The following is a 44,072-nucleotide window of genomic DNA, read 5'->3' as shown; positions in this document are numbered from 1 at the left end:
AAGCCCGTACTTCTGTACAGGCTCTCAACTTAAATATGGCGGTGAGGGGGGGATTGACTCGCTTTGCTCGCCCCTTCGGGGCAGCCCGTTCGCTGTGCGCCCGGTCTGTCCAACTGGCTGCGCCAGTTGTCGAACCCCGGTCGGTGGTTCTCATCCCCCCTTTGTTTGGGGGATACATATAAGCAAAAAGCCCGTACTTCTGTACAGGCTCTCAACTTAAATATGGCGGTGAGGGGGGGATTCGAACCCCCGATACGTTGCCGTATACACACTTTCCAGGCGTGCTCCTTCAGCCACTCGGACACCTCACCATATTGTATTGCTGCCTGACCACTTGGGGGGCAACGGGGCGCTACTATAGGGAGTTGCGCTAAAACGGTCAAGCAGAATTTACATATTCACTGTCGTTTGCTCATGCAATAGACATAATCCCCGCCCAAACTGGCGCGGGGAGGCAAATTAGCGCTGTGAATCCAACATTTCGTTGTTTTTCACCACATCCTGCGCTTTGCTGTAGCTTTCGATCAGCAGTTGATAGGCCGGGAATACCTGAGTATAAACGTCGGCCCACGCGGCGGCGTCTTCACGGTTCCAGGTGCCTTGCAGCTCAGAGGCGACTGCGGCAGTATCCATCGGTACGACGCCAGCCTGTACGATACGCGCCAGGGTGATCTCCTGCGCCATCTTACTGTAGGTACCGGATGCGTCGATCACGGCAAATACCTTATAACCTTCCGCTACCGCGCTAATGGCCGGGAATGCCATGCACACGCTGGTAATCGTCCCGGCAATGATCAGCGTCTTACGACCCGTCGCTTTTACCGCCTTAACGAAATCTTCGTTATCCCAGGCGTTAATTTCACCTTTGCGCGCAATGTACTGCGCATGTGGCGCATTAGCGTGGATCTCCGGGATCAGCGGGCCGTTCGGACCTTGCGGTACGGATGCCGTGGTAATGACCGGCATTTTCGCTAACGTCGCCATCTTCGCCAACGCCGCGGCGCGAGCGCGTAATTCCGGCATTGGCATATCGCCTACGGTCTGGAAAAGACCGCTTTGATGATCGATTAAAAGCATCACGGAATCGTTAACATCAATTACCGGGCGCAAACCATTAAAATTAGCAGGACTTGACATCGTGTTCTCCTTCATGTTTTCAGATTTGGCCAAAACGGCCGGAGTTGAAATCGCGGACTGCTTCTGCGATCTCTTGTTTCGTGTTCATAACAAATGGGCCGTAACCCACAATCGGTTCATTCAGCGGCTCGCCTGATAACAGCAATACGCTGGCGTCGCTGCTGGCCTCAAGGTGCAGCGTTTTCCCTTGCTGGCTCAATACCACCAGTTGCGCTTCGTTGACCGGCGTCGTGCCGTTCACCGTGATATTGCCTTTCAGTACCACCAGCGCGGTGCTCCATCCTTCCGGCTGTGCCAATGTAAGCTGGCGATTGCGTTGCAGGCGCATATCCCAGACATTGAGCGGCGAGAAAGTGTGCGCCGGGCCTTTTGTCTCTTCATAACGCCCTGCAATGACCCGCACGACTCCGGCGTCATCCGGTAACGTAACGGTCGGGATAACATCGTGGGTAATGCTTTGATAACCCGGGGTGGTCATTTTGTCCTTCATGGGAAGGTTAACCCACAACTGCACCATTTCCAGTTCGCCGCCCCGACGGGTAAACGCGTCGGAATGGAACTCTTCATGCAAAATGCCTGCGCCTGCGGTCATCCACTGAACGTCACCCGGGCCGATAACGCCGCCGCGACCGGTAGAGTCCCGATGCTCGACTTCGCCACTATAAACAATCGTCACGGTCTCGAAACCGCGGTGTGGATGCTCCCCAACGCCGCGTTTTTCATTACCCGGCGTAAAGGTGTGCGGCCCGGCATAATCCAGCAGCAGGAATGGACTCAACTGCTGCGCATGTGACTGATAAGAAAAGAGTGAACGAACCGGAAATCCATCGCCAACCCAGTGCGGGCGAGGTGCGGTATAGACGCCTGTAATCTGTTTCATGGTGTTCTCCTCAGTGGCGTTGTCTTGATGTGAATAAGCTTATATTCATGACAAAAGGTTCGGTAGTGGCTAAAATGGCTCATACCGTTCCATTAATAGGACAATGTAATGATAAAAACGGATCTCAATGATTTTGCGTGGTTTGTGCATGTGGTCGAAGAGGGTGGGTTTGCCGCGGCGGGGCGTGCGCTTGATGAACCAAAATCAAAACTGAGCCGGCGTATTGCGCAACTGGAGGAACGGCTGGGCGTGCGATTGATTCAGCGAACCACCCGGCAGTTTAACGTTACCGAAGTGGGGCAAACATTCTATGAGCACTGTAAAGCGATGCTGGTGGAAGCTCAGGCGGCGCAGGATGCCATTGCCGCATTGCAGGTAGAGCCTCGCGGTATCGTGAAGCTGACCTGCCCGGTGACGCTGCTGCATGTACACATCGGCCCAATGCTGGCGAAATTTATGGCGCGTTATCCTGATGTTTCGCTACAGCTTGAAGCGACCAATCGTCGGGTGGACGTCGTAGGGGAGGGGGTGGATGTGGCGATTCGCGTCAGGCCGCGCCCGTTTGAGGATAGCGACCTGGTGATGCGCGTCCTGGCTGACAGAGGGCATCGCCTGTTTGCCAGCCCGGATCTTATCGCACGGATGGGAATCCCTTCCGCGCCGGCGGAGTTGAGCCATTGGCCAGGGCTAAGTCTTGCATCCGGCAAGCATATCCACCGCTGGGAACTTTACGGCCCGCAGGGCGCACGTGCGGAAGTCCATTTTACCCCGCGTATGATTACCACCGACATGTTGGCGCTACGCGAGGCGGCGATGGCGGGCGTGGGGCTTGTGCAGTTACCTGTCTTAATGGTGAAAGAACAACTGGCCGCCGGTGAACTGGTTGCGGTGCTGGAAGAGTGGGAGCCCCGGCGGGAGGTTATTCATGCTGTGTTCCCATCCCGGCGAGGATTATTACCTTCCGTACGTGCGTTGGTCGATTTTTTGACGGAAGAGTATGCGCGGATGGTGGAAGAGTAACCGGCTCGTCATTCATCGACTTAATGGACGCAAAAAAGGCCGGTTAAACCGACCTTTTATCCAGCCGCCCTTCAGGGCGTGAGGAGACAATTAGCGACTACGGAAGACAATGCGGCCTTTGCTCAGGTCGTACGGGGTCAGCTCAACGGTCACTTTGTCGCCCGTCAGGATGCGGATGTAGTTCTTACGCATTTTACCGGAGATGTGTGCAGTAACCACGTGACCGTTTTCTAACTCTACGCGGAACATGGTATTAGGTAACGTTTCGAGAACGGTACCTTGCATTTCAATATTGTCTTCTTTGGCCATCTAATCCTCTGGGGTATCACTACCATAATTTGAACCGGCAAGATAATGCCGAACTTCTTTTGATAAGTAAAGATTTGTGCGTTTAAAACACAGCAAACCAGGTTTAGCACATGATTCCGCGACACACGACAACGCCGCGTTATACACCCTTTCCCTGATACTACCGCCTGATGTATCGACATAAGCGCAACATATAAGGGAACGGTGAAATAAACGATGGGCGTTACCTGACAACGGGCTGCGGGATAATATGCTAAACCAATTCTGCGGCAGCAATTATAACACCCCAATAAAAAATGTGCCGAAAACATTCACTTCCGGGGCAAAAATAATGTCCGCGGCACCCAAAAACGGGAGGCCAGCGGTTGTTGGCGTAAGGCTGCGAGATGATCGAGGTAGTCACGACGTGGAATTTCAATGGCGCCGAGCGAGGCGGTATGACTATTAATTACCTGACAATCAATAAGTTTACCGCCGTGACGGGTAAATTCAGCGCAAAAAACCAGCAGTGCGGTTTTAGAGGCATTCTCCTGGCGGCTAAACATCGATTCGCCGCAAAACAGCGCCCCCTGCGAGACGCCATACATCCCGCCGACCAGTTCCTGATCACGCCACACTTCAATGGAGTGCGCGTGGCCCAATTCATGTAATCGGCGATAGGCTTCCTCAATACCACGCGTTATCCAGGTGCCTTCGTCACGGTGATTGGCGCATCCATCAATGACCCGATCGAAAGCGTAATTGAGCGTCACGCGGTAAGGGGATGCGTTGTGAAAGCGCTTCATGCTGCGACTGAGGTGAAACTTTTCAGGCCACAGCACGGCGCGCGGATCGGGCGACCACCACAGAATCGGGTCGCCCGGCGAAAACCACGGGAAAATCCCGTGCTGGTAGGCCATTAACAACCGGGCAGGGCTGAGATCGCCGCCCAGCGCCAGTAAACCGTTAGGCTCGCGTAAAGCGCCTTCCGGCGAAGGGAAGGCGATAGAATGTCGGGAAAGCTGAACCAGACGCATGACGGCGAAACTCCAGTACGCAAGTCGGATCGTTCAATAATAGCTTACAGACGTTGTTTAAACTGATAATAGCGCCCTTGTCCGGCTAACAATTCTGCATGAGTGCCTCGCTCAATGATGCGCCCGTCGTCCATTACGATGATTTGATCAAAACGGGCCAGGCCGCGCAAACGGTGAGTCACCATCAGGACGGTTTTCTCGCGCATCACATCGGCAAGTAATTCCAGCATTTCGCTCTCGGTGGTCGCATCCAGCCCCTCAGTGGGCTCATCCAACAGCATTAACGGGGCATCGTGCAACAGCGCGCGGGCGATGGCCAGGCGACGAAGTTCGCCGCCGGACAGCAGACGACCGCCTTCGCCAAGCCAGCTATTAAGCCCACTATCTTCGAGCAGATTTTCGAGGCCGACGCGACGCAGCATGTCGGAAAGGGCTTCGTCGCTGGCATTGGGCGCCGCCAGTAATAAATTATCACGCAGTGTGGCGCTGAACAGGTGGACACGCTGCGGCACCACGCTGATAGTCTGGCGTAAGGCGGATTCGCTCAGCGAGGATAGCGGAAGATCGTTGAGCAGAATTTCGCCTTGTTGCGGGTCCCAGGCGCGGGTGAGTAGCTGCAACAGCGTTGATTTTCCGCAGCCGGTACGCCCCAGAATAGCGACATGCTCGCCAGGATTAGCCTGTAATGAGAGGGCATTGAGCGCATTAATCGGCTGGTCGGGATAACGAAACGAAACGTCCCGCAGGGTGAGTGTGACCTTTTCCGGCGCGGGAGTTTCTGCCTGTGGAAAGGTCACCTCCGGTTTTTGCTCCGTTAATTCAGTGATACGAAGCGCAGAGGCGATAACCTGCCCCAGATGCTGGAATGCGCCGGTAACGGGCGCAAGCGCCTCGAAAGCCGCCAGCGCGCAGAAGACAAACAGCGCGATGAGCGCGCCGGGCTGCGTATTGCCGCCAACGCCGCCGGAGGCCATCCACAACATTAACATCACCGCCAGCGCGCCAATCAGCAGCATTAACGCCTGCGATAAGGCGGTCAGTTCAGACTGTCGGCGTTGGGCCTCATGCCATTGTAATTCGGTGGCTTCCATTTGCGCCCGATAGCGTTTGCTGGCGCCAAAAATGGTGAGTTCCGCCTGGCCCTGTAACCATGACGTGAGCTGTTGGCGATACTGACCTCGTAGATGCGTCAGATTTTGGCCGGTATTTTTGCCGGCGCGATAAAACACCGGCGGCATAATAAACAGCGTCAACAGCATAATGCCGCCCAGCGTGATCGCCAGCGTCACGTCGAGAACGCTAAGCCCCAGGGTGACAATCATAATCACTACAAAAGCGCCGACCAGCGGGGAGATGACGCGCAAATAGAGATGATCCAGCGTGTCGACGTCGGCAACGATGCGGTTCAGCAGTTCACCTTGCTGATATCGTGCCAGACCCGCGGGGGAGAGCGGTAGAAGTTTGCTGAAGGTGTAAATACGCAGATGTTGCAGCACGCGGAACGTGGCGTCATGACTTACCAGACGTTCAAAATAACGACCGGCGGTACGGGTAATGGCCGCGCCGCGCACGCCGGCTGCCGGGAGCATATAGTTAAAACTGTAAATTCCCGCGAAGCCTGCGATAGCGGACGCGGACAGGAACCAGCCGGAAAGCGTCAGCAGCCCGATACTGGCAAGCAGGGTCAGGATTGCCAGCGCAATTCCCAGCGTTAGCATCCATTTGTGGCGTTTATAAAGCGTCAGATAAGGGAGTAGCGCGCGCATTTAAATATCCTCCTGACGGTGAGCCAATAACGTCGCAAAAGCGCCGTTGGCGGCGCTGAGTTCGGCATAACTGCCTTGTTCGACAATCGCGCCATCTTGCATAACCCAGATAGCGTCCCAGTCGGCGAGATCTTCCAACTGATGCGTCACCATTAATGTGGTCTGGCGTTTTGACGCCGCTTTTAACGCCTGCATGACGCGTTGCTCGCTGTGAGCGTCCAGGCTTGCCGCCGGTTCATCCAGCAGTAGCAGTTGACAGGGATTAAGTAGCGCACGGGCGACCGCTACACGCTGTGCCTGGCCGACGGAAAGTCTGCTGGCATGATTGCCGAGCGGGGTGTCTACTCCCTGCGGCAGCAGCGGTAAAAACTCGCTTACCCATGCGGCGTCAAGCGCGGCATAAAGTTCCTGCTCGCTGGCGTCCGGGCGCGCCAGTAATACATTTTCGCGTAGCGTCGCCGCAGGTAATTGCGGGTTTTGTCCGACCCAGGAGAGATGCTGGTGCCAGGATTCCGGCGAGAGATCGCGAAGCTCGACACCGTTAATACGCAAAGATCCCTGATAGGAGAGAAAACCGGATAATACATTCAACAGAGAGCTTTTACCGGAACCGCTGCGTCCTACCAGGACGGCGCGTTCTCCTGCCGCTAATGAGAAATTCAGCGGCCCGGCAAGCGTTTTGCCTTCTGGCGAGGTGATAATAAGATTGACTGCGTCAATGGTTACAGGTTCGTTTTCCGCCAGCTCAACTTCGCCGCGCGCCGGGTGGGCGAGGGGTGTTTCCAGAAATGTCTTCAGACTATCCGCCGCGCCAACCGCCTGCGCCTTAGCATGATAAAACGTGCCGAGGTCGCGTAACGGCTGGAAAAACTCCGGCGCGAGGATCAAAGCGAGGAACCCGGCGGCGAGCGTCACACCAGTACCGTAATGACCAAAGTTCAGCTCGCCCAGGTAAGAGAAGCCAAAATAAACGGCGACCAGCGCAATAGAAAGCGAGGTGAAAAACTCCAGCACGCCGGAAGATAAAAAGGCGAGGCGCAGTACTTCCATCGTGCGTTGACGAAAATCCTGCGATGCTGCGCGAATGTTCTCGGTTTCCGCTTCTCCACGACCGAAAATTCGCAGCGTTTCCATCCCGCGCAGACGGTCAAGAAAATGGCCGCTTAGCCGGGCAAGCGCCAGGAAATTGCGGCGGTTGGCGTCAGCCGCGCCCATTCCCACCATCGCCATAAATAGGGGAATGAGCGGGGCAGTGCCCAGCAGAATCAGCGCCGCCGCCCAATTTGACGGGAAAATCGCCGCCACGATTAAGAGCGGTACGCAAACGGCAAGCGCCATTTGCGGCAGATAGCGCGCATAATAGTCATGCATATCGTCAATCTGTTCCAACACCAGCGTCGCCCAGCTACCGGCGGGCTTGCCCTGAATCCAGGCAGGGCCGGCTTGCTGCAGACGATCCAACACCTGACGGCGGATCTCAAAGCGAATATGTTGTCCGGCATGAAAACCGACGCGCTCGCGCAACCACACCACCCAGGCGCGAAGGACAAAGACCAGTATCAGCAGGATAAAAGGGAGCAACAGCGCTTCCCGTGGAATGTTCTCCATGATCATATGTTGCAGGATACGCGCCATGATCCAGGCCTGAGCGACAATTAATACGCCACTCATGAATCCCAACAGGCGGGAAATATTCAACCACCGTTGGGAGATTACGCTTTGCTGTTTTAACCAGCGGGTCAGCTCTTTTTGACGGGTTTTATTCATTGCACGCTTAGCAGGTGAGTTATTAGAATTTCAGGCAGGGGCAATGTTACAACGACGCAAAAATAAAGGCGACTTATAGTCGCCTTTTTTACTTTTGTTACTGATTTGTAAAAACTATTTGCTCGCGTCGGCCAGACCATCGAGATAGCGTTCAGCATCCAGCGCCGCCATACAGCCCGTACCTGCAGAGGTGATCGCCTGACGGTAAATATGATCCATAACGTCACCCGCCGCGAATACGCCAGGGATGCTGGTTTGTGTGGCGTTGCCATGGGTGCCGGACTGAACTTTGATATAACCATTTTCCAGCTCAAGCTGGCCTTCGAAGAGCGCCGTGTTTGGGCTATGACCGATGGCTACGAAAAGTCCGGCGATATCCAGCGTCTCGATATTATCGCTCTGCTGCGTGTCGCGAAGACGCAGACCGGTGACGCCCATCTGATCGCCGGTCACTTCTTCCAGCGTCCGGTTGGTGTGCAGAATGATATTGCCATTTTCAACTTTATCCATCAGGCGCTTAATGAGGATTTTTTCAGCGCGGAAACCGTCACGGCGATGGATAAGGTGCACTTCCGAAGCGATGTTGGACAGATAAAGCGCTTCTTCAACTGCGGTGTTACCGCCGCCGATCACCGCCACTTTCTGGTTGCGGTAGAAGAAACCGTCGCAGGTTGCGCAGGCGGAAACGCCGCGCCCTTTAAAGGCTTCTTCCGATGGCAGCCCCAGATAGCGCGCGGAAGCGCCGGTCGCAATGATCAACGCATCGCAAGTGTACTCTGCGCTGTCACCTGTCAGACGGAACGGACGATTTTGCAGATCCACTTTGTTGATGTGATCAAAAATTATCTCGGTTTCAAATTTTGCCGCATGTTCATGCATGCGTTCCATCAGCAGCGGGCCGGTCAAATCGTTTGGATCGCCGGGCCAGTTTTCCACTTCCGTCGTGGTAGTCAGTTGACCGCCTTTTTCCATACCGGTAATAAGTACTGGCTGTAAATTTGCGCGCGCGGCATACACCGCCGCGGTATATCCCGCCGGTCCTGAGCCCAGAATAAGCAGCTTACTGTGTTTGGTCGTGCCCATGAGATCCCCATAGTTGTTGGCAGACAATGAGCAGAATTGTAGGGAATTTACAGACGTAAAAAAAGAGCATAACGATTTTGTTAACAATATGTGTAATAGCATGAACCGATGAACGACCGGGACAGCGACGTTATCATCACAAATTTTACTTGAAATCGGTAACTTATAAGGTGACGAAATGACAGTTTACCGCCCTCTCTAATGAATAACTGGCATGTTGTACTAAAAATCGATGTTTTGCTTTGACAATCACCTGCTGTTTTGCGAAAACATTCGAGGAAGAAAAAAACTGTGTTATGTATGTGCTGCATAATCATGCATGTAAATACCATGTTTACCGGGCTAGTGAAATCTACGCATGGCGTGGACAGACGCCATTCGTGATGTCGATAGCTGCCGCGAGGCAACGGTCTTCTCACCATAGACCAGGCATTGCGCGCCGTTAATCCCTCTGGGTTTCGGTCTATTGTGATGGGCAGCGACTCTGAACAGTGATGTGAGTAGAGTCAGGCAGGAGTAGGGAAGGAATACAGAGAGACAATAATAATGGTAGATAGCAAGAAGCGCCCTGGCAAAGATCTCGACCGTATCGATCGTAACATTCTTAATGAACTGCAAAAGGATGGGCGTATTTCCAACGTCGAGCTTTCTAAACGAGTAGGGCTTTCGCCGACACCTTGCCTTGAGCGTGTGCGTCGGCTGGAGCGACAGGGGTTTATCCAGGGCTATACGGCGCTGTTGAACCCGCATTATCTGGATGCGTCACTTCTGGTATTCGTTGAGATTACCTTAAATCGCGGCGCGCCGGATGTGTTTGAACAGTTTAATGCCGCCGTGCAAAAGCTTGAAGAGATTCAGGAGTGTCATTTGGTTTCCGGCGATTTCGACTACCTGTTGAAAACCCGTGTACCGGATATGTCAGCGTATCGAAAACTATTGGGAGAGACGTTGCTGCGCTTGCCAGGTGTGAACGACACCCGAACTTACGTAGTGATGGAAGAGGTAAAACAGAGTAATCGTCTGGTTATTAAGACACGCTAACACGGAACAGGTGCAAAATCGCCGTAGTTTGATTACACTCCTGTTAATCCATACAGCAACAGTGCCGGGGCAACCCGGTGCTGTTGTCCGTTTTAGCATCGGGCGGGAAAAGCCTGGAACCTGGAGAGCCTTTTTTGAGCCAGGAATATACTGAAGACAAAGACGTCACATTGACGAAGTTAAGCAGCGGGCGCCGACTTCTGGAAGCGTTGTTGATACTTATTGCCCTTTTTGCCGTCTGGTTGATGGCGGCCTTGTTGAGCTTTAACCCTTCGGACCCCAGTTGGTCGCAAACCGCCTGGCATGAACCCATCCATAATTTAGGCGGCGCGCCGGGCGCGTGGCTGGCCGATACACTGTTCTTTATTTTTGGCGTAATGGCCTACACCATCCCTGTCATTATTGTCGGCGGGTGCTGGTTTGCGTGGCGTCATCAGTCTACGGATGATTACATCGACTATTTTGCTGTGTCGCTACGCCTTATCGGCGTGCTGGCGCTGATTCTCACTTCCTGCGGTCTGGCGGCCATTAATGCCGACGATATCTGGTATTTCGCCTCCGGCGGCGTAATTGGTAGCCTGTTAAGCACCACGCTGCAGCCGTTGTTGCATAGTAGCGGCGGAACGATAATGCTTCTCTGTATTTGGGCTGCCGGGCTGACGCTCTTTACCGGCTGGTCCTGGGTCAGTATCGCCGAAAAATTAGGCGGCTGGCTGCTTAATATACTGACCTTCGCCAGCAACCGTACCCGGCGTGATGATACGTGGGTTGACGACGAAGAGTATGATGACGAATACGATGAAGAAACCGACGGCGTGCAGCGTGAATCTCGCCGGGCGCGTATTTTGCGCGGCGCGTTGGCGCGTCGTAAGCGGCTGGCTGAAAAATTCAGCAATCCACGGGGCCGTCAGACCGATGCCGCGCTCTTTTCCGGCAAACGGATGGATGATGACGAGGATATTCAGTATAGCGCGCGCGGCGTCGCTGCCGATCCCGACGACGTTCTGTTTTCGGGCAACCGTGCGACGCAGCCGGAATATGATGAATATGATCCGCTGTTAAACGGTCATTCTGTCACCGAACCGGTCGCCGCCGCTGCGGCTGCAACTGCCGTCACCCAGACGTGGGCAGCGTCCGCCGATCCCATAATGCAAACGCCGCCCATGCCGGGGGCTGAGCCGGTTGTCGCGCAACCGACCGTGGAGTGGCAGCCCGTACCGGGGCCGCAAACCGGCGAACCGGTTATCGCGCCTGCGCCGGAGGGGTATCAGCCGTATCCGCAATATGCTCAACCGCAAGAGGCGCAAAGTGCGCCGTGGCAGCAACCTGTGCCTGTCGCTTCCGCGCCGCAATACGCCGCGACGCCAGCGACCGCAGCAGAATATGACTCTCTTGCGCCACAGGAAACACAGCCGCAATGGCAGGCGCCGGATGCCGAACAACACTGGCAGCCGGAGCCGACCCATCAGCCGACGCCGGTTTATCAGCCGGAGCCGATAGCGGCTGAACCTTCTCACATGCCGCCGCCGGTTATCGAACAGCCGGTTACCACCGAGCCTGAACCTGACACAGAAGAGACCAGACCCGCCCGTCCTCCGCTTTACTATTTTGAAGAGGTGGAAGAGAAACGCGCCCGTGAGCGCGAACAACTGGCGGCATGGTATCAACCGATTCCGGAGCCGGTAAAAGAGAACGTGCCGGTCAAACCTACGGTATCTGTCGCGCCATCCATACCGCCAGTGGAAGCGGTAGCCGCCGCCGCGTCGCTTGACGCAGGTATTAAGAGTGGCACCCTGGCAGCAGGCGCCGCGGCCGCTGCGCCTGCCTTTAGTCTGGCTACCGGCGGCGCGCCGCGTCCGCAGGTGAAAGAGGGGATTGGTCCACAACTGCCGCGTCCGAACCGCGTTCGCGTGCCGACCCGACGGGAACTGGCATCGTACGGTATTAAGCTGCCGTCACAGAGGATTGCAGAAGAAAAAGCCCGCGAGGCGGAGCGCAATCAGTACGAGACGGGCGCGCAGCTAACCGATGAAGAAATAGATGCAATGCATCAGGACGAGTTAGCCCGTCAGTTTGCGCAGTCGCAGCAGCATCGTTATGGTGAAACGTATCAGCATGATACTCAACAGGCAGAAGATGACGATACCGCTGCGGAAGCTGAATTAGCCCGCCAGTTTGCCGCTTCGCAACAGCAGCGCTATTCCGGCGAGCAACCCGCTGGCGCGCAGCCGTTCTCACTGGACGATCTGGATTTCTCGCCAATGAAAGTATTGGTTGATGAAGGTCCGCACGAACCGCTGTTCACGCTGGGTGTCATGCCCGAGTCAACGCCTGTTCAGCAACCTGTAGCGCCGCAGCCGCAGTATCAGCAGCCGCAGCAGCCGGTAGCGCCGCAGCCACAGTATCAGCAGCCGCAGCAGCCGGTAGCGTCGCAGCCACAGTATCAGCAGCCGCAACAGCCGGTAGCGCCTCAGCCGCAGTATCAGCAGCCGCAGCAGCCGGTAGCGCCGCAACCGCAGTATCAGCAGCCGCAGCAGCCGGTAGCGCCTCAGCCGCAGTATCAGCAGCCGCAGCAGCCGGTAGCGCCGCAGCCGCAGTATCAGCAGCCGCAACAGCCGGTAGCGCCGCAGCCGCAGTATCAGCAGCCGCAACAGCCGACAGCGCCGCAAGACAGCCTGATCCACCCGCTGTTGATGCGTAACGGCGACAGTCGTCCATTGCAGCGTCCGACGACGCCGCTGCCTTCATTAGATCTTCTGACGCCGCCGCCGAGCGAAGTTGAACCGGTAGATACCTTTGCGCTGGAACAAATGGCGCGTCTGGTTGAAGCGCGTCTGGCGGATTTCCGCATTAAAGCTGATGTGGTGAACTATTCGCCAGGCCCGGTCATTACTCGCTTTGAACTCAATCTGGCCCCGGGCGTTAAAGCGGCGCGTATCTCCAACCTTTCCCGGGATCTGGCGCGCTCATTGTCAACGGTAGCCGTACGCGTTGTGGAAGTCATTCCAGGCAAACCTTACGTAGGGTTGGAATTGCCGAACAAGAAACGGCAAACCGTTTATCTGCGCGAAGTGTTGGATAACGCCAAATTCCGCGAGAATCCGTCGCCGCTTACCGTGGTGTTAGGTAAGGATATCGCGGGCGATCCGGTAGTGGCGGATCTGGCGAAAATGCCTCACCTGCTGGTGGCCGGTACGACCGGTTCCGGTAAGTCGGTCGGGGTTAACGCCATGATCCTCAGTATGCTGTATAAAGCGCAGCCGGAAGACGTTCGCTTTATCATGATCGACCCGAAAATGTTAGAACTTTCGGTCTATGAAGGTATACCGCATCTGCTGACGGAAGTTGTTACCGACATGAAAGACGCGGCTAACGCGTTACGCTGGAGCGTCAATGAGATGGAGCGTCGCTATAAGCTGATGTCCGCGCTCGGCGTGCGTAATCTGGCTGGGTATAACGAGAAAATCGCCGAAGCGGCCCGCATGGGGCGTCCGATTCCGGACCCGTACTGGAAGCCGGGCGACAGTATGGATGTTCAGCATCCGGTTCTGGAAAAACTGCCGTATATCGTGGTACTGGTTGATGAATTTGCCGACCTGATGATGACCGTCGGTAAAAAAGTTGAAGAGCTGATCGCGCGTCTGGCGCAGAAAGCGCGCGCTGCGGGGATTCACCTGGTACTGGCGACGCAGCGTCCGTCGGTCGATGTGATTACTGGTTTAATTAAAGCCAACATTCCAACCCGTATCGCTTTTACCGTATCCAGCAAGATCGACTCCCGCACCATTCTTGATCAGGGTGGCGCTGAGTCGTTATTGGGAATGGGGGACATGCTCTATTCCGGACCAAACTCCACCATGCCGGTACGTGTCCATGGGGCGTTTGTGCGTGACCAGGAAGTCCATGCGGTGGTGCAGGACTGGAAAGCGCGCGGTCGTCCGCAATATGTGGATGGCATTACCTCCGACAGCGAAAGCGAAGGTGGCGGTGGCGGTTTTGACGGCGGCGAAGAATTAGATGCGCTATTCGATCAGGCCGTTAATTTCGTCACCCAGAAGCGTAAAGCGTCCATTTCCGGCGTTCAGCGTCAGTTCCGCATCGGCTATAACCGTGCGGCGCGTATTATCGAACAGATGGAAGCGCAGGGTATTGTCAGCGCTCAGGGGCATAACGGTAATCGTGAAGTGCTGGCTCCGCCGCCTTTTGAGTAAACCTGTAAGCCGGATGGCGCTGTGCAGGCTGCCATCCGGCAACAAAATTCAGTATTTTCTTCTTTCCTCATGCTGATTTTTGGCCTGGAATAGAAAGCAAAAGGAGCTCCTGGTCGGGAGTGTCGAAACCTGAGGAATAATGATGAAAAAAATGGCAATCGCCTGTGCATTACTTTCAAGCGTTGTAGCCAGCAGCGTATGGGCTGACGCCGCCAGCTCTCTGAAAAGCCGTCTGGATAAAGTGAGCAGCTTTCATGCCACCTTTACTCAAAAAGTCACCGATGGCAGCGGTGCCGCGGTGCAGGAGGGACAGGGTGATTTATGGGTTAAGCGGCCAAATCTATTCAACTGGCATATGACGCAACCTGACGAGAGTATTCTGGTTTCTGACGGCAAAACGTTATGGTTCTATAACCCGTTTGTAGAACAGGCTACCGCCACGTGGTTGAAAGATGCCACCGGAAATACACCGTTTATGCTGATTGCCCGCAACCAGGCCAGCGACTGGCAGCAGTATAATATTAAGCAGGATGGCGATAATTTTGTGCTGACGCCGAAAGCCAGCAATGGCAATCTGAAACAGTTCACCATCAATGTGGGACGCGACGGGACTATCCACCAGTTTAGCGCCGTAGAACAAGACGATCAGCGTAGCGCCTATCAGCTAAAATCCCAGCAAAACGGCGCTGTTGATCCGTCAAAATTTACGTTTACTCCGCCGCAAGGGGTAACGATGGACGACCAACGTAAGTAGAGGCGATGAGTGAGCAATCTGTCGCTCGATTTTTCTGATAATACGTTTCAACCGCTGGCCGCGCGAATGCGGCCGGAAAATTTAGCGCAGTATATCGGCCAGCAGCATTTGCTGGCCGCAGGTAAGCCGTTGCCTCGCGCTATTGAGGCCGGGCATCTGCACTCCATGATTTTATGGGGGCCGCCAGGGACGGGGAAAACCACGCTCGCTGAAGTGATCGCCCGCTACGCCAGCGCCGATGTCGAGCGTATTTCCGCCGTCACTTCTGGGGTAAAAGAGATTCGTGAAGCTATCGAGCGCGCCCGCCAGAATCGTAATGCTGGTCGCCGTACCATCCTGTTTGTCGATGAAGTGCATCGCTTTAACAAAAGCCAGCAGGACGCCTTTTTACCGCATATCGAAGATGGCACTATCACCTTTATCGGCGCGACCACGGAAAATCCCTCTTTTGAGCTGAACTCGGCGCTATTGTCGCGAGCGCGGGTCTATCTGCTGAAATCGTTGACCACTGACGATATCGAGCAAGTACTGGACCAGGCGATGCAGGACAAAACGCGTGGTTACGGCGATCAGGATATCGTGTTACCGGATGAGACACGGCGAGCGATTGCTGAGCTGGTCAATGGCGACGCGCGGCGCGCCTTAAATACGCTGGAAATGATGGCTGATATGGCGGAGGCGGATGACAGCGGCAAACGCGTTTTATTGCCCGCCTTGTTGACCGAGATCGCCGGCGAGCGCAGCGCGCGTTTTGATAACAAAGGCGATCGCTTCTACGATCTTATTTCCGCCTTACATAAATCAGTGCGCGGCAGCGCGCCGGATGCCGCCCTCTATTGGTATGCCCGTATCATTACCGCGGGAGGCGATCCGCTGTACGTGGCGCGTCGCTGCCTGGCGATTGCCTCGGAAGATGTGGGTAATGCCGATCCGCGCGCGATGCAGGTCGCCATTGCCGCGTGGGATTGTTTCACCCGCGTCGGCCCGGCTGAAGGCGAAAGGGCGATCGCGCAGGCTATCGTTTATCTCGCCTGCGCGCCGAAGAGCAACGCCGTCTATACCGCCTTTAAGGCTGCGCTGGCCGACGCGCGCGAACGTCCTGATTATGACGTTCCTGTCCATCTGCGTAATGCGCCAACCAAACTGATGAAAGAGATGGGCTATGGCCAGGAATACCGCTATGCCCACGATGAGCCCAATGCCTATGCTGCGGGTGAAGTGTACTTCCCGCCGGAAATCGCGCAAACGCGCTATTATCATCCGACAAATCGTGGTCTGGAAGGCAAGATTGGCGAAAAGCTCGCCTGGCTGGCTGAACAGGATCAAAATAGCCCCACAAAACGCTACCGCTAGTGTAAACGTTGCGGTAAGGTTATCTCTAAATATGATGCTCCAGGTATCATGGCGTTGATGATGAATCTCGTTATGCCTGATAGCACGTTGCTTATGAGGTCCGCGGGTATAGCGCAATGGATGCGTTGTTGCTGTCGTCGGTCAGGTAAGGCGAAAACGTCGCTATTACGTAAACGCGGTTTACGTTCATCAATACAATCAGAGGCGATCATCAATTGATCGCGTTTCCTTTTATTATTCGATAAGCACAGGATAAGCATGCTCGATCCCAATCTGCTGCGTAATGAGCCAGACGCAGTCGCTGAAAAACTGGCACGCCGGGGCTTTAAGCTGGATGTAGATAAGCTGCGCGCTCTTGAAGAGCGTCGTAAAGTTTTGCAGGTCAACACGGAAAACCTGCAGGCGGAGCGTAATTCTCGATCGAAATCCATCGGCCAGGCGAAAGCGCGCGGGGAAGATATTGAGCCTTTACGCCTGGAAGTGAATAAACTGGGCGAAGAGCTGGATGCGGCGAAAGCCGAGCTGGACACCTTGCTGGCGGAGATCCGCGATATCGCGCTGACCATCCCAAACCTGCCTGCGGATGAAGTGCCGGTAGGTAAAGATGAAAACGACAACGTTGAAGTCAGCCGCTGGGGTACCCCGCGTGAGTTTGATTTTGAAATCCGCGATCACGTCACCTTAGGGGAAATGCACTCCGGCCTCGACTTTGCCGCCGCGGTTAAGCTGACCGGCTCCCGTTTTGTGGTGATGAAAGGACAGATTGCGCGTATGCATCGCGCATTGTCGCAGTTCATGTTGGATCTGCATACGGAACAGCACGGCTATAGCGAAAACTACGTGCCGTATCTGGTTAACCACGACACGCTGTATGGCACCGGTCAACTGCCGAAATTCGCAGGCGACTTGTTCCATACCCGTCCGCTGGAAGAAGAAGCAGACAGCAGCAACTATGCTTTGATCCCGACTGCGGAGGTTCCGCTGACCAATCTGGTACGCGATGAAATCATCGACGAAGATCAGCTGCCGATTAAAATGACGGCGCATACGCCTTGTTTCCGTTCTGAAGCAGGTTCTTATGGTCGTGATACCCGTGGCCTGATTCGTATGCATCAGTTTGACAAAGTTGAGATGGTGCAGATCGTTCGCCCGGAAGATTCTATGGCTGCGTTGGAAGAGATGACCGGCCACGCGGAAAAAGTGCTCCAGCTACTGGGACTGCCGTACCGTAAAATCATTCTGTGCACTGGCGATATGGGCTTCGGCGCCTGCAAAACCTATGACCTCGAAGTCTGGGTTCCGGCGCAGAATACCTACCGCGAGATCTCTTCCTGCTCTAACGTCTGGGACTTCCAGGCGCGTCGTATGCAGGCACGCTGTCGCAGCAAGTCCGACAAAAAGACCCGTCTGGTCCATACCCTTAATGGTTCTGGTCTGGCGGTAGGTCGTACCCTGGTGGCCGTGATGGAAAACTATCAGCAGGCTGATGGCCGCATTGAAGTGCCGGAAGTATTACGTCCGTACATGAACGGACTGGAATATATCGGCTAATCCTCGCTTTCTCCTCTTCTAAAAAGCGCCTTCGGGCGCTTTTTTTATGCCAGTTTGATACCGGACAATAATCCCTACCCTATTAGGGGTAATACTGATTTCGAATGAAGGTCAGTTTTTAACACTATTTTTCTACTTTTTCGATATATATCAGACTTTATAGCGACGTTATCGCTATATAAAATTCTATACATCGTTTTATTGTTTTTTTATTGTGAGCAGCAGAGTGAGCCCTTATGAAAACTAAGATCCCTGATGCCGTGCTGACAGCCGAGGTGAGCCGTCGTGGTTTAGTCAAAACCACCGCGATAGGCGGCCTGGCGATGGCCAGTAGCGCATTTACCTTGCCATTTACCCGCATCGCTAACGCCGCAGAGGCGATAAGCCCGGCGAAAACCGGCGAGAAAGTCGTCTGGAGCGCCTGTACGGTAAACTGTGGCAGCCGTTGTCCGCTACGTATGCATGTTGTGGATGGCGAAATCAAATATGTAGAAACGGATAATACCGGAAACGATGATTACGATGGCCTGCACCAGGTTCGCGCCTGCCTGCGCGGTCGTTCTATGCGTCGTCGCGTCTATAACCCGGATCGGCTCAAGTATCCGATGAAGCGCGTCGGCGCGCGCGGCGAAGGTAAATTTGAGCGTATTAGCTGGGACGAAGCCTACGATATCATTGCTACCAATATGCAGCGTCTTATCAAAGAGTATGGCAACGAGTCCATTTATCTAAACTATGGCACGGGTACGCTGGGCGGCACTTTGACACGTTCATGGCCGCCAGGAAAAACGCTGGTCGCTCGTCTGATGAACTGCTGCGGCGGTTATCTTAACCACTACGGTGATTACTCTTCCGCGCAAATCGCAGCGGGTCTGAACTACACCTATGGCGGCTGGGCGGATGGCAATAGTCCGTCCGACATTGAAAACAGTAAGCTGGTGGTGTTGTTTGGTAATAACCCTGGCGAAACCCGCATGAGCGGGGGCGGTGTAACCTATTACCTTGAACAGGCGCGGCAGAAATCAAACGCGCGGATGATCATTATCGATCCTCGTTACACCGACACCGGCGCCGGTCGCGAAGATGAGTGGATTCCGATTCGTCCAGGTACCGATGCGGCGCTGGTCAATGGTCTGGCATATGTCTTAATCACCGAGAACATGGTCGATCAGCCGTTCCTGGATAAATATTGCGTCGGTTATGACGAAAAAACCTTGCCTGCCAGCGCGCCGAAAAACGGTCACTACAAAGCCTATATTCTGGGCCAGGGTAAAGACGGTATTGCGAAGACGCCGGAGTGGGCGGCGCAAATTACCGGTATTCCGGCGGATCGCATTATTAAGCTGGCGCGAGAAATCGGCAGCGCTAAACCCGCCTATATTTGCCAGGGGTGGGGGCCACAGCGTCATGCTAATGGAGAAATCGCCACGCGCGCCATCTCGATGCTGGCGATCCTGACGGGTAATGTTGGGATTAACGGCGGTAACAGCGGCGCGCGCGAAGGGTCTTATGCCCTGCCATTTGAACGTATGCCCACGTTGGAAAATCCGGTTGAAACCAGCATCTCCATGTTTATGTGGACCGATGCCATTGAACGCGGCCCGGAAATGACAGCGTTGCGTGATGGTGTGCGGGGGAAAGATAAGCTGGACGTGCCGATCAAAATGATCTGGAACTATGCTGGCAACTGTTTGATTAACCAGCACTCTGAGATTAACCGCACCCACGAAATCCTGCAGGATGACAAGAAATGCGAAATGATCGTCGTTATCGACTGTCATATGACCTCGTCGGCAAAATACGCCGATATTCTGTTACCGGATTGCACTGCTTCTGAGCAGATGGACTTTGCGCTGGATGCCTCCTGCGGGAACATGTCTTACGTTATCTTCACTGACCAGGCGATTAAACCGCGCTTCGAGTGTAAGACGATTTATGAGATGACCAGCGAACTGGCGAAACGTCTTGGCGTGGAACAACAGTTTACCGAAGGACGGACGCAAGAAGAGTGGATGCGTCATCTGTACGAACAGTCGCGTAAATCCATTCCGAATCTGCCCACCTTTGAGGAGTTCCGTAAGCAAGGCATCTTCAAACAGCGTGACCCCGAAGGCCACCATGTCGCCTATAAAGACTTCCGCGAAGATCCGCAAGCGAATCCACTTACAACGCCATCGGGCAAGATTGAAATCTATTCACAGGCGTTGGCGGATATCGCCGCCACCTGGGAGCTGCCGGAAGGCGACGTGATCGATCCATTACCGATCTACACGCCAGGTTTTGAAAACTATAACGATCCGCTAACGGATAAATTCCCGCTGCAGTTGACGGGTTTCCACTATAAAGCGCGTGTGCATTCCACTTATGGCAACGTAGACGTACTGAAAGCCGCCTGTCGCCAGGAAATGTGGATTAACCCAATGGATGCGCAGAAACGCGGTATCAACAATGGCGATAAAGTCCGCATCTTCAACGATCGCGGCGAAGTACATATCGAGGCTAAAGTGACGCCGCGCATGATGCCGGGTGTGGTCGCCCTGGGAGAAGGCGCATGGTATGACCCGGATACAAAACGCGTGGATCAGGGCGGATGTATTAACGTACTGACGACCCAACGTCCTTCTCCGCTGGCGAAGGGGAACCCGTCACATACGAACCTCGTTCAGGTTGAAAAGGCGTAAGGAGTAACCGATGACAACCCAGTATGGATTTTTTATTGATTCCAGCCGTTGCACCGGTTGCAAAACCTGCGAACTGGCCTGCAAGGACTACAAAGATTTGACCCCGGATGTCAGCTTCCGCCGCATTTATGAGTATGCGGGTGGCGACTGGCAGGAAGATAACGGCGTCTGGCACCAGAACGTCTTTGCCTACTATCTCTCCATCTCCTGTAACCACTGCGAAGACCCGGCCTGTACCAAAGTCTGTCCGAGCGGCGCGATGCACAAGCGCGATGACGGTTTTGTGGTGGTGAACGAAGAGGTCTGTATCGGCTGCCGCTACTGCCACATGGCCTGCCCGTACGGCGCGCCGCAGTACAACGCGGCCAAAGGTCATATGACCAAGTGCGACGGCTGTTATGACCGGGTGGCGGAAGGCAAGAAACCGATTTGCGTGGAATCCTGCCCGCTGCGGGCGCTGGATTTTGGCCCGATAGACGAACTGCGTAAAAAACACGGAGAGCTGGCTGCCGTCGCGCCGTTGCCGCGCGCGCATTTCACGAAGCCGAATATTGTGATTAAACCCAACGCCAACAGCCGCCCGACCGGGGACACTACCGGTTATCTGGCCAATCCGAAGGAGGTATAAGATGGGAAGTGGATGGCATGAATGGCCGTTGATGATCTTCACGGTCTTTGGTCAGTGCGTGGCCGGTGGTTTTATTGTTCTGGCTCTGGCGCTGATGAAGGGCGACCTGCGCGCGGAAACGCAGCAGCGGGTGATCGCCTGTATGTTTGGTCTGTGGGTGCTGATGGGGATTGGCTTTATCGCCTCGATGCTGCATCTGGGCTCGCCGATGCGCGCGTTTAACTCGCTTAACCGCGTGGGTGCTTCCGCACTGAGCAATGAAATTGCCAGCGGCTCGGTGTTTTTTGCGGTCGGCGGGATTGGCTGGCTGCTGGCGGTACTGAAAAAGCTGCCGCCGGCACTGCGCACACTCTGGCTGATTATCACGATGGTACTGGGCGTCGTCTTCGTCTGGATGATGGTACGCGTCTATAACAGCATCGATACAGTACCGACCTGGTATAGCGTCTGGACGCCGCTGGGCTTCTTCCTGACGCTCTTTATGGGGGGGCCGCTACTGGGTTATCTGCTGCTGCGCATCGCAGGCGTGAACGGTTGGGCGATGCGTTTGTTGCCTGCGGTGTCGGTGCTGGCGCTGGTGGTTATTGCCATTATGGTGGCCATGCAGGGCGCGGAACTGGCGACGATTCACAGTTCCATTCAGCAGGCGTCTGCTCTGGTGCCGGATTATGGCTCGCTGATGGCCTGGCGTATGGTGCTGCTTGCGGCGGCGTTGTGCTGCTGGATTGTGCCACAGTTAAAAGGGTATCAACCTGCGGTACCGTTGCTCTCTGTCGCCTTCATTCTGATGCTGGCGGGGGAATTGATTGGCCGCGGCGTATTCTATGGGCTGCATATGACCGTGGGCATGGCGGTAGCCAGCTAACGCGTTGACGCGCATTCGGCCTGCAGAACGTGCAGGCCGAATGCGCCTTTAGCCACCATCAATCTAAGGAATATAACCGGGGTGGAGAAGGCGCATATAAATCCATAGAGAAGAAAACGAAGCTAAAGGAACCATGAAATTTTTCGACTGAACAAAACGCCGATTTTGCGGGTTAGATCAATAAAAACAAGGGGATGAATTTTTAGCCTTTCAATATATTCACGTACAGAATAAGTAAATCAAATCGATAGTCTCAAAACTTGCGGATCGCCCATGCGGAGCCGATTGACAATGTTTTTGGCGATGGCATGATGCGCATGAAATTTGAACTTCCTCACGGTTTTTATTCATGTCCACCTATACCCGTCCCGTCATGCTTTTGCTGTGCGGGCTACTTTTGTTGACCCTGGCCATTGCGGTACTGAATACGCTTGTGCCGCTGTGGCTTGCTCAGGCAAACCTTCCGACCTGGCAGGTGGGGATGGTCAGCTCGTCTTATTTTACCGGCAATCTGGTCGGGACGTTATTTACCGGGTATTTAATTAAACGCATTGGGTTTAACCGTAGCTATTATCTTGCCTCGCTGATCTTCGCCGCGGGTTGTGTCGGGTTGGGGGTGATGGTGGGGTTCTGGAGCTGGATGAGCTGGCGTTTTATTGCCGGTATCGGCTGCGCCATGATTTGGGTGGTTGTCGAAAGCGCGTTGATGTGCAGCGGAACCTCGCATAATCGTGGGCGCCTGCTGGCTGCCTATATGATGGTCTATTACATGGGGACCTTCCTTGGACAATTATTGGTCAGTAAAGTATCTGGTGAATTGCTGCACGTCCTTCCCTGGGTGACCGGAATGATTCTGGCGGGAATTCTGCCGCTACTCTTTACCCGAATTGTAAATCAGCAAACGCAGGCACGTCATTCCTCTTCTATTAGCGCCATGCTGAAGCTACGCCAGGCGCGTCTTGGCGTGAATGGTTGTATTATTTCCGGCATTGTTCTTGGTTCATTATATGGCCTGATGCCGTTATATCTGAAGCATCAGGGGATGGCTAACGCCAGCATCGGTTTCTGGATGGCGGTGCTGGTGAGCGCCGGCATTTTGGGGCAATGGCCAATGGGACGTCTGGCGGACAAATTTGGTCGCTTGCTGGTGTTACGCGTACAGGTATTCGTTGTCATACTCGGTAGTATTGCCATGTTAACCCAGGCGGCGATGGCGCCAGCTCTGTTTATTCTGGGGGCGGCGGGTTTTACGCTTTATCCCGTCGCAATGGCCTGGGCCTGTGAAAAAGTCGAACATCACCAGCTTGTGGCAATGAACCAGGCGCTGTTGTTAAGTTATACGGTAGGGAGCCTGTTGGGGCCGTCTTTTGCTGCGATGTTAATGCAGAATTATTCAGATAATCTGCTGTTTATTATGATCGCCAGCGTATCGTTTATTTATCTGCTGATGCTGTTACGTAACGCCGGCCAGACGCCTAATCCTGTCGCCCACATCTGACTGTTCTCTGAATCGTATGCAGGACGTGAGTCTTGCATACTCTTTGTTTATGTTTTACGTAAAATAATTGACCTGCATAATTTTCTTGCTTTACTGAAAAATAAAATGTGCCGAAGGTTATAATTTTGCGCTCCTCTATTTTCTCTCTTCGTCTTTACCGCGCATAATCCCCCGCTTCATTTATAGTAATAGCATTGTGTTCACGAAGGATCGCGTTATGCCGAATGTGCAGGAAAAACAGTTGCGATGGTACAACATCGCCCTGATGTCGTTTATTACCGTTTGGGGATTCGGCAATGTTGTCAATAACTATGCTAACCAGGGGTTAGTGGTTGTCTTCTCCTGGGTGTTTATTTTTGCGCTCTATTTCATTCCTTATGCCTTAATCGTGGGGCAACTGGGCTCAACCTTCAAAGAGGGAAAAGGGGGCGTCAGTACCTGGATTAAGCATACGATGGGGCCGGGGTTGGCTTACCTTGCGGCATGGACCTATTGGGTCGTGCATATTCCCTACCTGGCGCAAAAGCCGCAGGCGATACTCATTGCATTGGGATGGGCTTTAAAAGGCGACGGCTCGTTGATAAAAGAATATACCGTCGTTGCCTTGCAGGGGCTGACGCTGGCATTGTTTGTTTTCTTTATGTGGGTTGCTTCCAGGGGGATGAAATCGCTAAAGGTTGTTGGGTCTGTGGCCGGGATTGCCATGTTTATCATGTCAATTTTATATGTTGTGATGGCAGTGACCGCGCCAGCAATTACAAACGTTGAAATTGCGACCACTAACATCACCTGGCAGTCATTTATTCCTCATATCGATTTTACCTATATCACCACCATCTCTATGTTGGTCTTTGCGGTTGGTGGGGCAGAGAAGATCTCGCCTTACGTTAACCAGACGCGGAATCCAGGAAAAGAATTTCCGAAGGGGATGCTCTTTTTAGCCGTCATGGTTGCGGTCTGCGCTATCCTCGGTTCGTTGGCGATGGGAATGATGTTTGATTCCCGGCATATACCTGACGATTTAATGACCAATGGGCAATATTATGCATTCCAGAAATTGGGTGAGTATTACCATATGGGTAATTCATTAATGGTGATTTATGCCATTGCCAATACTCTGGGGCAAATCGCCGCGCTGGTGTTTTCTATTGATGCGCCACTGAAAGTCTTACTGGGTGATGCAGACAGTAAATATATCCCGCAGCGCTTATGTCGTACTAACGCTTCAGGTACGCCAGTTAACGGTTATTTGCTGACATTAGTGTTGGTCGCTATCTTGATTATGTTGCCAACGCTTGGCATCGGCGATATGAACAACCTGTACAAATGGCTGCTTAATCTCAACTCAGTTGTTATGCCGCTGCGCTATCTGTGGGTATTTGTCGCCTTTATTGCCGTCATTCGACTGGCGCAAAAGTACAAACCCGAATATGTGTTTATTCGCAACCGGGCGTTGGCGTTAACTGTGGGGATATGGTGTTTTGCCTTCACCGCGTTTGCCTGCCTTACCGGTATTTTCCCCAAAATGGAGGCGTTCACACCGGAGTGGACATTCCAGCTGACGTTGAACATCGTGACGCCTTTTGTCCTGGTCGGGTTGGGATTAATTTTCCCACTGCTGGCGCGTAGAAACACATAACGACGTTCTTTTCCACGGCGCTCCTGCCAGGCGAGCGCCTTTTAAGATTACAGGTGCCTGGGTTCCAGGCGGAGACCACGGTATTAACAGGCGCCGGGGGCAGCAATAGTTGTCAGACCTTCAACCCAGCAGCAGATAAGCGACTCTGTATTTAATACCTGGTAAGCGCAATATTGTTAACCAGGCCTGTCTGATGGCGGGGTCGGGTATTTTAGCGGTAAGAGCGTTATCCAGACAGCAAAACGGCTACCGCCATGGGTAGCCGTTTAAAAGCGGGTAAGATAGCAGGCGATTAATACATCACTTTATGACCATACTGCTCAAGAATACCCTTTACACGTTCCATGGTCTCTTTTTTAGGCGGCTTCACGCCATCCAGTTTATATTCTTCGCCCATTGCCACCCATTTATGTTTGCCCAGCTCATGGTAGGGCAACAGTTCGATTTTTTCGACATTACCCATATCGCGGGTAAACTCGCCCAGGCGATGCGCGGAATCATCGTCGTCAGACCAGCCGGGAACGACAACGTAACGGATCCAGACCTTCACATTTTTCTTTGATAAATACTGCGCGAATTCCAGCGTCCGGTGATTAGAGACACCGACCAGATTCTGGTGGATCTCATCATTCATCTGCTTGAGATCGAGCATCACCAGATCGGTAACGTCCAGCAGTTCATCAATCACCGGGTCATAACGGCGCACAAAGCCGTTGGTGTCGAGACAGGTGTGGATACCTTCTTTTTTACAGGCGCGAAACCAGTCGCGTACAAATTCTGCCTGCAAAATGGCCTCGCCGCCGGATGCCGTCACGCCGCCGCCAGAAGCATTCATAAAATGCCGATAGGTCACCACCTCTTTCATTAAGTCTTCAACGGTGATTTCTTTACCGCCATGCGTATCCCATGTGTCGCGGTTATGGCAATACAGGCAGCGCATCAGGCAGCCCTGGAAAAAGGTAATAAAGCGGATGCCTGGGCCATCAACGGTGCCACAGGACTCAAAGGAGTGAATGCGACCAATAACCGGCTTTTTATCAGCAGTTACTGCAACACTTTCATTTGTAATACAATCGGTTAAGTTACTCATATCGCTTCGGCTAGCTCTAAATAACATGGGGTTTATGGACACATTCCGGGCATGTTGAGCACCCTGGTAAGGGGGGTTGCATCCTGTAAAAAAGCGGTACTGCGAGCGTAAATTTTGGACTACAGAATGTGTGGCTGTTCCAGAATGTGCTGCAATGGAGCTATTTTACCTCTATTCATTATAAAATATACGGCAAATCTATGCTGCATAACTTGCACCGCCAGAAATTCTGGCTCATTCATCAGCCCGGTACCTCTGTTTAACGCCCGAACCGCAATACATACTGTAAGTGTATCATTCATAGCGCCCTGGTTTTGCTGTTTATGATCCGCCTCTTTTTTCAAATGATTGGCGCCGTTTTGTTGTGGTCAGAACGAAAATAATTCTCAACATAATTCAGATGTGTCCAAAGAACGTTATGCCTGTCCAGTGCCTGGCGTCGCATTCAACGTGCAATCAGGTGTAAATCTGATGTTATTTCTAAACCCGGACTGATTCAATCTCTTAAATAGAGTGTGGTTTTAATCAAAAAATGAGAGCAACGGATTGGATTTTGCTTTCGCGGTAAATAATCAAGGGAGTTATTATGCCAGTTACGTTAAGTTTTGGTAATCATCATCACTATGAAATTAATCATTCACGGCTAGTCCGTTTGATGAGTTCTGACAAAGAAGAAGCGCTATACATGGGGGTATGGGATAGATTTAAGGACAACTTCAGAACACAAAAAAAACAAGAGGCGCTGGAGGTATTATATACACTCATCCACGGATGTGGACGTGAAAAGCAAGCGGAGCGTGACGTTGATACAGACGCCATGGATAAAATATATGCCTTTGAAAAATTAAGACTCTATGCTGACCCATCACAACAAGATCGTTTTGTTATGGATTTTGATATTACTCAGACACAAATTAAATTTTGGATTGATGGTGAGGTAATTAGTAAATGTAGTTTGCAACGTATTCTCAATCTTTCAGATAGTTATGTTTTAAAACCAATGACGGATGAAGAAGAAGAGTTGTTTTTAAAAATATGTGTTTATTATGGTAGGGCTATTTCTCTCAATCCAGAGTTGTTACAAAATATGGCTCTCAAACTTAGAAACGCCGTTAACGAAGATGAAGATATCATGGATGGACTTTATAAGCTTATGCGACCTGGAGAAGATCGAAAAATGCCATCCGTTGAATGGAATGGTACGCTTACTGCTGACGAGGAAAAAAAATTATGCTGCCTTAATATGGGTTCTTATGAACCTGGTACCCAATTTTTTAAAATGGGTTACCGGGAAAGTAATGGGGAAGTCATATTTGAAATGGTTCATCCAACGCTTCTTTATCTGCTACGAGGGTATACGCCGTCATTAACCTTTACAGAAAGTAACACCGAACTGTTAACAGGAGTATTAAACAGAGATTATGACGACTATTATAATGATAAAGAAGAGATTGATTGCATTTTGGATAGAATATATAAGTCACATAATGGCACTTTATTTATAGGTAGCGGTACTATTAGCCGCAATATGCTTTTATAAAAATTAAAAAGGCCCCACTGACATGGAGCCTTTTTTGTACGCTTTTTATAGCGTAATTTCAGTCAAACCCATTACATGGTCTGCGTGAAGGTACGAGTAATAACGTCCTGCTGCTGTTCTTTCGTCAGGGAGTTAAAACGTACTGCGTAACCAGATACACGGATGGTCAGCTGCGGATATTTTTCCGGATGTTCCATCGCGTCCAGCAGCATTTCACGGTTCATGACGTTGACGTTCAGGTGCTGACCGCCTTCGATGGACGCTTCGTGGTGGAAGTAACCATCCATCAGACCTGCCAGGTTAGTCTTACGAACTTCGTCGTCTTTACCCAGTGCGTTCGGAACGATAGAGAAGGTATAAGAAATACCATCTTTCGCGTAAGCAAACGGCAGTTTAGCAACGGAGGTCAGAGAAGCGACAGCGCCTTTCTGGTCACGACCGTGCATCGGGTTAGCACCTGGTCCGAACGGCGCGCCAGCGCGACGACCATCCGGGGTGTTACCGGTTTTCTTACCATACACAACGTTAGAAGTGATGGTCAGAACAGACTGCGTCGGGATAGCGCCACGGTAGGTGGTCAGTTTCTGAATTTTCTTCATGAAACGTTCTACCAGGTCAACCGCCATGTCATCTACACGAGCGTCGTTGTTACCAAACTGCGGGTATTCGCCTTCGATTTCGAAGTCGATAGCCAGACCATCTTCGTCACGAATCGGTTTAACTTTCGCATATTTGATAGCAGACAGGGAGTCAGCCGCAACGGACAGACCAGCGATACCACACGCCATGGTGCGGATAACGTCACGGTCGTGCAGCGCCATCAGAGAGGCTTCGTAGCTGTACTTGTCGTGCATGTAGTGGATAACGTTCAGCGCGGTGACATACTGTTTAGCCAGCCAGTCCATGAAGTGATCCATGCGATCCATCACTTCGTCGAAGTTCAGAACATCGCCTTTGATCGGTTCGGATTTCGGACCAACCTGCATTTTCAGTTTTTCATCAACGCCGCCGTTGATTGCGTACAGCATGGTTTTCGCCAGGTTTGCACGCGCGCCGAAGAACTGCATTTGTTTACCAACGATCATCGGGCTTACGCAGCATGCGATAGCGTAGTCATCGTTGTTGAAGTCCGGACGCATCAGGTCATCGTTCTCGTACTGCAGAGAAGAGGTGTCGATGGAGACTTTAGCGGCGAATTTCTTGAAGTTCAGCGGCAGTTTTTCAGACCACAGAACGGTGATGTTCGGCTCCGGAGACGGCCCCATGGTGTACAGGGTGTTCAGGAAGCGGAAGCTGTTTTTGGTGACCAGAGTACGGCCATCAACGCCCATACCACCGATAGATTCGGTTGCCCAAATCGGGTCGCCGGAGAACAGTTCATCATATTCAGGAGTACGCAGGAAGCGAACCATACGCAATTTCATGACCAGGTGGTCAATCATTTCCTGTGCGTCTTGCTCGGTGATTTTGCCTGCTTTCAGGTCACGTTCGATGTACGCATCCAGGAAGGTGGATACACGACCGAAGGACATTGCTGCGCCGTTCTGAGATTTAACCGCAGCCAGGTAACCGAAGTAAGTCCACTGGATTGCTTCCTGAGCGTTAGTCGCCGGACCAGAGATATCGCAGCCGTATTTAGCCGCCATTTCTTTGATCTGACCCAGAGCGCGGTGCTGTTCAGCGATTTCTTCACGCAGACGGATAGTCGCTTCCAGATTTACACCGTTTTCCAGATCGGATTGCAGAGACGTAAACTGTGCGAATTTGTCTTTCATCAGGTAGTCGATACCGTACAGCGCTACGCGACGGTAGTCACCGATGATACGGCCACGGCCATACGCATCCGGCAGACCGGTCAGAACGCCGGATTTACGGCAACGCAGGATGTCCGGAGTATAAACGTCGAACACGCCCTGGTTGTGGGTCTTACGGTATTCGGTGAAGATTTTTTTGATCATTGGGTCCAGCTCGCGATTGTACGCTTTGCAGGAACCTTCAACCATTTTGATGCCGCCGAACGGGATAATCGCACGCTTCAGCGGAGCTTCAGTCTGCAGACCAACAATTTTCTCAAGCGCTTTGTTGATGTAGCCAGCGTCGTGAGAAGTGATGGTGGAAGCAACGGAGGTGTCAAAGTCAACAGGCGCGTGAGTGCGGTTTTCCTGTTTAACGCCTTCCATTACGCTGTCCCACAGCTTGGTGGTCGCGTCAGTAGCGCCAGCCAGGAAGGACTCGTCACCCTCATACGGAGTGTAGTTTTTCTGAATGAAGTCACGGACGTTTACTTCATTCTGCCAGTCACCTTTGGTAAAACCTTCCCAGGCTGTGGCTAACTTTTCATTAAGCTCGGACATGTAACACCTACCTTCTTAAGTGGATTTTTTATTTACTGCGTGTAATGGGCATCAACAGATTAATGATGCTCGTTACCACGCAGGTAAATGACCCAGTATGTCAACCCGACCAACAAACCGCCGCCGATAATATTACCGATCGTGACCGGAATCAGGTTATCAGTGATGAAGCTCATCACGGTCAGGTGAGAAAAACTTTCCGGAGACGAACCGACCGCGGTCCAAAACTCCGGTGTAGCGAAATCGCGTATTACAATACCCATAGGAATCATAAACATGTTTGCGATACTGTGCTCAAAACCGCTGGCGACAAACATGGCGACGGGCAGTACCATGATGAACGCTTTGTCCATCAGGCTACGACCTGAGTAGCTCATCCACACGGCCAGACAAACCATCAGGTTCGCCAGAATACCGAGGCAGACAGCTTCAATAAAAGTGTGGTGCATTTTGTGGTCGGCGGTTTGCAGGACGTTAAGTCCCCATTGACCGTTGGCAGTCATATACTCGCCGGAAAGCCACATTAGTAACACGAAAAGCAGAGCGCCAATCAGGTTACCAAAATAGACGTTTAACCAGTTTTTAGCCAGTTGCCCCCAGGTGATGCGACCGCTAGCTTTAGCTACAACGATCAGAACAGTAGAGGTGAAAAGATCAGCGCCGCAAATAACACAGAGAATCAGTCCCAAAGAGAAACAGATACCCCCGATAAGTTTCGCCATGCCATAAGGCATCGCGCCAGTACCGGTTGTCGCAGTAATATAAAAAACAAAGGCAATTGAAATGAATACGCCAGCGGTAATCGCCAGATAGAAAGTCTTAAGCGGATGTTTCGTTGCTTTATAGACGCCTGCTTCTTCAGCCACTTTGGCCATTGCTGCAGGGAGTAAAAGGTCAAAAGGGTTGTCAGCTTTCACACTAACTCTCTCTTTATTAAGTCGGCGACGAGATACTAACAAAGCATTATAGATGAGAATTTGATATAGATCATATCTCGCCTGGCTTATAGGCCCGTAAGTCGCATGGCTTTTATGCAATTACGGGGTAACTTTTTGATTATCCTAATAAAAATAAATTTTAAAAATTATAAATAGAGTTGAATTTTTTCCTGGCTCCTCCTGCTGCACGGTTAATTAATATGGAGTAATCAACAAATAAAGTAACATCACTATGTCAATTAATTTAATATCAACAACCAATATTTAACCTTGTTATTACATTTTTCGCCGTTTAGTGAAAATAAATAAAACGGGGCCGCAAAGGCGCCCCGTAATATAACGCAGCCGAGAGGGTAAACCTACCCTAAGTCACTCATATGGACTTATTTTGACCAGTATGCCGCTTTCGCGCGCTGTAATTTATCATACGCTTTTAACAAGGACTGATGCGCCGGGAACGCTTGTAGATCGTGGTCGACAGCCGGTAGTCCGTAAAAAGCCGCTTCACCGCTAAGCGCGGCGCTGGCGGCTTCTACAGCCTCCGCGCCATACATTTTTATAAAAGCATTGAGATATTGCAGCGGCTGACGCGCATCTTCTTGCGACAGGAGCAGCAGCGTTTGCAGGCAACGGTAATAGTTTGCGCGTGCCGGACTAAAGACCGACGAATTGAACTCCATCGTCCATTCTGTCCAGATTAGCGCCTGCTCCAAATCGCCGCCCGCTAACGCTAGCATTGCTTTTAATTCGCCGACGCGCAGTGTATACCAACCATTGTCCGCTCCGGTCGCCAGACCCAACAGTTCACGCACGCGGGTGAAATCGTCAAAACCTTCTTCATCCAATTGTTCAATCAGATTGAGATAGTCTTCTTTATTCCAGGCGCTACCGGGCAGCGAAAGCAGAATCTCACGAAGATGGCTACCCATATTGTTGTTGGCCAGCCACAGATCTTCGGCAGGATAAATATCAGATATTCCCGGTACGATAATACGACAGGCGTATACGCCGAGATGCTCGTAATCGGCAATGTAAACTTCTTTATTTTCAGCAGCAAAGATGGCCATCAGCGTGGCGAATTCTTCTTCGGTAGTGCCGGAAAAACTCCAGTCCGTGAACGGGTAATCGGCGTCCTGTTTGAACAGATCCCAGGAAATCAGGCCGCTGGAGTCGATGAAGTGGGTCTCCAGATTAGTGTGCTCCGCGACTTCTTCATCATCGAACGTTGGTGGCGTGAAGACATCAAGATCTTTCAGTCCGCGTCCCTGGAGTAGCTCGGTCACTGTACGCTCCAGCGCAACGCCAAAGTCAGGATGGGCGCCAAAAGAAGCAAAGCAGGTACCGTTAGCCGGGTTGAACAGCACGACGCAGATAACCGGATACTTACCGCCCAGCGAGCCGTCATAGGCGAAAATCGGGAAACCCTCGGCTTCCAGCGTGGCGATTGACTCCATTACCGCCGGATAACGCGCCATCACCTCTGCGGGAATCTCCGGCAGACTGATACTTTCCGCAATGATGCGATTTTTCACATAACGCTCGAAGACTTCCGACAGTCCCTGAACGCGGGCTTCATTACGCGTATTGCCGGCGGACATTCCGTTAGAGACGTACAGGTTGCCGATGATATTCATCGGAATATACACGGTCTGGTTATCGGACTGACGGGTAAATGGCAGACCACAGATGCCGCGAGCTTCATTGCCGGACTGAAGATCAATTAACTGGCTTCCGGTGAGTTCATTTTCCGGATCGTAAAACGCGCGCAGACGGGCATCAAGCAAGCCTTCCGGTACGTCGTCATTTTCAGTCAGCGGAAACCACTTTTCATTCGGATAATGCACGAATGGCCCGTTGGCGACTGTTTCGCCAAGCCAGAAATCAGCAAAAAAGTAGTTGGTTGACAGACGCTCGAAGTATTCGCCCAGCGCCGAGGCCAGCGCCGCTTTTTTGGTCGCGCCTTTTCCGTTGGTAAAGCATAACGCGCACTCTTTATCGCGAATATGCACTGACCAGACGTTTGGCACCGGGTTCAGCCAGGAGGCCTCTTCGATGTGAAAGCCGAGGTCGAGTAACTTTTGCTGGAAGCGGGCGATGGAGTCTTCCAGCGCGGCGTCTTTGCCGGGAATGAATGTTTGCGTCATGAAAATCACTTTTGTCGTACGGAAAGCGCGCAATGATACGGGTTTTATGTGACGGGCGCTATCTCGCCGGGACATCGGCGGAAATAAAAGTATTGGCTATGCTTTTACACTGGAATTCACAGGAAGAGCATAAAAAATGAAAGCATTTGATTTGCAACGAATGGCGCTGGATAACGTGCCGGTAGCGTTTTTGGGGGAAGTGGCGCTACGTAGCTTTTACACCTTTGTTCTGGTGTTTCTTTTCTTAAAGGTGACAGGACGACGCGGCGTACGGCAAATGTCGCTTTTTGAAGTGCTGATCATTTTGACATTGGGGTCGGCGGCAGGCGACGTCGCGTTTTATGATGACGTTCCGATGCTCCCTGTTCTGGTGGTATTCATCACCCTGGCGCTGCTCTATCGCCTGGTCATGTGGCTGATGGCGCATAGTGAAAAGTTGGAAGATCTGCTGGAAGGCAAGTCGGTGGTCATTGTTGAAGACGGCGAACTGGCGTGGGAAAAACTGCAGCGCTCGAACATGACGGAGTTTGAGTTTTTTATGGAGCTTCGCTTGAATGGCGTTGAGCAACTGGGGCAGGTCAGACTGGCCATCCTGGAGACAAACGGACAAATCAGCGTCTATTTCTTTGAAAATAAAGACGTTAAGCCGGGGTTAAGCATTCTTCCTGAGCACTGTACGCCACGCTTTATCGTGGTGCCGGAGGCTGGCGACTATGCCTGCGTACGTTGCAGTGAAGTGATACGCATGAATGTCGGGGAAAAGCAATTATGTCCGCGCTGCGCAAATCCAGAATGGACGAAGGCAAGCCGGGCTAAACGCGTTGTTTAACAGCGAAAATATCGGATTTATACGGTTAATCCGGAAGATTCTGTTGTGTGACGCATGCCGCATTTTCTCCTCGCATTGTTTTACCCATTGCGGCGCGTGTCACTGAATGATAAAACCGATATTCACATGAATAACGTTTGCCTGATGTCTGTCAGGCAGGAAACAATGCAGCGTGGTGAGGGGAAATGGCTCAGGTCTTTAATTTTAGTTCAGGTCCGGCGATGCTACCGGCGGAAGTACTTAAACTGGCGCAACAGGAACTGCGTGACTGGCACGGTCTTGGTACGTCGGTAATGGAAATTAGCCATCGAGGCAAAGAGTTTATCCAGGTCGCTGAAGAGGCGGAGCAGGATTTTCGCGATCTCCTTAATATCCCCTCCAACTATAAAGTCTTATTTTGTCACGGCGGCGGTCGCGGGCAGTTTGCTGGCGTGCCGCTCAATCTGCTGGGCGATAAAACCACGGCGGATTATGTCGATGCCGGTTACTGGGCGGCGAGCGCCATCAAAGAAGCCAAAAAATACTGTGCGCCGCAGATTATCGACGCCAAAATCACCGTTGACGGCAAACGTGCCGTAAAACCGATGCGCGAGTGGCAGCTTTCCGATAACGCCGCTTATTTACACTATTGCCCGAATGAGACCATTGACGGCATCGCCATCGATGAAACGCCGGATTTTGGCCCGGAGGTGGTCGTCACGGCGGACTTTTCTTCTACCATCCTGTCTGCGCCGCTGGATGTCTCTCGCTATGGCGTAATTTATGCTGGCGCGCAGAAGAATATCGGTCCGGCAGGACTGACGCTGGTTATCGTCCGGGAAGATCTGTTAGGCAAGGCGCATGAGAGCTGCCCGTCCATTCTCGACTACACCGTCCTGAATGATAACGACTCGATGTTTAATACGCCGCCGACTTTCGCCTGGTATCTTTCCGGCCTGGTGTTCAAATGGTTGAAAGCGCAGGGCGGCGTGGCGGCGATGCACAAAATCAATCAGCAAAAAGCGGAGTTGCTGTACGGTGTGATTGATAACAGCGATTTCTACCGTAACGATGTCGCACAGGCCAACCGTTCGCGGATGAACGTTCCGTTCCAGTTAGCGGACAATGCGCTGGACAAGGTCTTTCTGGAAGAGTCTTTCGCCGCCGGTCTGCACGCCTTAAAAGGGCACCGTGTTGTTGGCGGTATGCGCGCCTCTATCTATAACGCCATGCCGATTGAAGGGGTAAAAGCGCTGACCGATTTCATGATCGATTTTGAGCGTCGCCACGGCTAATACGTTTCTTTTTTCATCCCCACGGCCAGTCTGTGGGGTTTTTATTTCTGTTTTTTGAGAGTTGAGTTTCATGGAATCCCTGACGTTACAACCCATCGCGCGGGTCGATGGCGCCATTAATTTACCTGGCTCCAAAAGTGTTTCAAACCGTGCTTTGCTCCTGGCGGCTTTAGCTTGTGGTAAAACTGTTCTGACGAATCTGCTGGATAGCGATGACGTCCGCCATATGCTCAATGCCCTGAGCGCGTTGGGGATCAATTACACCCTTTCTGCCGATCGCACCCGCTGTGATATCACGGGTAATGGCGGCCCATTACGCGCGTCAGGCGCTCTGGAACTGTTTCTCGGTAATGCCGGAACCGCGATGCGTCCGTTAGCGGCAGCGCTATGTCTGGGGCAAAATGAGATAGTGTTAACCGGCGAACCGCGTATGAAAGAGCGTCCGATAGGCCATCTGGTCGATTCGCTGCGTCAGGGCGGGGCGAATATTGATTACCTGGAGCAGGAAAACTATCCGCCCCTGCGTCTGCGCGGCGGTTTTATCGGCGGCGACATTGAGGTTGATGGTAGCGTTTCCAGCCAGTTCCTGACCGCTCTGCTGATGACGGCGCCGCTGGCGTCTGAAGACACAATTATTCGCGTTAAAGGCGAACTGGTATCAAAACCTTACATCGATATCACGCTAAATTTAATGAAAACCTTTGGCGTGGAGATAGCGAACCACCACTACCAACAATTTGTCGTGAAGGGCGGTCAACAGTATCACTCTCCGGGTCGCTATCTGGTCGAGGGCGATGCCTCGTCAGCGTCCTATTTTCTCGCCGCCGGGGCGATAAAAGGCGGCACGGTAAAAGTGACCGGAATTGGTCGCAAAAGTATGCAGGGCGATATTCGTTTTGCCGATGTGCTGGAGAAAATGGGCGCGACCATTACCTGGGGCGATGATTTTATTGCCTGCACGCGCGGCGAATTGCACGCCATAGATATGGATATGAACCATATTCCGGATGCGGCGATGACGATTGCCACTACGGCGCTGTTTGCGAAAGGAACCACGACGTTGCGCAATATTTATAACTGGCGAGTGAAAGAAACCGATCGCCTGTTCGCGATGGCGACCGAGCTACGTAAAGTGGGCGCTGAAGTCGAAGAAGGGCACGACTATATTCGTATCACGCCGCCGGCGAAGCTCCAACACGCGCATATTGGCACGTACAACGACCACCGTATGGCGATGTGCTTCTCACTGGTCGCACTGTCCGATACGCCAGTCACGATCCTGGACCCTAAATGTACCGCAAAAACGTTCCCTGATTATTTCGAACAACTGGCGCGAATGAGTACGCCTGCCTAAGTCTTCTGTTGCGCCAGTCGACGGGCTGGCGCGCCGAGTCCGTATTCGCACTATTTTTATAATTATGACTAATGCTAATTTGTTGATGATTTAACACATTGATTTATGTGTTTTTTATAATAGTTATCAACGGAAGATTAGTATGAAAAATAAATCATTATTACTGGCGGTGGCGATTTCCGCTACGCTACTGGCAGGATGTAAAAATGGCGTGAATGGCAATTTAATCGCCAGTTCCGGCATGTCAGCCTACAAAGCCGCCACACTGTCCGATGCGGATGTTAAAGCATTATCTAATAATGCCTGTAAACAAATGGACAGCGAGAATCAACTGGCAGGTTCGAAAAGCAAATACACCAAACGTCTGAGCAAAATCGCCAAAGCGCTGGGTAACAACATTGACGGTACGCCGGTTAGCTATAAAGTCTATATGACCAGCGATATCAACGCATGGGCGATGGCGAACGGTTGCGTTCGCGTATACTCCGGCCTGATGGATCTGATGACCGATAATGAAATTGAAGGCGTACTGGGCCATGAACTGGGCCATGTCTCTTTAGGGCACTCCCGCAAGGCAATGCAGACCGCCTATGCCACACTGGCGGCTCGCGATGCGATTTCCGCCACCAGCGGCGTCGCAGCGCAGCTTTCCCAGTCTCAATTGGGCGATCTGGCGGAAGGCGTCATCAATTCGGCGTTTTCTCGCAGTCAGGAGTCGGATGCGGATGACTTCTCTTACGATCTGCTGAAAAAACGCGGGATTAACACCCAGGGCTTAGTCACGGCATTCGATAAATTCGCCACAATGGACGCAGGTCATGCAAAATCATTGATGGACTCCCACCCGGCCTCAGCCGATCGCGCGCAGCATATGCGCGACAGAATTGCCGAAGATAAAAAGTAAATCATTGTCATCTTTCGGGCTGGTTTCTCGCCGGCCCGCTATAATTGCGCAATTATTCCGCATCTGATTACAGACAAAACTGGTTTTTGCACGCAACGTTAACGGTCGCGAGCGTTGGCGCGTATAATGCGCGGCGTTTACGTTAACGGTACGCCTGTTTAAGGAGATAAAGATGACGGCAATTGCCCCGGTAATAACCATTGATGGCCCAAGCGGTGCAGGTAAAGGCACCTTGTGCAAAGCAATGGCGGAAGCATTGCAATGGCATCTGCTGGATTCCGGCGCGATATACCGCGTACTGGCGCTGGCGGCATTGCATCACCATGTCGATCTCGCCTCTGAAGATGCGCTGGTGCCGCTGGCGTCCCATCTAGACGTGCGTTTCGTCTCAACGGACGGCAACCTGGAAGTTATCCTGGAAGGCGAGGACGTTAGCGGCGAAATCCGTACGCAGGAAGTCGCGAACGCGGCATCCCAGGTGGCGGCATTCCCACGCGTGCGTGAAGCGCTTCTTCGCCGCCAACGCGCATTCCGCGAAGCGCCTGGTTTAATCGCCGATGGACGCGATATGGGGACCGTGGTCTTCCCGGATGCGCCGGTAAAAATTTTCCTTGACGCCTCCTCGGAGGAACGTGCGCATCGACGTATGCTACAGTTGCAGGAGAATGGCTTTAGTGTTAACTTTGAACGCCTTTTGGCCGAGATCAAGGAACGCGACGATCGCGATCGTAATCGCGCTGTAGCGCCGTTAGTTCCTGCTGCTGATGCATTAGTTTTGGATTCTACCCGATTAAGCATTGAGCAAGTGATTGAAAAAGCGTTACAATATGCGCGCCAAAAATTGGCTCTCGCTTAAATGCGACCGAATTTGTAGTACCCCCGTTGCAAAGGATTGACAGCGGGTATGTTAAACAACCCCATCCGGCACGGAGCCAGGTGGACGTTAAATATGAAACCTGAAGATTAAACATGACTGAATCTTTTGCTCAACTCTTTGAAGAATCCTTAAAAGAAATCGAAACCCGCCCGGGTTCCATCGTTCGTGGTGTTGTTGTTGCTATCGACAAAGACGTAGTACTGGTTGACGCCGGTCTGAAATCTGAGTCTGCCATTCCGGCTGAGCAGTTCAAAAACGCCCAGGGCGAACTGGAAATCCAGGTTGGTGACGAAGTTGACGTTGCTCTGGATGCAGTAGAAGACGGCTTCGGTGAAACTCTGCTCTCTCGTGAGAAAGCTAAACGTCACGAAGCATGGATCACGCTGGAAAAAGCTTACGAAGATGCTGAAACTGTTACCGGTGTTATCAACGGCAAAGTTAAGGGTGGCTTCACTGTTGAGCTGAACGGTATTCGCGCGTTCCTGCCGGGTTCTCTGGTAGACGTTCGTCCGGTGCGTGACACTCTGCACCTGGAAGGCAAAGAGCTTGAATTCAAAGTAATCAAGCTGGACCAGAAACGTAACAACGTTGTGGTTTCTCGTCGTGCCGTTATCGAATCCGAAAACAGCGCAGAACGCGATCAGCTGCTGGAAAACCTGCAGGAAGGCATGGAAGTTAAAGGTATCGTTAAGAACCTCACTGACTACGGTGCATTCGTTGATCTGGGCGGCGTTGACGGCCTGCTGCACATCACTGATATGGCCTGGAAACGCGTTAAGCATCCGAGCGAAATCGTGAACGTTGGCGACGAAATCAACGTGAAAGTGCTGAAATTCGACCGCGAGCGTACCCGTGTATCTCTGGGCCTGAAACAGCTGGGCGAAGATCCGTGGGTTGCTATCGCTAAACGTTATCCGGAAGGTACCAAACTGACCGGTCGCGTGACCAACCTGACCGACTACGGCTGCTTCGTTGAAATCGAAGAAGGCGTTGAAGGCCTGGTTCACGTTTCCGAAATGGACTGGACCAACAAAAACATCCACCCGTCCAAAGTGGTTAACGTTGGCGACGTAGTGGAAGTGATGGTTCTGGATATCGACGAAGAACGTCGTCGTATCTCCTTAGGGTTGAAGCAGTGCAAATCTAACCCGTGGCAGCAGTTCGCAGAAACCCACAACAAGGGCGACCGCGTTGAAGGTAAAATCAAGTCTATCACTGACTTCGGTATCTTCATCGGCCTGGACGGCGGCATCGACGGCCTGGTTCACCTGTCTGACATCTCCTGGAACGTTGCAGGCGAAGAAGCAGTTCGTGAATACAAAAAAGGCGACGAAATCGCTGCAGTTGTTCTGCAGGTGGACGCAGAACGTGAACGTATCTCCCTGGGTGTTAAACAGCTCGCAGAAGATCCGTTCAACAACTGGGTTGCTCTGAACAAGAAAGGCGCTATCGTAACCGGTAAAGTCACTGCAGTTGACGCTAAAGGCGCAACCGTAGAACTGGCTGACGGCGTTGAAGGTTACCTGCGTGCTTCTGAAGCATCCCGTGACCGCGTTGAAGATGCGACTCTGGTTCTGAGCGTTGGCGACGACGTTGAAGCTAAATTCACCGGCGTTGATCGTAAAAACCGCGCAATCAGCCTGTCTGTTCGTGCGAAAGACGAAGCTGATGAGAAAGATGCCATCGCAACTGTTAACAAACAGGAAGATGCAAACTTCTCTAACAACGCAATGGCTGAAGCATTCAAAGCAGCTAAAGGCGAGTAATCCTCTGAAACTTCGGGCCTTTTAGTCCGAAGTATAACGAGATTACTTGACAGATTGCAGGTTTCGGCCTGTAATCAAGCACTAAGGGCGGCTACGGCCGCCCTTAATCAATCTCACGGCTGCAGCCAATTTGCCTTTAAGGAACCGGAGGAATCATGACCAAGTCAGAATTGATTGAAAGACTTGCAACCCAGCAATCTCACATTCCCGCTAAGGCGGTTGAAGACGCGGTAAAAGAGATGCTGGAGCATATGGCCTCGACTCTTGCGCAGGGCGAGCGTATTGAAATCCGCGGTTTCGGCAGTTTTTCTTTGCATTACCGCGCGCCTCGTACCGGACGTAACCCCAAGACCGGCGATAAAGTGGAACTGGAAGGAAAATACGTTCCTCACTTTAAACCGGGTAAAGAACTGCGCGATCGCGCCAATATTTACGGTTAAGTTTTAACGCAAAACTTGAACCCGAAAAAAGCACCGTCAGGGTGCTTTTTTCATTTATACGCCGTCAGGCGCAAACGCTATTCGACCGAAAACTGGAAAACGTTTCGCATTTTTTGCTGCGTCTTACATTTATCAGGTAAAAAACCTGGAATCCGCGCCGTATAGCACAAAATCCCCTCCAGACAATGGCGTCCTGAACCTGCACACTTTCCCGCACAGGGAGGTGTCTATGAAGATAACGACGGTCAGCGTATGCGTAGTATGCGGCATACTTCCGCTCATGATATTGCCAGTATTACCTGACACGTGGATTCTCGCGGTGCTGTTTTGTCTGGCATGTTTGCTTTGCCTCATACCCCATCACTATGCGCGCTACGCGGCATTAACTTTGCTCTTTTTCATGTGGGGGATATTTGCCGCCAGGCAGGCCATCTGGGCGGGAAACGTCCTGCCCGCCGCGACGCAGGAGGCGACAGTCGTCATTACTGCCACCGATCATATGACCACTCATTATGGGCGAATCACCCATTTGCGCGGAAAGCCGCTCTTTCCTGCTGTAGGGATTGTCCTGCATGGCCAGTACTTACCCACGGAAGTGTGTGCCGGACAACAGTGGGCGATGACGCTGAAGGTCAGAGCGGTACACGGGCAGCTTAACGAAGGCGGTTTTGATAGCCAACGTTACGCGCTGGCGCAGCACCAACCGTTGACCGGGCGTTTTCTACAGGCTAAAGCGATTAACCCTGAGTGTAGCTTGCGTGGGCGCTATCTTGCTTCGCTTCGCGCTACGCTTGCGCCTTATCCGTGGCAGCAGGTTATTCTGGCGTTGGGAATGGGGGAGCGGGGAGCGGTGTCGCAGGAGGTGAAGGCCGTTATGCGCGATACGGGGACTGCCCATTTGATGGCGATTTCCGGCCTGCATATCGCTTTTGCCGCGTTATTGGCTGCCGGATTAATCCGTGGCGGACAATTCTTTTTGCCGGTCAGATGGATTCGTTGGCAGACGCCATTGCTGGGCGGCATTCTTTGCGCGATATGTTATGCCTGGCTTACCGGCTTACAACCGCCTGCGCTGCGCACGGTGGCGGCGCTGAGCGTCTGGGGAGGATTAAAATTAAGCGGACGACAGTGGAGCGGCTGGCAAGTCTGGTGCTGCTGTCTGGCCGCGATTATTTTCGCCGATCCTGTGGCGGTTATATCACAAAGTCTTTGGCTGTCAGCATTTGCGGTTGCCGGCCTGTTATTCTGGTATCAGTGGTTTCCTGCGCCAAACGGAAATTTTCCACGAGGCTTACGCTGGTTGCTTAACCTGCTTCACCTACAGGCAGGCATTACACTTCTGCTTTTGCCTCTCCAGGTGGCGCTTTTTCATGGCATAAGCGTTACCGCAATGCTGGCGAATCTTTTTGCCGTACCCTGGGTCACATTTGTGACGGTTCCGCTCATCCTGGCGGGAATGATTCTGCATTTAACCGGGCCGTTTTTTCTTGAAGAGTGGGTATGGTACCTGACCGATCGCGCGTTAGCCGCACTATTTTACCTGTTGAATGCTTTACCGCAGGGCTGGGTGAATATTGATAACCGTTGGCAGTGGCTGACGTTTTTGCCCTGGCTAACGCTTATCGCGTGGCGATTAAACGTCTGGCGTACCTGGCCGGCGGTCTGTTTATGCGGGTTATTGTTGATGAGCTGGCCACTCTGGCGGCCGATAAACGCCAGTGGATGGCAGGTGCATATGCTGGATGTTGGTCAGGGGCTGGCGATAGCGATCGTCAGGGGCGATAAAGTAATACTCTACGATACCGGTCGGGCATGGCCGGAGGGCGACAGCGGGCAACAGGTTATTATTCCCTGGTTGCGCTGGCATAATCTGACGCCGGAGGGCGTTATTTTGAGTCATGAGCATCTGGATCATCGGGGCGGGCTGCGTTCGCTACAGCAGGTCTGGCCGTCAATGTGGATTCGCAGCCCGTTAGGCTGGCAGGGACATTTGCCCTGTTTTCGCGGCGAGCAGTGGCAATGGCAGGGGTTAACGTTTCAGGCGCACTGGCCGTTACGCGAAAGTGCCGATCGAGGAAATAACCGTTCCTGTGTGGTCAAAGTGGATGACGGCGTACATAGCATCCTGCTCACGGGCGATATCGAAGCGGGCGCTGAACAAAAAATGCTAAGTCGTTACTGGCGACATCTTGCGGCGACGTTTATCCAGGTGCCGCATCATGGTAGTAATACGTCGTCGTCGCTACCATTTATTCAGCGCGTACATGGTGAAGCGGCGCTGGCGTCCGCATCGCGCTATAACGCATGGCGGCTGCCGTCCCGCAAGGTAAAACAGCGCTACCGACAGCAGGCGTATCAGTGGTTTGATACACCCCACCAGGGGCAAATTTCGCTGCTGTTTTCTCCGCAGGGCTGGCGCATACAAGGCTTACGGGATCAAATTTTACCTCGCTGGTATCATCAGTGGTTTGGCGTGTCCGAGGATAACGGGTAGAATATGCGGCTATTTCAACAAATGCTGGTTTTTTGAATGCATAACGATAAAGATCTCTCTACGTGGCAGACCTTCCGCCGACTGTGGCCAACCATAGCGCCTTTTAAAGCAGGTCTGATCGTGGCGGGCATAGCGTTAATTCTCAACGCAGCCAGCGATACCTTCATGCTATCGCTCCTCAAGCCATTACTGGATGATGGTTTCGGTAAAACGGATCGCTCAGTGTTGCTGTGGATGCCGCTGGTGGTTATTGGGCTGATGATATTACGAGGCATCACTAGCTATATCTCCAGCTACTGTATTTCATGGGTGTCAGGCAAGGTGGTAATGACCATGCGCCGTCGCCTGTTTGGCCATATGATGGGAATGCCCGTCGCCTTCTTTGATAAACAGTCTACCGGTACGCTGCTATCGCGTATTACTTACGATTCAGAACAGGTTGCCTCTTCTTCATCTGGCGCGCTGATTACCGTGGTGCGTGAAGGGGCATCGATCATCGGATTGTTTATCATGATGTTCTATTACAGCTGGCAGCTGTCGATCATCCTGGTTGTTTTAGCGCCGATTGTGTCGATTGCGATTCGCGTTGTCTCAAAGCGGTTCCGCAGCATCAGTAAAAATATGCAGAACACGATGGGACAAGTGACTACCAGCGCTGAACAAATGCTGAAAGGACACAAAGAGGTACTGATTTTTGGCGGTCAGGAAGTCGAAACTAAACGCTTTGATAAAGTCAGCAATAAGATGCGACTGCAAGGCATGAAAATGGTCTCTGCCTCGTCAATTTCCGATCCTATCATTCAGCTCATTGCCTCGCTGGCGCTGGCGTTTGTCCTCTATGCTGCGAGCTTCCCAAGCGTAATGGATAG

33 protein-coding genes, 1 tRNA gene and 1 pseudogene (1 of these 35 only partly in view) are annotated in these 44,072 nt (G+C 52.4%); 21 read left to right on the top strand and 14 right to left on the bottom strand.

Features of this window, described 5'->3' with window-relative positions; translation table 11 throughout:
• Nucleotides 1–223 precede the first annotated feature (223 nt).
• The 3 genes from ABVM99_RS04200 to ABVM99_RS04190 all read right to left on the bottom strand — a co-directional run bounded on the left by ABVM99_RS04200 (nucleotide 224) and on the right by ABVM99_RS04190 (nucleotide 2,017).
• Nucleotides 224–311: transfer RNA gene (locus ABVM99_RS04200), tRNA-Ser, on the bottom strand.
• Between the two features lie 148 nt (nucleotides 312–459).
• Complete coding sequence (locus tag ABVM99_RS04195; protein ID WP_000097893.1) at nucleotides 460–1,137, bottom strand: hydrolase; 678 nt, start codon at nucleotides 1,135–1,137, stop codon at nucleotides 460–462.
• Nucleotides 1,138–1,156: 19 nt separating this feature from the next.
• Entirely contained in the window at nucleotides 1,157–2,017 is an 861-nt protein-coding gene (locus ABVM99_RS04190) for a pirin family protein (protein WP_000809969.1), read from the bottom strand.
• A gap of 108 nt (nucleotides 2,018–2,125) precedes the next feature.
• Between ABVM99_RS04190 and ABVM99_RS04185 the strand changes: the two genes are divergently transcribed.
• On the top strand, nucleotides 2,126–3,037 hold the full coding sequence (locus ABVM99_RS04185) for a LysR family transcriptional regulator (protein ID WP_000597928.1): 912 nt from the start codon (nucleotides 2,126–2,128) through the stop codon (nucleotides 3,035–3,037).
• A gap of 90 nt (nucleotides 3,038–3,127) precedes the next feature.
• On the opposite strand, the gene infA is transcribed toward ABVM99_RS04185, so the two are convergent.
• The 6 genes from infA to trxB form a co-directional block, all read right to left on the bottom strand.
• The gene (gene infA / locus ABVM99_RS04180; RefSeq protein WP_001040187.1) at nucleotides 3,128–3,346 is read right to left on the bottom strand and encodes a translation initiation factor IF-1; all 219 of its coding nucleotides are present in this window, start codon (nucleotides 3,344–3,346) and stop codon (nucleotides 3,128–3,130) included.
• Nucleotides 3,274–3,657, bottom strand: coding sequence for a hypothetical protein (locus ABVM99_RS04175; protein WP_001604059.1), 384 nt, complete (start codon nucleotides 3,655–3,657; stop codon nucleotides 3,274–3,276). The genes infA and ABVM99_RS04175 overlap by 73 nt, the downstream gene beginning before the upstream one ends.
• Nucleotides 3,658–4,362, bottom strand: a complete 705-nt coding sequence (gene aat, locus ABVM99_RS04170) for a leucyl/phenylalanyl-tRNA--protein transferase (protein WP_001241643.1) — start codon at nucleotides 4,360–4,362, stop codon at nucleotides 3,658–3,660. It abuts the gene before it with no gap.
• A 44-nt stretch (nucleotides 4,363–4,406) separates the two neighbouring features.
• Nucleotides 4,407–6,128: a cysteine/glutathione ABC transporter ATP-binding protein/permease CydC gene (gene cydC / locus ABVM99_RS04165; protein WP_001202249.1), complete on the bottom strand. Its 1,722-nt coding sequence runs from the start codon at nucleotides 6,126–6,128 to the stop codon at nucleotides 4,407–4,409.
• Nucleotides 6,129–7,895, bottom strand: coding sequence for a cysteine/glutathione ABC transporter permease/ATP-binding protein CydD (gene cydD / locus ABVM99_RS04160; protein WP_052938266.1), 1,767 nt, complete (start codon nucleotides 7,893–7,895; stop codon nucleotides 6,129–6,131).
• 114 nt (nucleotides 7,896–8,009) lie between these two features.
• The gene (gene trxB / locus ABVM99_RS04155; protein ID WP_000537406.1) at nucleotides 8,010–8,978 is read right to left on the bottom strand and encodes a thioredoxin-disulfide reductase; all 969 of its coding nucleotides are present in this window, start codon (nucleotides 8,976–8,978) and stop codon (nucleotides 8,010–8,012) included.
• 546 nt (nucleotides 8,979–9,524) lie between these two features.
• On the opposite strand from trxB, the gene lrp reads away from it, so the two are divergent.
• The 10 genes from lrp (at nucleotide 9,525) to ABVM99_RS04105 (ending at nucleotide 25,199) form a co-directional block, all read left to right on the top strand.
• Complete coding sequence (lrp, locus tag ABVM99_RS04150; RefSeq protein WP_000228469.1) at nucleotides 9,525–10,019, top strand: leucine-responsive transcriptional regulator Lrp; 495 nt, start codon at nucleotides 9,525–9,527, stop codon at nucleotides 10,017–10,019.
• 134 nt (nucleotides 10,020–10,153) lie between these two features.
• The gene (gene ftsK / locus ABVM99_RS04145; protein WP_052938282.1) at nucleotides 10,154–14,230 is read left to right on the top strand and encodes a DNA translocase FtsK; all 4,077 of its coding nucleotides are present in this window, start codon (nucleotides 10,154–10,156) and stop codon (nucleotides 14,228–14,230) included.
• A 142-nt stretch (nucleotides 14,231–14,372) separates the two neighbouring features.
• Nucleotides 14,373–14,984: an outer membrane lipoprotein chaperone LolA gene (lolA, locus tag ABVM99_RS04140; RefSeq protein WP_023195493.1), complete on the top strand. Its 612-nt coding sequence runs from the start codon at nucleotides 14,373–14,375 to the stop codon at nucleotides 14,982–14,984.
• Between the two features lie 9 nt (nucleotides 14,985–14,993).
• A complete protein-coding gene (gene rarA / locus ABVM99_RS04135) occupies nucleotides 14,994–16,337 on the top strand; it encodes a replication-associated recombination protein RarA (RefSeq protein WP_000067785.1) in 1,344 nt (447 codons plus the stop codon).
• 258 nt (nucleotides 16,338–16,595) lie between these two features.
• Nucleotides 16,596–17,888 (top strand): serine--tRNA ligase, encoded by a 1,293-nt coding sequence (gene serS, locus ABVM99_RS04130; RefSeq protein WP_000886697.1) that lies wholly within the window; start codon nucleotides 16,596–16,598, stop codon nucleotides 17,886–17,888.
• Nucleotides 17,889–18,124: 236 nt separating this feature from the next.
• Nucleotides 18,125–20,569 carry a dimethylsulfoxide reductase subunit A gene (gene dmsA / locus ABVM99_RS04125; RefSeq protein ID WP_058799689.1) on the top strand — a complete coding sequence of 815 codons (2,445 nt, stop codon included), beginning with the start codon at nucleotides 18,125–18,127 and terminating at the stop codon, nucleotides 20,567–20,569.
• A gap of 10 nt (nucleotides 20,570–20,579) precedes the next feature.
• A complete protein-coding gene (dmsB, locus tag ABVM99_RS04120; RefSeq protein ID WP_000213069.1) occupies nucleotides 20,580–21,197 on the top strand; it encodes a dimethylsulfoxide reductase iron-sulfur subunit DmsB in 618 nt (205 codons plus the stop codon).
• Nucleotide 21,198: 1 nt separating this feature from the next.
• Complete coding sequence (locus ABVM99_RS04115; RefSeq protein ID WP_000534681.1) at nucleotides 21,199–22,062, top strand: dimethyl sulfoxide reductase anchor subunit family protein; 864 nt, start codon at nucleotides 21,199–21,201, stop codon at nucleotides 22,060–22,062.
• A gap of 349 nt (nucleotides 22,063–22,411) precedes the next feature.
• Nucleotides 22,412–23,560 (top strand): MFS transporter, encoded by a 1,149-nt coding sequence (locus tag ABVM99_RS04110; protein ID WP_000109271.1) that lies wholly within the window; start codon nucleotides 22,412–22,414, stop codon nucleotides 23,558–23,560.
• Nucleotides 23,561–23,777: 217 nt separating this feature from the next.
• Entirely contained in the window at nucleotides 23,778–25,199 is a 1,422-nt protein-coding gene (locus ABVM99_RS04105) for an APC family permease (RefSeq protein WP_001134264.1), read from the top strand.
• Between the two features lie 292 nt (nucleotides 25,200–25,491).
• On the opposite strand, the gene pflA is transcribed toward ABVM99_RS04105, so the two are convergent.
• Nucleotides 25,492–26,289 (bottom strand): pyruvate formate lyase 1-activating protein, encoded by a 798-nt coding sequence (gene pflA, locus ABVM99_RS04100; RefSeq protein WP_000067928.1) that lies wholly within the window; start codon nucleotides 26,287–26,289, stop codon nucleotides 25,492–25,494.
• 119 nt (nucleotides 26,290–26,408) lie between these two features.
• Nucleotides 26,409–26,745, bottom strand: a pseudogene (locus ABVM99_RS04095) (cytoplasmic protein).
• A 130-nt stretch (nucleotides 26,746–26,875) separates the two neighbouring features.
• Between ABVM99_RS04095 and sopD2 the strand changes: the two are divergent.
• Nucleotides 26,876–27,829, top strand: a complete 954-nt coding sequence (gene sopD2 / locus ABVM99_RS04090; RefSeq protein WP_001647549.1) for a type III secretion system effector SopD2 — start codon at nucleotides 26,876–26,878, stop codon at nucleotides 27,827–27,829.
• A gap of 71 nt (nucleotides 27,830–27,900) precedes the next feature.
• Here sopD2 and pflB read toward each other — a convergent pair whose 3' ends face one another.
• From pflB to ycaO, 3 genes are all read right to left on the bottom strand, one after another.
• Nucleotides 27,901–30,183, bottom strand: a complete 2,283-nt coding sequence (gene pflB, locus ABVM99_RS04085) for a formate C-acetyltransferase (RefSeq protein WP_001292799.1) — start codon at nucleotides 30,181–30,183, stop codon at nucleotides 27,901–27,903.
• 59 nt (nucleotides 30,184–30,242) lie between these two features.
• Nucleotides 30,243–31,100, bottom strand: a complete 858-nt coding sequence (gene focA / locus ABVM99_RS04080) for a formate transporter FocA (protein WP_000642539.1) — start codon at nucleotides 31,098–31,100, stop codon at nucleotides 30,243–30,245.
• A 404-nt stretch (nucleotides 31,101–31,504) separates the two neighbouring features.
• Entirely contained in the window at nucleotides 31,505–33,265 is a 1,761-nt protein-coding gene (ycaO, locus tag ABVM99_RS04075; protein WP_023195360.1) for a 30S ribosomal protein S12 methylthiotransferase accessory factor YcaO, read from the bottom strand.
• 136 nt (nucleotides 33,266–33,401) lie between these two features.
• Between ycaO and ABVM99_RS04070 the strand changes: the two genes are divergently transcribed.
• From ABVM99_RS04070 to msbA, 9 genes are all read left to right on the top strand, one after another.
• On the top strand, nucleotides 33,402–34,094 hold the full coding sequence (locus ABVM99_RS04070; protein WP_000642870.1) for a DUF421 domain-containing protein: 693 nt from the start codon (nucleotides 33,402–33,404) through the stop codon (nucleotides 34,092–34,094).
• A 185-nt stretch (nucleotides 34,095–34,279) separates the two neighbouring features.
• Nucleotides 34,280–35,368 carry a 3-phosphoserine/phosphohydroxythreonine transaminase gene (gene serC / locus ABVM99_RS04065; RefSeq protein ID WP_000079590.1) on the top strand — a complete coding sequence of 363 codons (1,089 nt, stop codon included), beginning with the start codon at nucleotides 34,280–34,282 and terminating at the stop codon, nucleotides 35,366–35,368.
• Between the two features lie 70 nt (nucleotides 35,369–35,438).
• Complete coding sequence (gene aroA / locus ABVM99_RS04060; RefSeq protein ID WP_023195361.1) at nucleotides 35,439–36,722, top strand: 3-phosphoshikimate 1-carboxyvinyltransferase; 1,284 nt, start codon at nucleotides 35,439–35,441, stop codon at nucleotides 36,720–36,722.
• A 142-nt stretch (nucleotides 36,723–36,864) separates the two neighbouring features.
• Nucleotides 36,865–37,626 (top strand): M48 family metallopeptidase, encoded by a 762-nt coding sequence (locus ABVM99_RS04055; RefSeq protein WP_000792301.1) that lies wholly within the window; start codon nucleotides 36,865–36,867, stop codon nucleotides 37,624–37,626.
• Between the two features lie 172 nt (nucleotides 37,627–37,798).
• Entirely contained in the window at nucleotides 37,799–38,482 is a 684-nt protein-coding gene (gene cmk, locus ABVM99_RS04050) for a (d)CMP kinase (RefSeq protein WP_000125007.1), read from the top strand.
• Between the two features lie 113 nt (nucleotides 38,483–38,595).
• A complete protein-coding gene (gene rpsA / locus ABVM99_RS04045) occupies nucleotides 38,596–40,269 on the top strand; it encodes a 30S ribosomal protein S1 (protein ID WP_000140324.1) in 1,674 nt (557 codons plus the stop codon).
• Nucleotides 40,270–40,424: 155 nt separating this feature from the next.
• Nucleotides 40,425–40,709 carry an integration host factor subunit beta gene (gene ihfB, locus ABVM99_RS04040; RefSeq protein ID WP_000167332.1) on the top strand — a complete coding sequence of 95 codons (285 nt, stop codon included), beginning with the start codon at nucleotides 40,425–40,427 and terminating at the stop codon, nucleotides 40,707–40,709.
• A gap of 229 nt (nucleotides 40,710–40,938) precedes the next feature.
• Nucleotides 40,939–43,203 carry a ComEC family protein gene (locus tag ABVM99_RS04035; RefSeq protein WP_023195362.1) on the top strand — a complete coding sequence of 755 codons (2,265 nt, stop codon included), beginning with the start codon at nucleotides 40,939–40,941 and terminating at the stop codon, nucleotides 43,201–43,203.
• Nucleotides 43,204–43,239: 36 nt separating this feature from the next.
• On the top strand, nucleotides 43,240–44,072 hold the start of the coding sequence (gene msbA / locus ABVM99_RS04030; RefSeq protein WP_000551246.1) for a lipid A ABC transporter ATP-binding protein/permease MsbA. It continues 916 nt past the right edge of the window; 833 of the gene's 1,749 nt are visible here — the first part of the coding sequence; the start codon lies at nucleotides 43,240–43,242; its stop codon lies off the right edge, out of view.

The organism is Salmonella sp. SJTUF15591 (assembly GCF_043356435.1).
Lineage (GTDB): Bacteria > Pseudomonadota > Gammaproteobacteria > Enterobacterales > Enterobacteriaceae > Salmonella > Salmonella enterica.
The sequence above is the reverse complement of the archived record's forward strand: the minus strand, read 5'-3'. Positions and strand labels throughout refer to the sequence as shown.

What these genes read in the sequence shown, in the direction of transcription:
- ABVM99_RS04195 (WP_000097893.1), bottom strand. Translation starts at nt 1,137, where the DNA reads ATGTCAAGTCCTGCTAATTTTAATGGTTTGCGCCCGGTAATTGATGTT.
- ABVM99_RS04190 (WP_000809969.1), bottom strand. Translation starts at nt 2,017, where the DNA reads ATGAAACAGATTACAGGCGTCTATACCGCACCTCGCCCGCACTGGGTT.
- ABVM99_RS04185 (WP_000597928.1), top strand. Translation starts at nt 2,126, where the DNA reads ATGATAAAAACGGATCTCAATGATTTTGCGTGGTTTGTGCATGTGGTC.
- infA (WP_001040187.1), bottom strand. Translation starts at nt 3,346, where the DNA reads ATGGCCAAAGAAGACAATATTGAAATGCAAGGTACCGTTCTCGAAACG.
- ABVM99_RS04175 (WP_001604059.1), bottom strand. Translation starts at nt 3,657, where the DNA reads ATGTTTTCGGCACATTTTTTATTGGGGTGTTATAATTGCTGCCGCAGA.
- aat (WP_001241643.1), bottom strand. Translation starts at nt 4,362, where the DNA reads ATGCGTCTGGTTCAGCTTTCCCGACATTCTATCGCCTTCCCTTCGCCG.
- cydC (WP_001202249.1), bottom strand. Translation starts at nt 6,128, where the DNA reads ATGCGCGCGCTACTCCCTTATCTGACGCTTTATAAACGCCACAAATGG.
- cydD (WP_052938266.1), bottom strand. Translation starts at nt 7,895, where the DNA reads ATGAATAAAACCCGTCAAAAAGAGCTGACCCGCTGGTTAAAACAGCAA.
- trxB (WP_000537406.1), bottom strand. Translation starts at nt 8,978, where the DNA reads ATGGGCACGACCAAACACAGTAAGCTGCTTATTCTGGGCTCAGGACCG.
- lrp (WP_000228469.1), top strand. Translation starts at nt 9,525, where the DNA reads ATGGTAGATAGCAAGAAGCGCCCTGGCAAAGATCTCGACCGTATCGAT.
- lolA (WP_023195493.1), top strand. Translation starts at nt 14,373, where the DNA reads ATGAAAAAAATGGCAATCGCCTGTGCATTACTTTCAAGCGTTGTAGCC.
- serS (WP_000886697.1), top strand. Translation starts at nt 16,596, where the DNA reads ATGCTCGATCCCAATCTGCTGCGTAATGAGCCAGACGCAGTCGCTGAA.
- dmsA (WP_058799689.1), top strand. Translation starts at nt 18,125, where the DNA reads ATGAAAACTAAGATCCCTGATGCCGTGCTGACAGCCGAGGTGAGCCGT.
- dmsB (WP_000213069.1), top strand. Translation starts at nt 20,580, where the DNA reads ATGACAACCCAGTATGGATTTTTTATTGATTCCAGCCGTTGCACCGGT.
- ABVM99_RS04115 (WP_000534681.1), top strand. Translation starts at nt 21,199, where the DNA reads ATGGGAAGTGGATGGCATGAATGGCCGTTGATGATCTTCACGGTCTTT.
- ABVM99_RS04110 (WP_000109271.1), top strand. Translation starts at nt 22,412, where the DNA reads ATGTCCACCTATACCCGTCCCGTCATGCTTTTGCTGTGCGGGCTACTT.
- ABVM99_RS04105 (WP_001134264.1), top strand. Translation starts at nt 23,778, where the DNA reads ATGCCGAATGTGCAGGAAAAACAGTTGCGATGGTACAACATCGCCCTG.
- pflA (WP_000067928.1), bottom strand. Translation starts at nt 26,289, where the DNA reads ATGAGTAACTTAACCGATTGTATTACAAATGAAAGTGTTGCAGTAACT.
- sopD2 (WP_001647549.1), top strand. Translation starts at nt 26,876, where the DNA reads ATGCCAGTTACGTTAAGTTTTGGTAATCATCATCACTATGAAATTAAT.
- pflB (WP_001292799.1), bottom strand. Translation starts at nt 30,183, where the DNA reads ATGTCCGAGCTTAATGAAAAGTTAGCCACAGCCTGGGAAGGTTTTACC.
- ycaO (WP_023195360.1), bottom strand. Translation starts at nt 33,265, where the DNA reads ATGACGCAAACATTCATTCCCGGCAAAGACGCCGCGCTGGAAGACTCC.
- ABVM99_RS04070 (WP_000642870.1), top strand. Translation starts at nt 33,402, where the DNA reads ATGAAAGCATTTGATTTGCAACGAATGGCGCTGGATAACGTGCCGGTA.
- serC (WP_000079590.1), top strand. Translation starts at nt 34,280, where the DNA reads ATGGCTCAGGTCTTTAATTTTAGTTCAGGTCCGGCGATGCTACCGGCG.
- aroA (WP_023195361.1), top strand. Translation starts at nt 35,439, where the DNA reads ATGGAATCCCTGACGTTACAACCCATCGCGCGGGTCGATGGCGCCATT.
- ABVM99_RS04055 (WP_000792301.1), top strand. Translation starts at nt 36,865, where the DNA reads ATGAAAAATAAATCATTATTACTGGCGGTGGCGATTTCCGCTACGCTA.
- cmk (WP_000125007.1), top strand. Translation starts at nt 37,799, where the DNA reads ATGACGGCAATTGCCCCGGTAATAACCATTGATGGCCCAAGCGGTGCA.
- rpsA (WP_000140324.1), top strand. Translation starts at nt 38,596, where the DNA reads ATGACTGAATCTTTTGCTCAACTCTTTGAAGAATCCTTAAAAGAAATC.
- ihfB (WP_000167332.1), top strand. Translation starts at nt 40,425, where the DNA reads ATGACCAAGTCAGAATTGATTGAAAGACTTGCAACCCAGCAATCTCAC.
- ABVM99_RS04035 (WP_023195362.1), top strand. Translation starts at nt 40,939, where the DNA reads ATGAAGATAACGACGGTCAGCGTATGCGTAGTATGCGGCATACTTCCG.